The organism is Pseudoalteromonas sp. Angola-30 (assembly GCF_028599215.1).
GTDB lineage: Bacteria > Pseudomonadota > Gammaproteobacteria > Enterobacterales > Alteromonadaceae > Pseudoalteromonas > Pseudoalteromonas atlantica.
In genome coordinates this window covers 1-57671 of the sequence record NZ_JAQREI010000011.1, presented here as the reverse complement: position 1 = coordinate 57671, position 57671 = coordinate 1, and the positions used below count along the sequence as shown (strand labels likewise).

The 57671-nt window shown below is 40.9% G+C and carries 51 protein-coding genes and 2 tRNA genes (1 of these 53 running past the window's edge); 35 read left to right on the top strand and 18 right to left on the bottom strand.

All coding sequences use genetic code 11. From position 1 onward, the window contains the following. The 3 genes from hrpA to PSH54_RS13865 all read left to right on the top strand — a co-directional run. Positions 1-1903, top strand: the final stretch of a protein-coding gene (gene hrpA / locus PSH54_RS13875; protein WP_273606363.1) for an ATP-dependent RNA helicase HrpA. It extends 1985 nt beyond the left edge of the window; only the last 1903 of its 3888 coding nucleotides appear in the window; its start codon lies off the left edge, out of view; the stop codon is at positions 1901-1903. Between the two features lie 74 nt (positions 1904-1977). Beyond that, positions 1978-2358 carry a response regulator gene (locus tag PSH54_RS13870; RefSeq protein ID WP_024034218.1) on the top strand — a complete coding sequence of 127 codons (381 nt, stop codon included), beginning with the start codon at positions 1978-1980 and terminating at the stop codon, positions 2356-2358. Between the two features lie 9 nt (positions 2359-2367). Continuing rightward, a complete protein-coding gene (locus PSH54_RS13865) occupies positions 2368-2664 on the top strand; it encodes a PilZ domain-containing protein (RefSeq protein ID WP_138685908.1) in 297 nt (98 codons plus the stop codon). A 94-nt stretch (positions 2665-2758) separates the two neighbouring features. Here the strand turns inward: PSH54_RS13865 and PSH54_RS13860 are convergent, their stop codons facing one another. Continuing rightward, the gene (locus PSH54_RS13860) at positions 2759-3949 is read right to left on the bottom strand and encodes a class I SAM-dependent methyltransferase (RefSeq protein ID WP_054983075.1); all 1191 of its coding nucleotides are present in this window, start codon (positions 3947-3949) and stop codon (positions 2759-2761) included. Positions 3950-4089: 140 nt separating this feature from the next. On the opposite strand from PSH54_RS13860, the gene PSH54_RS13855 reads away from it, so the two are divergent. Then, the gene (locus PSH54_RS13855; protein WP_273606362.1) at positions 4090-4746 is read left to right on the top strand and encodes an HD domain-containing protein; all 657 of its coding nucleotides are present in this window, start codon (positions 4090-4092) and stop codon (positions 4744-4746) included. Position 4747: 1 nt separating this feature from the next. Continuing rightward, a complete protein-coding gene (locus tag PSH54_RS13850) occupies positions 4748-5176 on the top strand; it encodes a VOC family protein (protein WP_273606361.1) in 429 nt (142 codons plus the stop codon). Here PSH54_RS13850 and PSH54_RS13845 read toward each other — a convergent pair. Together PSH54_RS13845 and PSH54_RS13840 are read right to left on the bottom strand one after the other, a co-directional pair. Beyond that, entirely contained in the window at positions 5173-6168 is a 996-nt protein-coding gene (locus PSH54_RS13845; protein WP_055255630.1) for a response regulator, read from the bottom strand. The genes PSH54_RS13850 and PSH54_RS13845 overlap by 4 nt on opposite strands. 15 nt (positions 6169-6183) lie before the next feature. Continuing rightward, positions 6184-9510: an MHYT domain-containing protein gene (locus PSH54_RS13840; RefSeq protein WP_273606360.1), complete on the bottom strand. Its 3327-nt coding sequence runs from the start codon at positions 9508-9510 to the stop codon at positions 6184-6186. A gap of 309 nt (positions 9511-9819) precedes the next feature. Between PSH54_RS13840 and PSH54_RS13835 the strand changes: the two genes are divergently transcribed. Next, positions 9820-10470, top strand: coding sequence for a M48 family metallopeptidase (locus tag PSH54_RS13835; RefSeq protein WP_273606359.1), 651 nt, complete (start codon positions 9820-9822; stop codon positions 10468-10470). A gap of 63 nt (positions 10471-10533) precedes the next feature. Here PSH54_RS13835 and PSH54_RS13830 read toward each other — a convergent pair. Beyond that, positions 10534-10618: transfer RNA gene (locus tag PSH54_RS13830), tRNA-Tyr, on the bottom strand. A 48-nt stretch (positions 10619-10666) separates the two neighbouring features. Further along, a tRNA-Tyr gene (locus PSH54_RS13825) sits at positions 10667-10751 on the bottom strand. Between the two features lie 112 nt (positions 10752-10863). Here PSH54_RS13825 and PSH54_RS13820 point away from each other — a divergent pair. Both PSH54_RS13820 and PSH54_RS13815 read left to right on the top strand, forming a co-directional pair. Further along, a complete protein-coding gene (locus tag PSH54_RS13820) occupies positions 10864-11391 on the top strand; it encodes a VC2046/SO_2500 family protein (protein WP_029774253.1) in 528 nt (175 codons plus the stop codon). Between the two features lie 190 nt (positions 11392-11581). Further along, a complete protein-coding gene (locus tag PSH54_RS13815) occupies positions 11582-11884 on the top strand; it encodes a DUF6172 family protein (RefSeq protein WP_004589192.1) in 303 nt (100 codons plus the stop codon). Positions 11885-12014: 130 nt separating this feature from the next. Here PSH54_RS13815 and PSH54_RS13810 read toward each other — a convergent pair whose 3' ends face one another. The 3 genes from PSH54_RS13810 to PSH54_RS13800 all read right to left on the bottom strand — a co-directional run bounded on the left by PSH54_RS13810 (position 12015) and on the right by PSH54_RS13800 (position 13710). Further along, entirely contained in the window at positions 12015-12494 is a 480-nt protein-coding gene (locus PSH54_RS13810; protein ID WP_273606358.1) for a YchJ family protein, read from the bottom strand. A gap of 42 nt (positions 12495-12536) precedes the next feature. Next, complete coding sequence (locus PSH54_RS13805; RefSeq protein WP_024032354.1) at positions 12537-12971, bottom strand: SulA-like leucine-rich domain-containing protein; 435 nt, start codon at positions 12969-12971, stop codon at positions 12537-12539. A gap of 283 nt (positions 12972-13254) precedes the next feature. Beyond that, positions 13255-13710, bottom strand: a complete 456-nt coding sequence (locus tag PSH54_RS13800) for a tetratricopeptide repeat protein (protein WP_055254982.1) — start codon at positions 13708-13710, stop codon at positions 13255-13257. 117 nt (positions 13711-13827) lie between these two features. Between PSH54_RS13800 and PSH54_RS13795 the strand changes: the two genes are divergently transcribed. Beyond that, on the top strand, positions 13828-15120 hold the full coding sequence (locus tag PSH54_RS13795; RefSeq protein WP_273606357.1) for an NCS2 family permease: 1293 nt from the start codon (positions 13828-13830) through the stop codon (positions 15118-15120). A gap of 240 nt (positions 15121-15360) precedes the next feature. Here PSH54_RS13795 and PSH54_RS13790 read toward each other — a convergent pair whose 3' ends face one another. Continuing rightward, complete coding sequence (locus tag PSH54_RS13790; protein ID WP_024032356.1) at positions 15361-16119, bottom strand: hypothetical protein; 759 nt, start codon at positions 16117-16119, stop codon at positions 15361-15363. 293 nt (positions 16120-16412) lie between these two features. On the opposite strand from PSH54_RS13790, the gene cysB reads away from it, so the two are divergent. After that, a complete protein-coding gene (gene cysB / locus PSH54_RS13785; RefSeq protein WP_273606356.1) occupies positions 16413-17390 on the top strand; it encodes an HTH-type transcriptional regulator CysB in 978 nt (325 codons plus the stop codon). A 71-nt stretch (positions 17391-17461) separates the two neighbouring features. Here the strand turns inward: cysB and PSH54_RS13780 are convergent, their stop codons facing one another. From PSH54_RS13780 to pabB, 3 genes are all read right to left on the bottom strand, one after another. After that, positions 17462-18838, bottom strand: coding sequence for an L-serine ammonia-lyase (locus tag PSH54_RS13780; RefSeq protein ID WP_004589403.1), 1377 nt, complete (start codon positions 18836-18838; stop codon positions 17462-17464). Between the two features lie 102 nt (positions 18839-18940). Continuing rightward, positions 18941-19516 carry an NUDIX hydrolase gene (locus PSH54_RS13775; protein ID WP_024032358.1) on the bottom strand — a complete coding sequence of 192 codons (576 nt, stop codon included), beginning with the start codon at positions 19514-19516 and terminating at the stop codon, positions 18941-18943. A 6-nt stretch (positions 19517-19522) separates the two neighbouring features. Then, complete coding sequence (gene pabB / locus PSH54_RS13770; RefSeq protein WP_273606355.1) at positions 19523-20869, bottom strand: aminodeoxychorismate synthase component I; 1347 nt, start codon at positions 20867-20869, stop codon at positions 19523-19525. Positions 20870-21038: 169 nt separating this feature from the next. On the opposite strand from pabB, the gene PSH54_RS13765 reads away from it, so the two are divergent. From PSH54_RS13765 to PSH54_RS13740, 6 genes are all read left to right on the top strand, one after another. Beyond that, positions 21039-22565, top strand: coding sequence for a fumarate hydratase (locus PSH54_RS13765; protein ID WP_004589406.1), 1527 nt, complete (start codon positions 21039-21041; stop codon positions 22563-22565). A gap of 450 nt (positions 22566-23015) precedes the next feature. After that, a complete protein-coding gene (locus PSH54_RS13760) occupies positions 23016-24056 on the top strand; it encodes a Glu/Leu/Phe/Val family dehydrogenase (protein WP_024033350.1) in 1041 nt (346 codons plus the stop codon). A gap of 154 nt (positions 24057-24210) precedes the next feature. Next, entirely contained in the window at positions 24211-24849 is a 639-nt protein-coding gene (locus PSH54_RS13755) for a CatA-like O-acetyltransferase (protein ID WP_273606402.1), read from the top strand. A 355-nt stretch (positions 24850-25204) separates the two neighbouring features. Further along, positions 25205-28093 carry a ligand-binding sensor domain-containing diguanylate cyclase gene (locus PSH54_RS13750; protein ID WP_337946984.1) on the top strand — a complete coding sequence of 963 codons (2889 nt, stop codon included), beginning with the start codon at positions 25205-25207 and terminating at the stop codon, positions 28091-28093. A gap of 58 nt (positions 28094-28151) precedes the next feature. After that, complete coding sequence (locus tag PSH54_RS13745) at positions 28152-28976, top strand: M90 family metallopeptidase (RefSeq protein WP_054983089.1); 825 nt, start codon at positions 28152-28154, stop codon at positions 28974-28976. Between the two features lie 97 nt (positions 28977-29073). Next, entirely contained in the window at positions 29074-32250 is a 3177-nt protein-coding gene (locus tag PSH54_RS13740; RefSeq protein WP_273606354.1) for an amidohydrolase family protein, read from the top strand. A gap of 140 nt (positions 32251-32390) precedes the next feature. On the opposite strand, the gene PSH54_RS13735 is transcribed toward PSH54_RS13740, so the two are convergent. Next, complete coding sequence (locus tag PSH54_RS13735) at positions 32391-32759, bottom strand: hypothetical protein (RefSeq protein WP_004588144.1); 369 nt, start codon at positions 32757-32759, stop codon at positions 32391-32393. Positions 32760-32909: 150 nt separating this feature from the next. Between PSH54_RS13735 and PSH54_RS13730 the strand changes: the two genes are divergently transcribed. Continuing rightward, positions 32910-33662 carry a Nif3-like dinuclear metal center hexameric protein gene (locus PSH54_RS13730; protein ID WP_273606353.1) on the top strand — a complete coding sequence of 251 codons (753 nt, stop codon included), beginning with the start codon at positions 32910-32912 and terminating at the stop codon, positions 33660-33662. Positions 33663-33675: 13 nt separating this feature from the next. On the opposite strand, the gene PSH54_RS13725 is transcribed toward PSH54_RS13730, so the two are convergent. From PSH54_RS13725 to PSH54_RS13715, 3 genes are all read right to left on the bottom strand, one after another. After that, positions 33676-34440, bottom strand: coding sequence for a YdcF family protein (locus PSH54_RS13725; protein ID WP_273606352.1), 765 nt, complete (start codon positions 34438-34440; stop codon positions 33676-33678). Positions 34441-34491: 51 nt separating this feature from the next. Further along, positions 34492-35379, bottom strand: a complete 888-nt coding sequence (locus tag PSH54_RS13720; RefSeq protein ID WP_004588141.1) for a LysR substrate-binding domain-containing protein — start codon at positions 35377-35379, stop codon at positions 34492-34494. A gap of 454 nt (positions 35380-35833) precedes the next feature. Next, positions 35834-38203, bottom strand: a complete 2370-nt coding sequence (locus PSH54_RS13715; RefSeq protein ID WP_054983093.1) for a bifunctional diguanylate cyclase/phosphodiesterase — start codon at positions 38201-38203, stop codon at positions 35834-35836. A gap of 214 nt (positions 38204-38417) precedes the next feature. Here PSH54_RS13715 and pyrC point away from each other — a divergent pair, with 214 nt between their 5' ends. From pyrC to PSH54_RS13670, 9 genes are all read left to right on the top strand, one after another. Continuing rightward, positions 38418-39467 (top strand): dihydroorotase, encoded by a 1050-nt coding sequence (gene pyrC / locus PSH54_RS13710; protein WP_096041495.1) that lies wholly within the window; start codon positions 38418-38420, stop codon positions 39465-39467. Positions 39468-39931: 464 nt separating this feature from the next. Then, complete coding sequence (locus PSH54_RS13705) at positions 39932-40135, top strand: cold-shock protein (protein ID WP_004588138.1); 204 nt, start codon at positions 39932-39934, stop codon at positions 40133-40135. Between the two features lie 887 nt (positions 40136-41022). Beyond that, the gene (locus PSH54_RS13700; RefSeq protein ID WP_004588137.1) at positions 41023-41793 is read left to right on the top strand and encodes a DUF3450 domain-containing protein; all 771 of its coding nucleotides are present in this window, start codon (positions 41023-41025) and stop codon (positions 41791-41793) included. A gap of 7 nt (positions 41794-41800) precedes the next feature. Continuing rightward, the gene (locus tag PSH54_RS13695; protein WP_004588136.1) at positions 41801-43165 is read left to right on the top strand and encodes a MotA/TolQ/ExbB proton channel family protein; all 1365 of its coding nucleotides are present in this window, start codon (positions 41801-41803) and stop codon (positions 43163-43165) included. Continuing rightward, a complete protein-coding gene (locus tag PSH54_RS13690) occupies positions 43165-43689 on the top strand; it encodes a MotA/TolQ/ExbB proton channel family protein (protein WP_004588135.1) in 525 nt (174 codons plus the stop codon). The genes PSH54_RS13695 and PSH54_RS13690 overlap by 1 nt, the downstream gene beginning before the upstream one ends. A gap of 14 nt (positions 43690-43703) precedes the next feature. Further along, the gene (locus PSH54_RS13685) at positions 43704-44108 is read left to right on the top strand and encodes an ExbD/TolR family protein (RefSeq protein WP_004588134.1); all 405 of its coding nucleotides are present in this window, start codon (positions 43704-43706) and stop codon (positions 44106-44108) included. Beyond that, positions 44108-44722: an energy transducer TonB gene (locus tag PSH54_RS13680; protein ID WP_004588133.1), complete on the top strand. Its 615-nt coding sequence runs from the start codon at positions 44108-44110 to the stop codon at positions 44720-44722. The genes PSH54_RS13685 and PSH54_RS13680 overlap by 1 nt, the downstream gene beginning before the upstream one ends. 11 nt (positions 44723-44733) lie before the next feature. Beyond that, positions 44734-45993: a tetratricopeptide repeat protein gene (locus PSH54_RS13675; protein WP_004588132.1), complete on the top strand. Its 1260-nt coding sequence runs from the start codon at positions 44734-44736 to the stop codon at positions 45991-45993. A 63-nt stretch (positions 45994-46056) separates the two neighbouring features. Beyond that, complete coding sequence (locus PSH54_RS13670; RefSeq protein ID WP_273586775.1) at positions 46057-47100, top strand: hypothetical protein; 1044 nt, start codon at positions 46057-46059, stop codon at positions 47098-47100. A 4-nt stretch (positions 47101-47104) separates the two neighbouring features. Here PSH54_RS13670 and PSH54_RS13665 read toward each other — a convergent pair whose 3' ends face one another. Then, positions 47105-47437, bottom strand: a complete 333-nt coding sequence (locus tag PSH54_RS13665) for a TraR/DksA C4-type zinc finger protein (RefSeq protein ID WP_004588130.1) — start codon at positions 47435-47437, stop codon at positions 47105-47107. Between the two features lie 57 nt (positions 47438-47494). Further along, positions 47495-48475 (bottom strand): tRNA-dihydrouridine synthase, encoded by a 981-nt coding sequence (locus PSH54_RS13660; protein WP_273606351.1) that lies wholly within the window; start codon positions 48473-48475, stop codon positions 47495-47497. A 227-nt stretch (positions 48476-48702) separates the two neighbouring features. Here PSH54_RS13660 and PSH54_RS13655 point away from each other — a divergent pair, with 227 nt between their 5' ends. The 9 genes from PSH54_RS13655 to PSH54_RS13615 all read left to right on the top strand — a co-directional run bounded on the left by PSH54_RS13655 (position 48703) and on the right by PSH54_RS13615 (position 57335). Next, positions 48703-49086: an HvfA family oxazolone/thioamide-modified RiPP metallophore gene (locus tag PSH54_RS13655; RefSeq protein ID WP_273606350.1), complete on the top strand. Its 384-nt coding sequence runs from the start codon at positions 48703-48705 to the stop codon at positions 49084-49086. A gap of 83 nt (positions 49087-49169) precedes the next feature. Beyond that, a complete protein-coding gene (locus tag PSH54_RS13650) occupies positions 49170-50027 on the top strand; it encodes an HvfB family MNIO-type RiPP peptide maturase (protein WP_443197775.1) in 858 nt (285 codons plus the stop codon). Positions 50028-50037: 10 nt separating this feature from the next. Further along, positions 50038-50790, top strand: coding sequence for an HvfC family RiPP maturation protein (locus tag PSH54_RS13645; protein WP_273606349.1), 753 nt, complete (start codon positions 50038-50040; stop codon positions 50788-50790). A 72-nt stretch (positions 50791-50862) separates the two neighbouring features. After that, a complete protein-coding gene (locus PSH54_RS13640; protein ID WP_004588125.1) occupies positions 50863-50985 on the top strand; it encodes a hypothetical protein in 123 nt (40 codons plus the stop codon). 172 nt (positions 50986-51157) lie between these two features. Further along, positions 51158-51703: an adenine phosphoribosyltransferase gene (gene apt / locus PSH54_RS13635; protein WP_004588124.1), complete on the top strand. Its 546-nt coding sequence runs from the start codon at positions 51158-51160 to the stop codon at positions 51701-51703. 3 nt (positions 51704-51706) lie between these two features. Then, on the top strand, positions 51707-54175 hold the full coding sequence (dnaX, locus tag PSH54_RS13630; protein ID WP_273606348.1) for a DNA polymerase III subunit gamma/tau: 2469 nt from the start codon (positions 51707-51709) through the stop codon (positions 54173-54175). Between the two features lie 59 nt (positions 54176-54234). Continuing rightward, positions 54235-54561, top strand: a complete 327-nt coding sequence (locus PSH54_RS13625; protein WP_004588122.1) for a YbaB/EbfC family nucleoid-associated protein — start codon at positions 54235-54237, stop codon at positions 54559-54561. 6 nt (positions 54562-54567) lie between these two features. Next, positions 54568-55176, top strand: a complete 609-nt coding sequence (gene recR / locus PSH54_RS13620; RefSeq protein WP_004588121.1) for a recombination mediator RecR — start codon at positions 54568-54570, stop codon at positions 55174-55176. Between the two features lie 266 nt (positions 55177-55442). Further along, a complete protein-coding gene (locus tag PSH54_RS13615) occupies positions 55443-57335 on the top strand; it encodes an MFS transporter (RefSeq protein ID WP_273606347.1) in 1893 nt (630 codons plus the stop codon). The last annotated feature ends 336 nt before the right edge of the window (positions 57336-57671 follow it).

Here is a 57671-nt window from a genome sequence, read left to right as displayed (position 1 = left end):
CAAATGGATTATGTCGGCAGAGCTGGTAGAGACCAGTAAACTATACGCACGCATTAATGCCAAAATAGATATTAATTGGGTAGAGCCCCTTGCACAGCATTTAGTAAAACGAAGCTATTCTGAGCCGCATTGGGAGAAAAAACCAGGTGCTGTTATCGCGTTCGAGCAACAAACCTTGTACGGCTTATTGGTGGTTAATAAACGCCGCTGTGTGTATAGCAATATAGACCCTAAAGTTAGCCGTGAGCTGTTTGTACGCACCGCGCTTGTAGAGCAAGAGCTTGGCTTAAATGAGCAATTTTTAGCGTACAACCGCGAGCTAATAGAAGATATTCAGGTGCTTGAGCATAAATCGCGACGTCGCGATATTTTGGTTGATGAGCAAACGTTATTTGAATTTTACGAAAAAAAAATACCTAAAGAAATTAACAACCGTGCAGCCTTTATAAAGTGGTATAAAACTCAAAAGCAAAAAGACAAACGCTACCTATACATGACCCGTGAAGAGCTTATGCAGCACGGTGCAAGTAATATTACTGAGTTTGATTACCCTGATACATGGCAACAAGATAATATTATTTTGCCGCTGAGCTATCATTTTGATCCAGGACAAGCTGTTGATGGGGTGGCTGTACAAATACCGGTAGCACTTTTAAACCAAGTGCAAGAAACCGGGTTTGATTGGCACATACCTGCCTTTAGGCATGAGCTAATAAGTGGTTTAATTAAATCGTTACCTAAGTCGTTACGTCGTAACTTTGTACCTGCTCCCAATTACGCTGATGCTGTACTGGCAGCCATTGAACCTATGCAAGGCAGCTTACTTGATGCACTTACTACACGCTTACTAAGAATGACAGGCGTAAAAGTAGATATAGAAGCGTGGGATTTAAACGCATTGGCGCCTCATTTAAGATTGCAGTTTGAGGTGCGTGATGAGCACGATAAATTGCTTGCACGCGGGCTAGATTTAGCAAAACTAAAAGCACAGCTGCAAGGTAAAGTAACTGATACGCTATCGAAGGTGGCTGATAAAGGCATTGAAAAAGCCGATTTAACACAATGGGACTTTGGCGCTTTGCCTGCTTCGTACGTTAAAAAGCAAGGCCAATACGAAATAAAAGCTTACCCAGCGCTGGTAGATAAAAAATCCACAGCGGCAATTGAGCTCTTTGATAGTGAAGAAAAAGCCCAGCAAGCGCATCAGCAAGGTTTACGGCGTTTAGTTTTATTAAATGTGCCGTCGCCAATAAAGTACCTTCAGCAAAACTTGCCTAATAAAGCCAAACTGGGCTTGTACTTTAATCCGTTTGGGAAAATTGCAGATTTAATTGATGATTGTATTGCCGCCGGCGTAGACAGCTTATTAATAAAGCATGGCGATATACGCGATGAAAACGCTTTTGATAAAGTTAAAGAGCAAATTAGGGGCGAACTAGGCGATGCTGTGGTCGAAATTGCCACCCAAGTTGAACAAGTTTTAAGCATTGCTCATGCGTTACATAAAAAAATGAAAGGGCGTGTCGATTTAACTATGATAACTGCCCATGGCGATATAAAATCGCAGCTTGAGTCACTTATCTTCAAAGGGTTTGTCAGTGCTCACGGTGCGAATAAAATGCCCGACCTAATTCGTTATTTAAAAGCGATTCAAAAACGTTTAGAAAAACTGCCTGTTGATCCTAACCGCGATAGATTGTGCGTTTTAGAGCTTGAAAAAGTAGCGCAAGAGTACAAAAAGCTCGTAAATAAAATTCCAAAAGGCTTGCCTATTCCGCAACAGGTAAACGCTATTTTTTGGATGCAGCAGGAGCTTAGAGTGTCACTGTTTGCGCAAACCTTAGGTACCCCATATCCTATTTCTGCAAAACGCGTTATGAATGCGATAAAAGAGATAGAATAAAACTTGCATTTTCTATTAAGCTTAGTACCTTAATAGAAGGATTTATTTTTGGTTGAGAAGGAAGCGACATACCTATGTCCTCATCGGTTGAACATAAGATTAAGCGATTGTTAGTTGTAGATGACGAGTATTTTAATTATGAAATGCTTAAATCTGCCCTGACCTCAAAATTTGATGTTAGTTATGCTGACTCGGGGAAAAGCTGTTTGGCGTCTGCCATTGCTAACCCGCCGGATATTATTTTGCTTGATGTATGTATGCCTGGCCTAGATGGGTATGATACATGTCGGATGCTTAAGCACACGCCTGAGACTAAAAATATACCTGTTGTTATGGTTTCGGGCTTAGAGTCGCCCTCGGAAAAGCAAGCTGGCTTTGATGCAGGGTGTGATGCCTATGTAGTAAAACCGTTTTCGATGGGTACTTTATTTGAGCAAATAAACACGGTTGTTTAAAGGTGATGCATGTTTACTGAAGATAAGCGCAATTTTAGACGTATGCAGGTTAATACCCCTGCGCGATTAACAACAATAGAGCCTGTTGCTGGGCTAAATTATACCGCAGAATGTGTTGATTTAAGTGCCACTGGGTTATCTCTTCATTTAGATGACTTGCTTGAGCTCGATACTTTGCTACAGGTTAATATAGAGTCGACTCACCCAAGTATTGCCTCTTTAAATGCAACGGCTAAAGTTATACGTGCTAGCAAAGAAGACGATGGCACCATTACCGCAGGATTAGAAATAGTTCAGTTTAATTAAATTGAATAAACACCTAGCGGCTGGCTTTTGCTATTGCAGATGTTAAATAGTTCGGTTTTATTACCTACGTCCTTGTAGGTAATAACAATAATTTTTAGTAAACCTTACAAATCAAGCCTTTTAAGTAAAAGCCTTCAGGGTAACTGCCAGCAATAGGGTGATCGGCCGCTTGATTTAAACGCTCCATAATCAATAGCTCTTTACCCGCATCTAGCGCAGCGTCTGCTACCACTTTTTGAAATAAGTTTTGCTCCATTAATCCAGAGCACGAGAAGGTAAGTAATGTACCGCCCGGTTTTAATATTTGCATAGCAATCATGTTTATATCTTTATAACCACGACATGCACCGGTTAACTGCGCTTTGTTGTCTGCAAATTTTGGTGGGTCCATCACAATAGTGTCAAACTGTTTGCCTTCCTCACGGTATTGGCGTAATAGCTTAAACACATCTTGTTTTACAAAATCGACTTTATTTAAATCTAAGTTATTGTGCTCTACGTTACGCTTAGCGGTATCCAGTGCTGGTTGTGATACATCAACATTAGTGACGTGTTTACAGCCACCACGTAGTGCGTAAAGTGAGAAAGTACCTGTGTAGCTAAAGCAATTTAATACGGTTTTATCTTTTGAAAAGCGCTCAAGTGCTGCGCGGCTATCACGTTGATCCAGATAAAAGCCTGTTTTATGACCTTCTAAAATGTCTACTTCAAGCTTTAAGCCATTTTCTTCAATAACTACAGGCTCTGAAGGTTCGTTGCCCCACAGTACACCTTTAATAGGTTCTAAGCCTTCTTTGGTGCGCACGTCTACATCTGAGCGCTCATAAATATTCGCACCAGGAAAAATAGCCATTAACGCGCCTACAATTTCACCTTTATGGCGCTCAGCGCCGGCACTTAGTAATTGGCAAACTAAGGTGTTATCAAACTTATCAATGGTTACACCTGGCAAGTAGTCAGACTCAGCAGCACACAACCTAAAGCCAGTTAAACCGCCTTCGGCTATTGCATGCTCGCGGGCATGTAAAGCACGGCGTAAGCGACGCTCAAAAAAGTGTTGGTCTATTACTTCTTTTTCATCAAAGCTCCACACACGCGCTCTTATTTGTGAATGAGGGCTATAAGCAGCGGTGGCTAAAAATTTACCTTCGCTGTCGTGAATGGTGACCGTATCACCTAGGCCTGGTTTACCTTTAATTTTTTTGATGGCTTTTGAAAATAACCAAGGGTGTTTTCTTTTTAATGATTTTTCGCGACCAGCTTGTAGGTAAACGGCAGATGACATAAGGCTTCTCAGTTGTAATAAATAAGCGCTGTATTTTAGTCAAGCATAGGGCAACATACAATGAATGTTTTGCAAGGGAGGTGTAAAGCACGTTAAAGTACGGATAATTCTCATATAAATTAGTTTTTTGGAACATCACTGTGCCCAACACTGCTTTAAGCCCTGAGTTACAACAGCTTGATTCTCAATGTCGCTCATTTATTACTTCGTTAATACATGCCGATGTAGCACACGACATAACACATATTGAACGCGTAGTGCGTGTTGCCATTCAATTATGTCACGCCGAGCAAGCCAATATGAATATTGTTTTGCCGGCGGCGTGGATGCACGATTGTGTTGCGGTGGCAAAAAACCATCCGGATAGAGCAAAAGCATCTACTATGGCGGCAGATAAAGCCATTGCGTTTTTAAAATCAATTAACTACGACGCATCTTTGTTTGATGATATTCATCATGCTATTGCTGCCCATAGCTTTAGCGCCAATATAGCGGTTAAAACTGTAGAAGCGCAAATCGTGCAAGATGCCGATAGAATGGACGCACTCGGTGCAATAGGCGTTAGCCGTTGTATGAAAGTAGGGGGCTCTATTAGCCGCTTACTGTATAACCCTGATGACCCATTTTGTGTTAACCGCGAAGCAGATGATAAAACCTATACCCTTGATCATTTTTTTATTAAATTGCTTCATATTGCTAAGAGCATGAATACGCCCTCAGCTAAAGCCGAGGCAGAGCGACGCACAGAGTATATGTATGCGTTTTTAGAGCAGCTAAAATCAGAAATTGGTCAATAATATGAGCACTCCGTTATTATCGGGCATTGATCATTGCCACCTTAATGTTGAAAACATCCCAGAAGCGCTAAAGTGGTACAAGCAGGTACTAGGCTTTAGCGTAGTTGAAGAGCTTGCCTTTTGGGATGAAAATGGCAAAGGGCCACTCACACTTGAAGATAGCGCAAAAACAACGCGTTTAGCGTTATTTGAAGGACAAGGGCGAAGCAAAGGTATTGCGTTTGCAGCCACCGGTGCACAGTTTATTGGTTGGGTTGATTATTTAAATGGCTTAAACATAAAAACTGTACTGGCTGATCACGGTGTAACGTTTTCGCTTTATTTTAAAGATAACAGTGGGAATAGCCACGAAATAACCTCTCATGACTACCCGCACATAAAAGCGGTATATGGTGATGTAAAACAAGGCTCGCGCACGCGCAATACTTAGTGTTGCTCTTGATATGCGTTTTTAATTGCGATTATAGCATCGAGCTTATTTACAAATAAATTGATGAGGTGTGGGTCAAAGTGTTTACCCGCTTGTGCTTGCATATGCTCAAGCGCCTCTTCTACACCCCAAGCCTCTTTATACGGGCGTTTTGAGGTAAGGGCATCAAATACATCTGCAATAGCCACAATACGCCCTTCAACCGATATTTGTTCGCCTTTTAAACCATTAGGGTAGCCACTGCCATCCCACTTTTCGTGGTGCTCTATAGCCAGTTTATGGGCAAGTTGTAATAGCGGTGATGAGGAATTTGCTAAAATTTGCGCGCCAATAGCCGCATGCTGTTTCATGTGGTCAAATTCGTCAGGGGTTAATCGCCCAGGCTTTAATAAAATAGCATCCGGAATACCTATTTTACCTACATCGTGCATGGGGGCTGCTTGGCGAAGTAGCTCTGCTTGTTGCTCACCCATGCCAAATTCTAATGCTAATAATTTACTGTATTGGCTCATCCTAGCAATGTGCTCGCCAGTGTCTGTGTCTTTATACTCTGCAGCGCGGCCTAACCGATGTACTAAATCAACATGGGCTTGCTTTAATTGCTCGGCTTGTACGAGCGATAAATGCGTTTTAACACGTGCGCGCACAATCGCGGGGCTAATAGGTTTAGTAATGTAATCAACAGCACCAAGTTCAAAGCCTTTAAACTCATCGCTTTCATCACCCAAAGCCGTTACAAAAATAATTGGGATATGCGAAAGCGCGGGTGTGCTTTTAAGTATTTCGCACACCTCAAAGCCATTCATATCGGGCATCATGATATCGAGTAATATAAGTTTAGGCTGTTCTTTTTCTAGTAGCGCAAGTGCTGCGGCGCCCGATTTAGCAAAAGACATACGGTATTGATTACCTAATACTTCTCGCATGACTTTTAAGTTAGCAGGTTCATCGTCAACGATTAATATACGTGGTTTGTCGTTGCTAAAATCCATTCAATATTCTCATTCTTAGGTAAACTCTTTAATTAGACCGTCTAGCACGTGTTGCGCCTGATCAAAGTCAAATTCATCAAATGCGTTTACAACCTCATTTATTTGAGTTTGTAAGTGTGCAGGGGCGTTATTTTCAAGCTGCGCAAGCAAATCATCGTTGAGCTCGGCGCTTTGCGCTTCATGGTGTAGCGTTTCACACAGTGACTTTAATTCAGCCGCGTTTAGCGTGCTTTTTTGCTCAGTATTTTCACTCTCAGCAGGCGTGATTTGTGCGCACTCATCGCCTGATATTAATTGCGTTATTGTTTCTAACTCGTCTTTTATTTGTGTTACTAACGCTGTAGATTGCTCAGAAGTTTGCTCACGCTCTAAATTGGCTAATAAAGTCATTAATGTTGTTAGGCCTAAATTACCGGCGACCCCTTTAAGGGTATGTATCAGGCTATTGGCGTCTTTAATCTCAGATAACTTACTGTTAAATAAAATATCAAATCGTTTATTGCTGTCATTGATAAATTTGGCAATTTCGGTTAACTGCTTGCATTTATTACCCCAAAGCATCACACCTTTTTCAAAGTCGATGTGTTTAGCCTCAGGGTCTGATTGGCTAATAACCATATCTTTAGCAATACCTAAGCCAAGCACCTGAGCAATTTCTTGGTTAAGCTGATTTATATCTATCGGCTTATTAGCAAAGCCGTTCATGCCAGCACGTTTAGCTGTGAGTTTATCTTGTTGTAGGACGCTTGCCGTTAACGCAATAATGGGGGTAAATTTAAGCTGCCTTTGCTTTTCTATGGCTCTAATTTTTGTGGTTGCTTCTATGCCATCACACTCAGGCATATGAATATCCATTAAGATGACATCAAAATCTTGTTTCTCGAATATTGCAATAGCCTCTAAACCGTTGCTTGCTTTGCTTACCAAATGTTGATCTTTAGAAAGTAATAACGAAAGCAGCTCGGTGTTTTGCTCAATATCATCCACCACAAGTACCCTTAGCGATGGTAATTGAGTGTGCAGGCCATCGAAATGGTCTATTTTTTCTGCATCGCCTTGTTTAAGCGGTAAAGAGAAGTAAAAGCAGCTACCTTTGTTTTCTTCACTGACTAGGTTTATAGTGCCGCCCATTAGCTCTACTAATTGTTTACTAATGGTTGTTCCAAGGCCTGTACCGCCAAAGCGACGAGTAGTGGTGCCATCGGCCTGAACAAACGGCTGAAATATAGCTTTAACACGGTCTTTGGCAATACCTATGCCGGTATCTTGCACTTCAAAAAAGAGCTGATCAGTTTGCGTAGTACTTACAGTTAGCTCAACCGAACCTTGCTCGGTAAATTTAATGGCGTTACCGATGAGGTTAGTTAAAATTTGCCTTAACCTATCTGGGTCGCCATAGTAAGTTGTGGCAACAGAATCTTTAATGTTCAACTTTAAACGCAAGTCTTTCTTTTTTGCTTCAAGCCAAAATGTCGAAATAATGCTATCGAGTACTTGTTTTAAACTAAAGTGAACGGGTTCAATAGTTAGCTTTCCGCGCTCAAGTTTTGCGGTATCAAGCACTTCGTTAAGTAACCTTAATAATGAACGCGCCGCATTATTAACTGTAACCAAGTGCTTTTGCTGTTCTTGGTTTAGCGGAGTGTCCATCAGTAGGTCGCTAAAACCGATAATAGAATTCATCGGCGTGCGGATCTCATGGCTCATATTAGCCATAAAAGATTGCTTAGCGTGCGCTGCTTCTTCAGCTTGCAATTTTGCCTGCTCAAGTTTGTCTTCGTATTCTTTTTGTTCTGTAATATCAACTAATACCCCATCTATCCACTGCGGGTTATTATCTTTATCACAGGTAATACTGCCTTTATCTAATACCCAGGCAACTTTGCCGTTACGGTGGCGAATACGATACTCTACCGAGTACTTTAAACTTGAGGTCATGGCTTGCGCTACGGCTTCGTTTACCGTTGGCTGATCTGTTTTTAAAATAAGGTCGTTAAGTTCAATGCAGCTTTCTGTGAACTCTTCTGGCGTGTACCCTGTTAGCTCAGCCACTGTTGGGCTGATAAATAACATGCTCCAGTTTTCGTCGTACTTACAGCGAAAAGCAGCGCCAGGCATATTATCCATTAAAGAGCGGTACTTTTGCTCTTTTTCAATAAGACTTTGCTGCATAGCGCGTTGTTCGGTTAAATCGGTGATAAAGCCAACATATAACGGCATATGGCCTGGCTGATTAACTTCCCCTATACCTAAGCGAATAGGAAAAAGGTGGCCATCTTTGTGTTTGGCAGACACATCCCTATTTATACCAATTACTTTACCTAGATCTACATTTTTGGCGTGAGACAAATAGCCATCATGGTGGCGAGCGATTTCATCGGCCATCAGCATTTTTACATTATGACCTTGAACTTCGTTTTCTCGCCAACCAAAAATTTTGCTGGCAGCTTCGTTAAAGCTCAAAATAATGCCGGTGTGATCTATAGTCACAATGCCATCAATAGCAGTGCCTAAAATAGCATTTAGTCGAGATTCATCCGCCGATTTTTCCTCAAGCAGTAAGCGGTATCTAACCATGCCATTTATAACTGCAATGACACAGGTTATAGCAACGGTCGCGGTAGCTACGGCAATAGCCACAAAAGCAAGCTCAGTGGTTGACTCTTGATAATCGGGTAAAAGCGGAGAGGTTGCAACAAAGCGGGTAGCAGCCATACCCATATAGTGCATACCTGCCACCGCTGAGCCTAAAATAACAGCGGTAATAGAGCGCGCTTGCAGTTGTGATAAATTAGGTAGCAAACGCGTTAAATGATAACGCGTAAAAAGTGCTATGAACGATAAACCAACAGCGACCACAATTGATAAAGCAAATATGATTGCATCATAACGTAGTAACGGGGCCAGCTCCATTGCTGCCATGCCGCTGTAGTGCATTGTACCAATGCCTGAGCCTAGTAAAATAGAGCAAATAATAAGGTGTTTGTATGACCCTTGCGATTTTACTAAAATCGAAAAAGCGTACTGACATGCAATAAACGCCGGTAAAAAAGACAAAACGGTAATGATTGGGTCGTAGTGTATTTCTGTGCATAACGAAAAGGCCAACATACCTATAAAATGCATACTCCAAATACCGGCCGATAAAACAGTGGCACCGGTCACATTGGCTAAGCGTTTATAGCTTTCGAATTGCGTTTGCTTTGCTACATCAACCAACCAGATCGTAAAAAAGGCAGCAAAAATAGCGGTAATGACCGATAAACTAACCAGTATAGGGTTATATGCACCGTTGATAATGAGGCTCGGATCGTGGTCGGTTATAAAAAATGCAGACAGCATAGTGGCTCAAATTAGTATCTTTATTGAACTAGTTTAATAGATTTATTTTATAAATAAACTGTTAATCTAATAATTTATATTATAAATCAGCGAGGTTACTTTTTAGCATTAAAGTATTAACATGCGTAGCGTACTTTATTAATAAGACGTGATTTTGCGTAAATAAAAATAATAATAAACACTGAGCCCATTTATTTATCGCTAAATAACTACATTGATTAAATAAGGCTTTATAATACGCTTTTATTTATATTTAGAGCATACACCTTGTTTGAGTATCAGCTAAAACGCAGTGCAAGGCGTAAAACAGTGGCAATAAAAGTTAGCCAAAAATTAGTTACTGTTTATGCGCCTACACACGTGCCAAAACTACAAATAGAACAATGGCTGTTTAGTAAAAATGAGTGGGTAACTGCGCAATTGCATAAACAACTTAACGCCATTGATACTCAACAACACCCGTTTAAAAACCAGCAAATAATGGTTTTTGCTAAGCCATATACCATTACTTTTGCAAAAGGGACACGCTCGCATGTTCAGCAATCTGATAGCGTATTTACTATTTACACTTCTAATCGAGTAAAAAAACAGCCTGAAAAACGCAAGCAGTTACTTTGCCTTGCCCTTGAAGAAGTGCTAACAAACTACATTGAAATGCGTTTAGCTTATTATTGCCAACAGATGTCAGAAGCATTACCGACTAAATTGACGATTGGAAGTTATAAACGTAAGTGGGGGAGTTGTAATTCTCGGCGAGAGCTAACCTTTAGCCTTAACCTTGTTGGGGCGCCTCATCATATAATTGATTATGTTATTGTGCACGAATTGGCTCATTTAAAGTATTTGAACCACAGCAGCGCTTTTTGGAAGCGCGTAGCTAATTTTTATCCCGATTATAAATCTGCATCAGCATGGCTTAAAAACCACGGAGCAACATTACAGTGGGTATTTGATAATTAGTCTAAAAATGAAGTTTTAAATAGTAATGAAAAAGATATAGAAAAGGATACTGAAGATAAGAAGTGGTGGAGGGAGCTGGATTCGAACCAGCGAAGGCTGAGCCGTCAGATTTACAGTCTGATCCCTTTGGCCGCTCGGGAACCCCTCCACACTATTTTGTTACATTTGGCCCCACTTAACTTAGCGGTAAGAAAAGTGGTGGAGGGAGCTGGATTCGAACCAGCGAAGGCTGAGCCGTCAGATTTACAGTCTGATCCCTTTGGCCGCTCGGGAACCCCTCCAATGCAACGGCGCTGATAATAGCAAACTGCGTATTTAAGTAAAGAAAAAAGCTAAAGAAATTTGAAATAAAGCCGATAAATATCTATCAGTTATCATAATCGGCTAAAGACTATGCAAATCGATGATTTGTTAATCACAGAGAGTCAACTAAAGACCAGGCTAAATAAAAGTGTGCATGAAAATCGCAGAGGCGAATTCTCACTTTTATTAGCGATGCTATCGCACGATGCGCTGGATTTTAGTCAATTTCACTTGCCAAAAAGTGAAACGCATAGTGCTTATGTAGACGAAGAACAGTTAAGGGAGCGCTTTGGTGCTGGACCAAAGCAATTATTAGCTCCCGAAAAATTTGATATGACCATAGGGCAAGAGCACGCGTCGGTGATTGTTCAACAAGGCGAGCAAGCAGGCATGAAAGCAATAAAATTAAGCCACTGCTTAAACCCTGAGCCACTAGCGATTAGAGATGACAAGTTACATATTCCTTTAACAGTAATCGATAATTGTGAACTATCAGTACGCAGGCGCTTAAATGACACGCACACCGCGCTTGCAAGTCCACAAATGGACGCCGCGGCATTTTATGACGATTTAACTAATGAGGCTATACATAAGCCATTGCTTGTTGCTAACGCATAAAAATAATTTAACACTTGTGCGTTTTAAAAGCCTAAAACACCTTATATTTAATAACCGGTTATGCAATAAAATAGAACAATTCTTTTTTTGTTTAAAAAAAGCATCCACAAATTAAATGCAATTGCTATAATGGCTGCAAATGGTATGACTTGAGTGCCATTATCATTAAATCAAGGTAATTAGGAACGTAATGAAGAAAACATTCACGCTAAATCATGAGAAAATCAAATACCCTCGTATGGTTGATGCTGCAAAGCATGAAGTGAAAAAATATTTGAAAAGAGAGCGCAATAAAACGCTACCTGTTGAAGCTGATTACTGGGCGTTTGACTGTAAGTTTGGCACAAGTGCCGATGATGCCGAAGTTGTTCACGTAGCTGAAATTAACAACAAGATCAGCGAAATCGAAAAGCAGGCGCTTACTTCATTCTATGTTGAGATTTTAGCTAGACCTGCGCAGCGTGAATCGTTCGATCTAGATGATGATGAATAAACCAATAGCAATATTGTAGAAAATGGACCTAGATGGTCCATTTTTTGTTTATGGCAGTTATTAACATGTTTAGTGGTATAGAGTAGCGCTTAAATAAAAAGCTATTTTTATGCTAAGTGTTTAGCTTATTTTATACACTGTGACACTTTTTATATTTTTTACCGCTTGCACATGGGCAGGGGTCGTTTCTGGCAACTTTTATATCGGCGACCGGATTAATAATACCCTCTAAATAACGCCATTCACCGTTCTCTTTTATAAAGTCTGATTTCTCATCCAACTCACAATATAAGTTTTGGTAAAAATAATACGCGTTAAAGGCAACATAACCTCGCTCATCACTTTGCTGCGTATCGCGCACAACTAATTTTACAAAGCGGCAGCTATTAGCAAAGTCAGCAATTTCATTTACTGGGTTTTGTGCTTGTTTTTCTTTGGCGTAAGTTTTAAATACATAAGATGCATTTTTTAATGCATAAGCACTAAAGCGCGAACGCATTAGTTGCTCAGGTGTTGCTGGGGTTTTTATATCAAGATGATAAGGCTGGCAACAGTCGCCATAATTAAGCTGACTGTTGCATAAGCAAGCGCTAGTACTAGTTACACTCATAAAATACTAATTAACATAAATTAAAAATGTATTTTACCAAGCTTATTGAGTAAGTGATATTGCTGTAGTGCTGGTTTTTTTAGTAAAGCAAAATAGCTTAGCGCTTCTTTTGTTTAAATTAAGCGATAAATTAACAAGCTGCTGCTCACTTACTATATCGGTCCACGTAATAATGGCTGCAAAGTTACCATTATGAAGTGCTGAATTAAGCACATACTCTAAATTTACTAAATGCTTTTGTCTTATTACAAGCAGTTTGCTGGTATCTATAGAGCAGCTATCTAACAAGGCTTTACTAGGCACATGGTCGGGCGCAATCAGTAAGGTCCATGCGTTAGAGCTATTGTATTGGTGCAACACTTTTAGCATCTCAAACGTAGCAGAAATTTCATCTTCTACTTTTATTAAGTTTACCGACTCACTTTCATCATGTTGTTGGTAGCTTTTAACGGTTCTTACGGTAATTGGCTGTAGCATAGGTCTCACTCACTGGGTTTATATACAGTACATGTATACAGTAGTTTATACAGTTGTTGTGTGCAAGCGTTTTTTGTTATTTTTTATACAGTTAATGGTTTTAAAAAATAAAGAATAAAAATAACCATTTAAAAACAGTGGGTTATAATTCAAGCTGTGTAAGTGAAAGCTGAGGGTGTTTGCAGTACTGTATAAAGTGTAGCAGTGTTATACAGTACTTAAGGGATGGCTATACAGTTATTTTAGTGTGTTTTACAGTGCTTAGCTGTTAGCTATACAGTAGTTAGTCATTTTTTGGGATTAAGTGGGCAAACTGAATTTGGTGGATTTGCTCATACAAACTGGCTGCATAGCACTGAGCGTCTTTAAGACGCTTGGTGTCGATATATTTTCTTAAATCATCTAAAGCAGCGGTTGCCGGTTCATAGCCTTGGCTGCTGGCTAAACTTAACCATGCTGCTGCGTGAAATACGCTTTTTGGTACGCCTTGGCCTTTGACAAAAAATAACCCTAAATAAAACTGGGCGCGATGATTTCCGGCCATTGCGGCAAGGCGCATCCACTTAGCTGCCAACGGTGCTTGGTTATGCTTTAAATAATACAGTGCTTTGTTAAGTGTTGTTTGCTCACTTACATCACTATTGTTTTCAGCGCTGTGGTTTGTAGGCTGTGTTACAAAATCTAAAATATTGTTTAATTGCTGCTCTAAGTCTTGTCCGCTAGGCTGAGTCTTATTCATATATTTTCTTTTTTATAGTTTCTACGTCAACAGTTTAGTATATCGCAAGGTAAAATGTCCTGTTTATACTTAATTTTATGGTAAAATCACGTCACTTTTTACTATCACAAGTCTATTATGCTCGAAGCTCTATTTAAACTCCGCGAAAATAACTCCAATGTGCGACGCGAAAGCATTGCTGGAATCACTACTTTCATTACTATGGTTTACATTGTATTTGTAAACCCTGCAATGCTTGCGGAAGCAGGCATGGATCAAGGTGCTGCATTTGTTGCTACCTGTATTGCGGCTGCTATTGGCTGTTTTATTATGGGATTGTGGGCTAATTACCCTTTAGCACTTGCGCCGGGCATGGGTTTAAACGCATTTTTTACTTACGGTGTTGTACTGGGCATGGGTTATAGCTGGCAAGCTGCATTAGGTGCGGTATTTATGTCTGGTTGTATATTTTTAGTATTAAGTTTGTTTAAGGTCAGAGAGTGGATAATTAATGCTATCCCTCTGGTTTTAAAGCAGGCTATTGCCACTGGTATTGGTGCGTTTTTAGCGTTAATTGCGCTTAAAAATGCAGGCATTATTGTTTCAAGCCCAGCTACATTAGTACAGCTTGGCGATATTACTTCGGCAGGTCCTTTATTAGCTATTTTAAGCTTTTTTGTCATTGCTGCTTTGCTTTATCGTGATATAAAAAGCGGCGTACTTATTAGCATTTTGCTAGTAACGGGCATTGCGTTAAGCCTCGACTTAGTTGAGTACCACGGCGTAATGTCAATGCCACCGTCTATTTTACCTACCTTCATGCAACTTGATTTTGCAGCGGCCTTTGAGCTTTCTATGCTGAGTGTAATTTTTGCGTTTTTGTTTGTTGATTTATTTGATACATCAGGCACGTTAGTTGCGGTAACTCAAAAAGCAGGCTTAGCCGATGAAAAAGGCAATATGCCACGTTTAGGGCGTGCTTTAAGTGCAGATAGTACAGCTACTATTGCAGGTGCAATGTTAGGTACTTCTACCACTACTTCTTATATTGAGTCTGTGGCCGGTGTATCGGTTGGTGGGCGTACTGGCTTAACAGCTGTTGTTGTGGGTATATGCTTTTTACTAATGATGTTTTTTGCGCCGCTTGCGCAAATGGTGCCGGCTTATGCAACAGCGGGTGCTATTTTATACGTTGCGGTATTAATGCTGCAAAACCTTAAGTTTGTAAACTGGGATGACATGAGCGATGCAATTCCGGTAAGTGTAGTACTGCTTATGACGCCACTTACATTCTCTATTGCGCACGGTATTGCTCTTGGTTTTATATCGTATACTGCGGTTAAAGTACTGTGTGGTAAACGCGATCAGGTTAGTATTAGCGTGTGGATTTTAACAGCGTTATTTATTATCAAGTTTGCATTTTTATCATAATAGCTAATACCCATTCTTTTAGCTAAGAGGCTTAGTTTGAGGGTGGGTAAACATTTATTATTTAGTGGCTATTACTCATTGCCACTGCATTGTTATACCTTGCGTATCTATGTTGTGGTAAATGAGCGTTTATAACGTAGTTAGCGCTAGGTAGTGCCTCAAAATACGTAAGTATTTACCCATTGGTAAAAACAAAAAAGCCCATACATTATGTATGGGCTTTCTTTTGGGTATTTAAAATTACCATTTCTTTTTAGGTGCAAATAATACGTCTAAGTCATCTTGCTCTGCTTCTGCTTTTTTCTTCAGGGCAGTGGCGTTTGATGCTTTTAGTTCTGTGCTTATTTCTTCTAAATAGGCTTCAACTTCTTGGCGTTTTGCGTTTACGTATTCATCAGAATAGGTAACGGCACTAAGTGTTGCATAGGCTTTTTCAAAATATTGCCTAGCAGAGCCCACCATGCTCGCTGAACGAGCAGATAAACCGCGTTTAATTTGGCTTTCTATGTTGATTCTAAGTTGTAACTTTTCTAGGCGCTTATCTTCTGCTGCAAATACTTGGCTATCTACACGGCCTTTACTGTGCTCAGAGCGCATAATAACTCTAAGCTTTTTTATGCCCTGAATTAACGAGACTAACTGCTTATCGTTACTTGGTAACGATAAATTGTCGCTGCTATTACCTTGTACTGCACCACTTAGCTTTTCTTTAGCTTCGTTCATTCTGCTTTTTAATGCTTTAGAATTAGGTGAATGGTTCACCATAGCGTTAAGTGCTTCGTAACATCTACGTTGTAAAACGCGTATAATGTTTTCAGAAAGCGGAATATTAGCGCTATTCATAAGTGCTTCTTCGGTTTCTTCAATTATCGCTTTTTGTTTTGTTAATTCTTTGCGACGTTCAATTTCTTGCTTTTCTTTATGCTGCTGTACAGCGCTTACCCACAGTGCAATCACTATCAGTGCCACTATAAGCACAATTATAATCGAAACGATCATGGCTTAATTCTCGGATTCATAATCTATTTTTTTATATTACATCAAATATATGCTTTGAGGGTAGCTTTGCGCTGATTAACTTAAAAATATGTTAAAAATTAGATATAAGAATAATGTATTATAAGTTGAACCTGAATAAACATCGCTATCTGCAGCGGGTTTATTATGCTAGCCTTAATGCTTAAATAATGAAAATATACGTGCTTACTTTGCCAAGTTTTAACTAAATTAAACTTGGTTTTGCTTAGTATTACCATCATATAAGCTTAATAATAACGTTAAAAACTGCAACCATGAAATTACAACAACTTAGATACATCGTAGAAGTTCAAAACCATAAGCTAAACGTATCAGCAACTGCTGAGAGTTTATTTACCTCACAGCCTGGTATATCTAAACAAGTGCGCATGCTTGAAGATGAGCTAGGTGTACAAATTTTTGGCCGCAGTGGTAAGCATTTAACGCATGTAACGGGGGCCGGCGAAGAAATAATTAACATTTCTCGCGAAATTTTATCTAAAGTCGAAGGTATAAAAGCGGTTGCTAATGAGCACACGCTGCCTGATCAGGGTAAACTAAATATAGCCACTACACATACTCAAGCACGTTATGCTTTGCCAAGTGTTATTCAGGGCTTTATGAAAAAATACCCAGCTGTTTCGCTGCATATGCATCAAGGTACACCACAACAGATTTCTGATGCGGCAGCGCGCGGTGACGCAGACTTTGCCATTGCAACTGAAGCACTTCATTTATACTCAGATTTAGTTATGCTGCCTTGCTATCATTGGAACCGCAGCATTGTGGTGGCAAAAGATCATCCACTAGCACAAAAGGCCGACAATTTAACCGTTGCCGATATAGCGCAGTATCCGCTTATTACGTATGTATTTGGGTTTACTGGGCGCTCTGAGCTTGATAAAGCATTTAATGCGCACGGCCTTGAGCCGCACATTGTGTTTACTGCAACCGATGCCGATGTAATTAAAACTTATGTAAGGTTAGGGCTAGGTGTAGGTGTAGTTGCCTCAATGGCCGTTGATCAATTAAGTGACACAGATTTAGTGTGTATTGATGCCAGCCATTTATTTGAAGCTAGCACAACTAAAATTGGCTTTAGAAAGGGCAGTTTTTTACGTACTTATATGTATGACTTTATTGAGCGTTTTGCCCCGCATTTAACTAAAGAGCGAGTAGAGCGAGCAAGCTTATTACGTAATCAAGAAGATGTTGATGCGTTATTTGCCGACATAAAACTGCCGGTAAAATAGTAAGACTTTAAGTATATAAATACTAAAAAACCGCGTATTGCTAAAATACGCGGTTTTTTGTTTTTATACGCTTAACATTCAATAATGTTTACCGCTAATCCACCGCGAGCGGTTTCTTTATATTTGGTTTTCATGTCGTTACCGGTATCGAGCATGGTTTTAATCACTTTATCAAGCGACACCTTTTGCTCGCCACTGCCACGTATTGCTAGGCGAGAGGCATTAATTGCTTTAATGGCGCCCATAGCATTGCGCTCAATACACGGTACTTGTACCAATCCGCCTACAGGGTCGCAGGTTAGGCCTAAATTATGTTCCATGCCTATTTCGGCGGCGTTTTCAACATGTACTACATTACCACCAACAATTTCGGTGAGTGCGCCGGCAGCCATTGAACAGGCAACACCTACTTCACCTTGGCAGCCTACTTCTGCGCCCGAAATAGAGGCATTTTTTTTGTATAAAATACCAATCGCCGCTGCGGTTAATAAATAGCGTGTGGCTATGTCGCGGTCCACTTCTTTAATAAATGTGTGGTAGTACATTAAAACGGCCGGCAATATACCCGCAGCACCATTTGTTGGCGCCGTGACTACGCGCCCACCCGCGGCATTTTCTTCATTTACAGCTAAGGCAAATAAATCCACCCAATCCATTGCTCTGAGTGGGTCATTACTCACTTCTACATTTAGCTTTAAATACAAACTAGGTGCACGGCGTTTAACTTTTAAACCACCTGGTAAAATTCCCTCGGTGCGCATGCCACGTTCAATACAGGCTTTCATTACTTGCCAAATATTAAACAACTCGTCTTTAATATCGTCTTCTTTGCGCAGCGTTTTTTCGTTATGCATCATTAAAGTAGATACACTAAAGCCTGATTCTTTACAAAGCTCTAGTAAATCTTTTGCACTTTCGAACGGGTAAGGAGCCGGGTTTTGCTCGCGTATATCAAGGGCTGCTTGTTTTTCGTTTTCAAATTCTTCATCGGTAACAATAAAGCCGCCGCCAATAGAGTAGTACACTTTGCTATATACTTTTTCGCCATTATTTGAGGCAATAATTTCCATGGCATTAGAGTGCTTAGGTAAGGTTTTACGGCGATGAAAAACAATAGCCCCTTGCTTAGGAAAGTTCGCTTTATGGGTTTGGTTGAGGTATATCACTTGCTCTTTTTCAATGGTGGCAAGGATATCGTCAACTAAATCGGCATCTATCGTTTCTGGGTCGTAGCCGGCAAGCCCTAATATAACGGCTTTACCAGAGCCATGGCCTACGCCGGTTTGACCCAGTGAGCCATAAAGCTCTACCTTTATATCGGTAACAGAGGTTAAAAGTTGTTGCTCTTGTAGGTCATTAACAAATAAGCGCGAGGCACGCATTGGGCCAACGGTATGTGACGACGATGGGCCAATACCAATGCTAAACATATCAAATGCACTGATCATACTATGGGTCTCTACTTTATTTACTCAGCCCGAAAGCTGTTCTTTGAACGGTCGAGTATCATAACGTTAATTCTATATTATGTAACTATTTGGCCGTAAGTTTTACACTGGTAGGGCAAGCTGTTTTGTAAAGTTTTTTATAATGCTAGCCGTTGCTCCCCACAGTAATCCGTGCGGTGTACTAAACCCTTGCAAGGTGATGGTTTTGCCAAAACGTTGAAAAGGAATGGGCTGCCAATTGGCCTCGTTTGAAAGCTGGGTAAGCGACAGTAAAAAGCTAGCTTGCACTTCATTATAATCGTTCTCCCATACTGTGTGTTCACCAAGTAAACCCACAAATGGGCTAATGCTAAAGCCAGTTAGGGTAGAGTATTGTGGCAGCTGCCCGAGCACTTTAACATTACTTGGCGCTATATTAAGCTCTTCGTGTAGTTCTCGAAGCGCTGTGGTGCGCAGGTGTTTATCGCTTTGCTCAAATTTACCGCCGGGTAAACAAATTTCCCCAGGGTGATGATGTAAATAAGTAGGGCGTTTGCACAATAAAATATGCGCGTGGTTATCAACATCAATAATAGGCAGCATAACCGCACTGGCACGCTTTTTACGGGTATCTTTTATTTGGTTTGGCGCAGCAGTAGGGCTTAGCTGAAACCGCGCCATAATATGTTCACTATTCAAAGCGTTCTACTGTTTTAATAAAGGAAGTATTTTATTCACTTTATCGTATGTTTCTTGGTATTCCAATTCGACTTTAGAATCAGCGACAATACCACCGCCGGCCCAGCAATAAATGTGTTCGTTATGACAAACCAATGTACGGATTGTAATACTGGTATCCATATTACCGCAGGCGCTTAAATACCCTATAGAGCCACAGTAAATACTACGCCTATGAGGCTCTAGCTCTTCAATTATCTCCATAGCTCTAATTTTAGGCGCGCCAGTGATTGACCCTCCGGGAAATGCTGCTTCAAGTTGATCAACACACGTTTTACTTTCATCTAGCTCTGCCGTTACGGTACTCACTAAGTGATGCACTGCCGGAAAGCTCTCAATAGCAAAAAGTGAGGGCACCTTTACAGAGCCAGGTTTTGCAACCTTACCTAAATCGTTACGCAGTAAATCAACAATCATTACGTTCTCTGCGCGGTCTTTGGTTGAGTTTTCAAGGGCTCTGGCTTGCTGTTGGTCGGCGATTGCGTCGGCCATGCGTGGCAAAGTGCCTTTGATGGGTTTTGTTTCAACTATATTGTCGTGAACTGCAATAAAGCGCTCTGGCGATATTGATAAAATGGCGCCACGTGGGTGGTTAATAAAGCTAGAAAATGGCGCTTTATTAGCCTCACGCAATACTTTGTAGGCTTGGAAAGGGTCGCCTTTAAAACCGGCACTAAATCGCTGTGCTAGGTTGATTTGATAGCAATCACCACTTTTTAAATAATCTTGTATTTGCGCAAATTTGTCAGCGTATTCATGCTCACTCATATTTGAGTGCCAATCGCTGGTGAGCGAAAACTGTGCTGTTACTAGATCGTTTGCTAAATATTGCTGGTAAAGCGCTAAACGGTTCACGTTAGGCTGAGAAATGTAAAACCAGCTTTGCTGGTGTTTATCAAATATCAGCGCATCTAAATAAAGGCCAATGGCCATTTGTGGCAACGTTATATCGTGTTTTGCCGTGCGTGGCATGTGCTCAATAATACGCCCTAAATCGTAACCAAAATAACCAAGCCAACCGCCGTTAAAAGGCAGGTTATTAGCGGCTTTTTGCGCGCTAAGTTTACTTAGCTCATCGTTCATTATTGTAAAGGGGCTACGCGAGTCAAGCTGCTGATTAAATACGCTTTGATTGTTGTTTACTTCTAAAATAGCGTGAGGCTCTATCGCAATAATATCAAAGCGACTATTTATGTGCTCGCTATTGGCTGAGTCTAGTAATACGGCATAGGGTAAATGCGCAAAATGCGCGAAAACATCAATGCAGTTTTGTGTTATGGCTAATTTTACACAATTTTTTTCATTGTTTAGCATTTACTGCCCCTTTAAGAACTGGCTCGAAACGGGCTGGGAGGGTATCATAAGTCAAATTTTTTTGGCAGCGTTTAGTATCAAATCTACGTTGTAATTAAAACAGTGCAAACCACCGTCACCGGTTTGGTATAGATTACGCTTAAGCGTAACGCTAACTTAAGGAACCACTATGAGTACAATCCGTCAGCAAGACTTTATTGATAGCATTGAAGATGCGTTGCAATATATCTCTTTTTATCATCCCCTTGATTTTGTTCAAGCGCTAGAAAAAGCCTACAACAAAGAACAAAGCAAGGCTGCAAAAGATGCAATCGCGCAAATTTTAATTAACTCGCGTATGTCGGCTGAAGGCAAGCGTCCATTGTGTCAAGACACGGGTATTATTACCTGTTTTGTAAAAGTAGGGATGGATGTTAAGTGGGATAAAACAGATTTAACCGTACAACAAATGGTTGATGAAGGCACACGTCGCGCATATTTAAATCCAGATAACCCACTACGCGCTTCTATTGTAGCTGACCCTGCTGGCACACGTAAAAACACTAAAGATAATACCCCTTCAGTTGTACACATTGATTTAGTGGCGGGCGGCGAAGTAGAAGTAATGGTTGCAGCGAAAGGCGGCGGCTCAGAGAACAAAAGTAAAATGGTTATGCTAAACCCATCTGACGATGTAGCTGCATGGGTAGAAAAAACGCTACCGACAATGGGCGCTGGTTGGTGCCCGCCAGGCATGCTAGGTATAGGTATTGGTGGAACCGCCGAAAAAGCAGCGGTAATGGCAAAAGAGTCGTTAATGGACCCGGTTGATATTCATGAATTAATGGAGCGCGGTGCAGAAACAACGGAAGAAAAACTGCGTTTAGAAATTTTTGAACGTGCTAACAAGCTAGGTATTGGCGCGCAAGGTTTAGGTGGTTTAACAACGGTTGTTGATATTAAAGTAAAAACAGCGCCTACGCATGCGGCATCAAAACCTGTTGTGATGATCCCTAACTGTGCAGCTACGCGCCACGTACACTTTACACTAGACGGCTCAGGCCCTGCAGATTTAAAAGCACCTAAGCTAGAAGACTGGCCAGAAGTGACGTTTGAAGTAGGTGAAGGAACTCGCCGTGTTAATTTAGATACGTTAACTAAAGAAGACACCCGCGAGTGGAAAATGGGAGAAACTGTTTTACTCTCAGGCACTATTTTAACAGGCCGTGATGCTGCTCATAAACGCTTACAAGATATGATCAATTCAGGTGAAGGTTTACCTGAGGGCGTTGATTTTGATAATAAGTTTATTTATTACGTTGGCCCAGTTGATGCTGTAGGTGATGAAGCTGTAGGCCCTGCAGGCCCTACTACCGCAACACGTATGGATAAATTTACCGATATGATGCTAGAAAAAACCGGCATTGTAGGCATGATAGGTAAAGCTGAGCGTGGTCCTGCTACAGTTGAGTCGATTAAAGAGCATAAATCGGTTTATTTAATGGCGGTAGGTGGTGCGGCATACTTAGTATCTAAAGCAATTAAAAAAGCACGCGTGGTTGCCTTTGAAGATTTAGGTATGGAAGCAATCTACGAATTTGAAGTAGAAGATATGCCAGTTACGGTTGCTGTAGACAGCGAAGGTGCTAACGCACACACGCAAGGCCCTGCAATTTGGAAAGCTAAAATTGAAGAGCTAGACGGCAAGCTTAAATAAAGGTTTACGTAATCTAATTACAAAGCGAGCTTAGGCTCGCTTTTTTTGTATTTGTTTTATGAAATATTAAAAAAGCGCAAATTGCCCCTTCAAATAAACACCTCAGACCAGTTGTAGTAAATCTGCTTTTTTCTTCATAAACCTATACACTGTGCGACTTTGCTGGGAGGGGAGCTGTGTAATACAAGGTTTACACTTGGCATTACCTTTACGTTCACGTAAATGTGAAAGCGCTTTTTAACGGTGTTGTTAGCTTTAAATTTAATTTATGTGCCTTTTGTTGAATTTTCTATCCATACTTTATTGTTATTTAGATTTATTAATTCACAAGGCTCGCTTTTTACGGGTTTAACTTCTCATTATGTGGCACCCTTAAAAATGAAGTGGTAAAGTTTCGTCAATTTCCAGCGCTCATCCCTCTCACGGGTAAACTATTTTGGAGTAATTACAGTGGCTGTGTTTAATCAAGCTGAATTTGATAACCACGAACAAGTGGTTTTTTGTTCTGACGAAGCGTCAGGTTTAAAAGCAATTATTGCCGTACATAATACTAACCTTGGCCCTGCTGTTGGTGGTTGTAGAATGTGGGACTATGCCAACGATGAAGATGCCGTTTACGATGTTTTACGTCTCTCTAAAGGGATGACCTATAAAAATGCGGTTGCTCGCCTACCGTTTGGTGGTGGTAAATCGGTTATTATTGGCAATGCAAAAGAGATTAAGTCAGAGCAGTTATTTCGAGCTTTTGGTCGTCAATTAGAGCGATTGAATGGCCGTTACTATTCTGCCGAAGATGTAAACATTACATGTGATGACGTTGCATTAATGAATAAAGAAACAAATTATGTGCTGGGCTTGGAAGGAAAAAGCGGTAATCCGTCACCTTTTACAGCTTACGGTACGTTTTTAGGAATTAAAGCGGCATTACAGCACCAACGTGGGCATCAAGATTTTGCGGGCATTAAAGTGGCTGTACAAGGTTTAGGTGCAGTCGCCTATGGTTTATGTAAGCATTTAGCGCAAGCTGGTGCAAAATTATTTGTAACAGATATCAATCAAGATGCTGTAGAGCGCGTAGTAAATGACTTTGGCGCTACGGCGGTGGGTATTGATGAAATTTACGACCTTGATGTTGATGTATACGCACCTTGTGCTTTAGGTGCCACCATTAATGATGAAACCATTGCACGTATTAAGGCAACCATTATTGCTGGGTGTGCTAATAATCAGCTAGCGCAGTCTCGTCACGGTGAAGTACTTCGTGAAAAAGGTATTTTGTATGCACCCGATTACGTTATTAACGCTGGTGGCATTATTAATGTGTATTACGAAACGGCACCACAAGGCTACAGTGAGGCGGCGTCTAATAAACACGTTGAAGGTATTTTTGATACCTTAACCGAAATATTCACCCGTAGTGAAAAAGAGCAAAAATCAACGCATTTGATTGCCGATGAGTTAGCGCAAGAGATAATTCAAAACGGCCTGTAAATTTACCCCGTTTATTTAAACTAAGGCGTACAGTGGTACGCCTTTTTTGTTTATACTCTATGGCGTGGTAATTTTGTGGCCAAGACCCTTATGGCAATCCGGCCTAATCGTTAACGACAAGCTTATGGATATTATGACTGATACAAACGCCTTAATGGAGCCCATCGACCTTGATACATGGCCTCGCCAACAACACTTCGAATTATTTAAAAACTTTACCCAGCCATATTTTAATGTGTGCGTAACACTTAACGCCAAGCCTTTATTTGAATATTGTAAACAAAATAAACTGTCTTTTTTTCAAGCATATGTACATGTCACACTAAAAGCCTGCCACGCTTATAACCCGATTATGCTAAGAATTATAAATGAATGCCCATGGCGCTTAAAGCAAGTAAGAGCCAGTGTGGTCGAGCTTGCTAGTGATGATTCGTTTATATTTAGTTACTTTAATTATTCGCCTTGCCTTGAAGAATTTGCTCAGCACGCCACAGCTATAAGCGCCAATGCTAAATCTCAACCGTTATTTTCTCAGGCGTTTAATCAAACCGAAGGGCAGGCCGATTTGATACATATATCGGTTTTACCTTGGCTGAACTTTAGTAGTTTTTCGCATGCCTTTAGTGAAGGGAAAAGCTTAGGTATTCCTAAATTTGTGTTTGGTCAATACGATAAAACCACGGGCCTAATGCCGTTTTCGATTGATGTGCATCATTCGCTAATGGACGGTTTACACGTCGCAGCGTTTATAAACGTATTACAAAACAATATTGACGACTTTTGTAAAGATTAATTGAATTTAGTTAATGCAATGTATTTATTTGCTATGGTAGTATTTTTAGTTAGATAGGCGATATAAGTTAATTTGTAACGATTAGCTGATACGTTTACGACATTAAGTTTTAGCGACTTATTTAAGGTGCTTTTTAGCACGTATTATTAGTTGTTTACGCTATTGTTTAGTTTTAATTAATGCGCTTTTAGCGCTTAAACAAACCCTAGTGTATTCACCCAATGCGTATAGGGATTTTAACGCTTTGTTGGAGCGCACGATTTTAGTGTGCTCAGTGCCAAGTAAATTCTTTCCTACTCCTTTTAAATAACGATAAAACGCTTACACACAAGTAAAAGAATAACTAAGGCAGTTGATGATGAGACAATTAAGCATTATATGTTCTTTTTTCGTCATGTTTTTATGTGAAGCCCAAGAGCAAACCCGTTTACCGTTAAGTGATTATTTTTCTGAAACATGGAATACCCGCTCTGGATTGCCCCACAACAGTATTAATAGCGTTACGCAAACCCAAGATGGCTACTTATGGGTTGCTACATGGGAAGGTTTGGCACGTTTTAATGGCCAAGAGTTTACAATATTAACCCGTGCTCATATTAATAACTTACCCGACTCGGGTTTAAGAGCACTCACTCCCACAAATAGTGGTGGGTTATACATAGCGGGGTCGCGCGGAGGAATTAGCTTATATCAACATAGGCAGTGGGATACCAAGCGTTCAGCATCAACCATGGTTAATCATTTAATTGAAAGTGCTGATCAAAGCCTATGGTTAGCCCTTGAAAACGACGGCGTGTTTTATCGTGAACATAACAGCGATACCGACCTTGCAATTATTAAAAATGTAAGTGCTTATCGGGTTATAGAAGATCACGATGGGGTTATTTGGGCAGCAACCAGTGCAGGCCTTTATAAAATACACAACAAAATACCGACCTTAATGACACCACACTTTGGTTTACCAAATGCACCTGTATATAACTTATTAATTACCCGTGGTGGCTCGCTTATTGTAGGAAGCGAAAAAGGCGCGTGGATAAAAACCAAGGCGCAGTTTCAGCCAATACATGAAAAGCTTAGCAATGAATCTATTTCTAGCTTATTAGAAGATAACCATGGAGATTTATGGTTTGGCACAATTAATAAAGGGGTGTTTAGGTTATCTCCTGATGGCGTAGAGCAGTTAGATGCCAATAACGGATTACCCGCCAACCGTATTTTATCTTTGTTACAAGATAGAGAAAACAGTATTTGGATTGGCACTAACGCCGGGCTGTTTCGCCTGCGTGAGTCGCCGTTTTCATCGTGGACCCAAAAAAGAGGTTTAGCGGGGGATTATACCCGCACAGTGCTTTCTCACTCCGATGGCAGTTTATGGGTGGGGGGAAGCTCTGGCTTAAATATAATAAAGAACAATCGCGCTACCTTGGTTTCAGGCTCTAAACAAAGCAGTCCTTATTCTGTGCTCAGTTTACACGAAGCACCCGATGGTAGCGTGTGGGCAGGCACATATACCTCAGGTGTTTTAAAAATAGTTAATAATACCTTTACCCCGTTTATTAATCGTAGCACTGGCCTTGGGAGTAACGAAGTAAGGGCTTTATTATTTGATTCTAAAAACCGTCTGTGGATAGGCTCTGCCATGGGGCTTACGCGTATCAATGAAGATGGCAGCTTAAATCAATTTACAAATAAAAAAGACTTACCAAGTGGGTTTGTACTTGCACTTAGTGAAGATAACGCGGGCAATATTTGGGTAGGCACCGGCAATGGGGTGGTGGTATTTGATATTGTTAGTGAGCAATTTACAACGGTTGAATTCCCCCGTGAGTTTTCTGCGCAATATGCGTTTGGGTTTTATATTGATGATACCTATACTTGGATGGCCACAGATAGGGGCTTAGTGCGCTATGAGCTAACAAGCGGAAAAATGGCCATGCTTGGCTTAGAGCAAGGTTTACCTATCGATAAACTATTTCAAGTGGTGCCGCACAATGGCTCATTTTGGCTCTCGAGCAATCGCGGAATTATTCAAATCGATAAAAATCATATACAGCAAATCCTCGACGCTCCCGCGAGCGCTAAAGCCCCCGTGCTTAACTATCAACTGTATGATGAAGGCGATGGTATGTTAAGTGCACAGGCTAATGGAGGTTCAACCCCTTCGGCTGTAACGCATAACGATGGGAGTATTTGGTTTGCAACCGCAAAGGGGGTGAGTACCGTAAAACCAGCGCGCTTACAAGCATCAACGCAAATTGCGCTGCCAACCATTATTGAAAATATTTTTGTAGATGGTAAGCCTATTGCGCTTCCGCTTGAAGGAGAGTCGGTATTTTTACCTCCGGGGGTATCGCGTTTATCGTTTCATTATGCAGGGCTGAGCTTTATTATGCCGCAGCGATTAAATTTTCAAACCCAATTAAAGGGCTTTAACGATAAATGGGTTAATCGCCAACATATGACCGGTGCTGAGTACACTAACTTACCGCCTGGGGAATATACCTTTATGGTACGAGCAAGTTACCCTAACGCACAGTGGCAAGATAATCAGCAAGCTGTAAATATTGTAATTCAGTCATTTTTTTGGCAAAAGCCGCAATTTAAGTTTGCAGTATTTGTATTATTTTTAATGGTTATTTTTGCTATATACAAATACCGTTTATACCACTACAAAAAAATAGAAATAGAGTTGACTAATCGCGTAGAAAAACAAACCCAAGACCTACAAACGCAAGCCAATGCGTTTGCATACCAAGCAACGCACGACCAACTTACCGACATGCCTAACAGGCGTGCTTTTGACAGCTGGCTTGCCCATAACTTTGCCACTTACAAACAGCAAAACCGGCCGTTAGCCATAGCTATACTGGATATTGATCACTTTAAGCGGATTAACGATAACTGGTCGCATATTATTGGCGACAAAGTGATTTGTACTATTGCAGAGCTACTTAAAAATGGCTGCCAAGAAAACCAGCATATAGCACGTTGGGGCGGTGAGGAGTTTACAATTGTTTTTGCAGATAAAACCGCCGGCGAAGCAAAAATCATATGCGAAGCACTGCGCGAGAGCATTGCACAGCATGACTTTTCGGCCATTGGTGAGGGATTAAGTGTAACAGCCAGTTTTGGCTTGTCTGACTCAACCAACGTCGGTGATTACGACCGTCTTTTATCGCGGGCAGATCAAGCTTTATACAAAGCTAAAAATAGCGGACGAAATTGCACAGAAATTATCTGATTGAAAATGAGTGCATGCGCACATATTAATAAGAGACTAACTTATTTTGGATGTCCCCATGATAAACGGGCTACTCATTTTTGCTTTGGCTATTTTTGTAGTAATTTATTGGCGCTGGCAGGCACTACAAAACTGGCTTTGGAATAAAAAATATAAAAACGCGGTTTTAAACTCTCAACAAAAAGAAATACTCCTTCGTTGCATGCCTATCTATAAAAAGATGACGGATAACGACAGAGCCAAGCTTGAGCGCCACATAATATGGTTTTTAAATGAAAAGCGCTTTTTAGGCCGAGACGGACTAAAGCTAACCCCCGCCATGAAGCTGATAGTTGCTGCCGATGCCTGTGTGTTAGTGCTTAATAAACCTTGGCCACTTTATAAAAACGTGAAAGAAATTTTACTCTACCCCAGTGCGTATTATGCGCCGCAATCTACACGAGATAGTGCTGGGCTGGTTAGTTACCACAACGCGGTACGCTTAGGTGAGTCGTGGCCTGGTGGCACGTTAGTTCTAAGTTGGCATGATGTACTTGAAGGCAACCGTTTACCAAGCGATGGCCATAATTTAGTGTTTCATGAATTTGCCCACCAGTTAGACCAAGAAACCGGAAAAACCACTGGCACTCCATTATTAAAAAACCCCAATGCTTATAAAGAATGGGCTCGAGTGTTTAGTCGTGCCTTTGTGCAGTTAAAAAGTCATGTTGCTTATAACATGCCTCACGTTATTCATAGTTATGGGGCAACCAACGAGGCTGAGTTTTTTGCAGTACTCACAGAGACCTTTTTAGAAAAGCCGGCGCAGCTTAGGCAGCACGACCCTGAAATTTATAGAATGCTGGTGGATTACTACCAATTTGACCCCATAGTTTGGCATTAATTTTTGGTACTTGGTCTGATAACGCTGGCAAGTTAGCGCTGTTTTTGTTGCAATCGTGTTAGAGAGTTTAACTGCAATAATAACAAGCGAGAAATGCATGAAAAAAATGCTTCACACTGCACTGGCTTTATCAGTCGGCCTTGCAATAGGTCAGCCGCACGCAAACGAAGAGCAAGAAAAGTGGCAGGTAGACTCACCAAAAGGTGAGTTTGTAGATGCAACCATTAGCACAGAGCAAGGCACATGGATGAACATTGATGTTAGTCCTGATGGCAACACGCTGGTGTTTGACTTACTTGGCGACATTTACACTATGCCTATAAGCGGAGGTGAAGCAACTAAACTCACCTCAGATATTGCTTGGCAAATGCAGCCTCGCTTTAGCCCTGATGGTAAACACATTGCGTTTACCTCAGATCAAGGCGGTGGTGATAATATTTGGGTTATGGATGTTGATGGTAGCAATCAACACGCTGTGACTAACGAAACCTTTAGACTTTTAAACAGCCCCGCATGGAGCCCTGATGGCGATTACCTTGTCGCACGCAAACACTTTACCGCTAGTCGCTCACTAGGGGCTGGAGAAGTGTGGCTCTATCACAAAGCGGGTGGTAAAGGTGTTCAGCTTACTAAACGTGAGAACGACCAAAAAGACTTAGGTGAGCCAATGTTCTCACCAGATGGGCGCTATGTTTATTTTTCTCATGACGCGACGCCAGGTAAAACTTTTCACTACTCTAAAGATTCTGTTGCCGGTATTTATAAAATTAAGCGCTACGATAGAGAAACAGGCGAAATAGAAACCATAATACAAGGCATGGGCGGTGCGATAAGACCCACACCTTCACCTGATGGTAAAAAGCTTGCCTATATAAGACGTGATGACTTTCAAACAAGCTTGTACTTATACGACCTAACCAGTGGTGAGCACACCAAGCTTTATGACAAGCTTGAACGCGATATGCAAGAAACCTGGGCTATTCATGGTGTGTATCCGACAATTGCGTGGACCCCAGATAACGAAGAACTGGTGTTTTGGGCTTCAGGTTCAATACATAAAATTGCTGTTGATGATAAAGCTGTTGCGCGTGTTCCCTTTAAAGTAAACACCAGTAAAAAAATACAAACCGCGGTACGCTTTACTCAAAATTTAGATACCGATGAGTTTGATGTAAAAATGTTGCGCAACGTGCAGGTTAGCCCCGATGGTGAAACTGCGATTTTTGAAGCATTAGGTTATATTTATAAACGCGATTTAGACTCTGGTAAAATTAAGCGCTTAACCAAACAAACTGATCATTATGAGCTGTTTCCGCAGTACTCCCGCGATGGGAAAAAGATTGTTTACACCACGTGGAGTGATACTAAGCAAGGTACTGTACGCGTTGTCTCTGCTCGTAGCGGGCGCGGCGAGGCGATAACCCGCGAGCCGGGTAAATACGTTGAGCCTACTTTTAGTCCTGACGGCAAAACAATCGTTTATCGTAAAGCCACCGGCGGAAGTATTTTAAATCCTAAGTGGTCACTTAACCCAGGTATTTATAAAGTAAGCGCAAAAGGGGGAGAGAGCGAGCTTATTTCTAAAAGTGGTTATCAACCTCAGTTTGGTAGCGCCAATGACCGTGTATTTATCATGAGCCCTTGGCCTAAGCCTACCTTAAGTGTTGTGGAGCTTGAAACTAAAAACGTTCGTAAACTTTACGAATCAGAGCATGCGACTGAATTTCGAGTCTCACCAGATGGTAAATACTTAGCGTTTGCTGAGCGCTTTAAAGTATTTGTTACCCCGCTGGTAGAAAGCGGCTCACCTATCACAATAAGCCCTAAAGATAACCAGTTTCCTATTGAGCAGTTGTCTGTGCGTGCGGGTGAAAATATAAGTTGGAGTGCTCAAAGTAACACTCTCTACTGGAGCTTAGGGCCCGAGCTATACCATGCAAGCCTTGATGGTATGTTTGCTATTGATAAAGCCGATGATGCCGACTTTAAAGTAAAAAGCGGTGAGAATATTAGCTTTAGTAAAAAAATGGCTGCACCAAAGGGCATGATTGCGCTAAAGGGCGCCAACATTATTACCATGAAGGGTGAGCAAGTCATAGAAAATGGTGTCATCATCACAGACGGTAAACGTATAAAAGCGATTGGTACTGCTGATGAGGTAACGATCCCCAAAGGGGCTGAAATTATCGATGTAGCAGGTAAAACAATTATGCCAGGGATTGTTGATGCGCATGCCCATGGCTCACAAGCCAGCGATGAAATTATTCCTCAGCAAAACTGGAAAAACTATGCCGGTTTAGCGTTAGGTGTCACAACAATTCATGATCCATCAAACGATACCTCTGAAATATTTACCGCCAGTGAAATGCAAAAAGCCGGCATGATTGTCGGGCCACGTATTTTTTCTACCGGCACCATTTTATATGGAGCAAATATGCCTGGTTACACCTCGCATATTGATTCGCTAGATGATGCTAAATTTCATTTAGAGCGTCTTAAAAAGGTTGGGGCGTTTAGTGTTAAATCGTACAACCAGCCACGCCGTGAGCAGCGCCAACAAGTTATTGAAGCAGGGCGTGAGCTTGAGATGATGGTTGTGCCAGAGGGCGGCTCACTGCTACAACATAACTTAAGTATGGTTGTTGATGGGCATACGGGCATTGAACACTCAATTCCGGTTGAGCATATTTACGATGATATAAAACAATTATGGTCGCAAAGTGATGTTGGTTATACCCCAACGCTTGTTGTCGCCTATGGCGGAATTTGGGGAGAAAACTACTGGTACGATAAAACGGACGTGTGGAATCACCCGCGTTTAAGTAAGTTTGTGCCTAAAAATCAGCTGTTGCCACGTGCTATGCGCCGAGTAAAAGCGCCCGATCATCACTATAACCACTTTAATAACGCCCGCGTTGCTAAAGAGCTGCAAGATTTAGGTGTACTGGTAAATTTAGGTGCTCACGGACAACGCGAGGGCTTAGGTGCTCATTGGGAAATGTGGATGTTTGCTCAAGGCGGTATGAGTTCACTTGAAGCAATTAGAGCCTCTACGCTTGACCCTGCTAAATATTTGGGGCTTGATAAAAATATAGGCTCGCTAGAAGTAGGTAAGCTTGCCGATTTAATTGTTATTGATGGCGATCCGCTGAAAAATATTCGCGATTCAGATAAAGTCGATTACACCATGATCAATGGGCGCTTATTTGATGCAAGCACAATGAACGAAGTGGGTAAAAAGCAGCGAAAACCACTTTATTTTGAAAAGCTATAATTGTAATACACGTTTAAAAAGCGGCTATTAGCCGCTTTTTTTAGCTCAAAATAAATTATTTAATAAAGCGAATTGATAGAAGGTGATAAACAGGCACAAAAAAACCGCTTAACGCGGCTTTTTTATTAATCACATGTTGTTTAAACAACACCGCGCGGTAAGCGACAGTCGTGATCTTTACTTGCAAGCTCAACAATCCAAAGCTCTTCAGCTGTGTAGCCGTCTTCGCTTTGTGTTACAACAGTAAACGGCGCTGTTTTTTGTGCTTTAACAGGCGCAGCAGCTTTAGTTTTAGTTTTTTTCGCAGGCGCTTTTTGCTCAGCTTGTGCAGGCGATTTGCCAGAGCTTAATTCTTTCGTTAGCTCTGCTACATCAGCTAGGCGTAAGTTTTTGCCACCATCGATGCTGTACCAGCCAGGTTTTGTAGTAATTTCAGGTTTTTTACCATTGGCAGCTTCATATGCAGCTTCAAAGGCAGATAAAACTTCTGTTTTGTCTAGTTTGCTCATCAGAGACCCTATACGTTGTGAACACAGATAAAGAAGCCGTATTTATACCTATTTTCCAACTGTTTTTCAATTTTTTGCGATTTTCCTTCCATTTTAGCCCCATAAACGCCAAAATTTGCACAAAATTCAGTGCTGAGTAAGGTAATAAGTATGCAACGTAGAGAATTTAACCAACTGTTAGACGACATTTTAAAGCCTCACACAATTAAAGATTTTTGTCCAAATGGGCTGCAAGTCGAAGGTAAAAATGAAATCAGAACGATTGTTACGGGGGTGACTGCAAGCCAAGCACTCATTGATGCAGCAATAGAAAAAAAAGCCGATGCTGTTTTGGTTCACCATGGTTATTTTTGGAAAGGTGAATCGCAACCTATTACAGGCATGAAAAAACGCCGTATTGGGGCTTTGTTAGCGCACGATATTAATTTATTTGCCTATCATTTACCGCTTGATATTCACCCTGTTATAGGTAACAACGCCCAGCTTGCTAATTTGCTCGATATTGAAATAGAGACAGGGCTTGAGCCCGTTACTTATAGCGTTGCTATGAAAGGACGGTTAAAAACTCCACTTACAGGTAGCGAGTTTGCAAATAAAATAGCCAAAGCTTTAAACCGCGAGCCTTTAAGTTGTGTTGTACGCGATGAAAAAATTAACACCATTGCCCTGTGTACAGGAGGCGGGCAAGGTTATATCGATTTAGCAGCAGAGCAGGGGATTGATGCATACCTAACGGGTGAAGCCTCAGAGCAAACTATTCACAGCTCGCGAGAGCAAAATATAGACTTTTTTGCAGCAGGGCATCATGCAACCGAGCGTTACGGAATTAAAGCCCTTGGTGAGCTACTTGCCAAAGAACATGGTTTTGATGTGAGCTTTATAGATATAGATAACCCAGTATAAATTTATATATACTCTACAGCGCCTCTGGGTTTATCCAGCGGCGCATACTTATCCAAGCATTCCCAATCACTTCATGGGCATATTGCGTTACTACACGTAATGCCTCAGCATTTGGTATAAATTGTTTATACAAAGGTAAAGCCGCAAAATTGTGATAATCCGTAGCGGCAGGAATTACCTCTATGCCTTGGGCATTAAACAAGTTTATTGAGCGCGGCATGTGTAGCACAGACGTAACCAGTGCAACCTTAAAATCAACGAGCTTAGGCGCGAGGAGTTTGGCTTCTGCGGCTGTATCCATTGCCTGTGGGTTTTGTTTTATGCGGTTTTTACTCACCCCTAAATTTATTGCTGTTTGGCTCATTAACGCGCTATTGGTTACTTTGCCATAGCCACCGCCAGATACGATAAGCGTTGCATTAGGGTATTTTTTTGCAAGCTTAACCCCTTCTACCAAGCGAGTAAGCGCACAATTTCCTAGCTGATTATTAGCGCTTAAAGCGGGGTTAGGGTTTATGTCGCAACCCAGCACAACAATTTTATCAAGGGTTGGGTGTTTTAGTGCATTAAAAGCCAATGACGAGGGCTCATTGTTTTTAATCAGTTGATGCGCAGCAAACGGCGTACTTAATACTAAAAGCGCCAATATACTTAAGCTTGCGATCACTAAAGCAGACTTACGTGCACGAAACGCCAAAACTAGCATTACAAACGCAAGTAAACCAAATAGTGGTAGCGGCATAATTAAGCCACCTAATAATTTTTTTAATTCAAACATAAAAAGCAACATAAAACACAATAGGCCTTATGTTACTTATTCGTTTGTGATTTATCGACCGTTATTTTGCTTACAGGTATTTAAAAAATGGCGATAAACGGGGTTGTCTTTCATGTCTTTTTTCATTGCTAGGTACATAGGGCGGGTTAGGCCTAGTGCACCAAGCGGGATTGATTTAATTAAACCTTGGCTTTCGTAAGGTGTTACCAACCAATCAGGCAGCGCTGCTACACCCATTCCTGCACTCACGAGCTGAAAAATTAATAAGCCTTGATCTACATTTTTTAGGGTGCCGTCAAAGCGGGCATTTTGAATAAAGTGTTTAAATATATCTTGTCGCTCGCGCGGAATAGGATACGAAATAATGGTTTCGTTTTTTAAATCAAGCGCTGTTACATATGCTTTTTTAGCTAGGTCGTGATCAGGGGCGACGATAAGCTTTAATTTAAAATCAAATAAGTGAGCGTATTCAAGTTTATCAGGATCGCGTATATCTGAGGTCAATACTAAGTCGAGCTCATCGTTGAGTAAATCTGGTATAGCGTCGTAGCTAAAGCCGCGTTCGTAGTCAATTTTAATGTCTGGCCAAAAATTATTAAATTCTTTAATAGTAGGCAGCAGCCAATGAAAACACGCATGGCATTCAACACTTAAGCGCAGTTGAGAAATAGGTTGATTAAGGCTTTCTTTTAAACGGCACTTAGTGGCTTCTACTTTAGGTAACACTTCGTTGGCAAGTTCGAGTAATAGCATTCCTTGTGGCGTAAAGCGCACAGGCTGCGTTTTTCTTTCAAATAATTGGCAGTCTAATTTGTTTTCTAAGTCTTTAATTTGATGAGATAAAGCTGATTGCGTTAAAAATAATTCGCGGGCTGTATTAACTAACGATCCGGTGTCTTTTAATGTCGCAATAGTTTTAAGGTGTTTTATATCAATCATCTTTAATAATTCTCAAGGGAAAAGTGAGTTTGGCTCAGATTGACTACATACTACGCCTTTACAAAAAACGTTTCAACGTCTAGATGGCTAAAATAATCTATTATTTACTAAAATATGCCCTTAAAGTTAAATTAACTAATGTGGGTACTTTAGTTGCTACTGGTTTGATGAGTTTGGCATGAGTTTAGCTCAAGTTGTTTTGTTGGGTTATGCAGCGGCTGTTAAGAGCGCGTTATGGGCAGGGCAGCTTAATAAATGGCACTGGTTTTTAAGAGGGATAAGTAATTATCACAACGCGTAATAACAGGTCTGTTTTTAATGGGCTAAAGCTTAAACAGCAACAACATGTTTTTATTACTTCAAAACTAAGCGCTTAAATAAACGAATGGGTATTACGGGGCTTACTTTTTACACCTTTTTGGTTGTGAAAAAGTAAGCCTTTGGATACCAGCTACTAAAGCGGTTTGTGGATAAGCTTAATGGCGTGTTGTGCTGTAACTGGTTTTGACTTTAAAAAGCCTTGCCCGTAATTACATTGAGTGGCTTGTAAAATATTTAGTTGCTCTTGGGTTTCGATTCCCTCAGCCACAACTTCAAAGTTTAGTGATTGCGCTAATGAGAGAATGGCCTCTACTAACGGGTTATTGGTTTTGTTGAGGTGATCGATAAAGCTTTTATCTATTTTTAAAATATGAATAGGTAATTGGTGTAAGTAACCAAGTGCTGAGTATCCAGTACCAAAGTCATCTAAGCATAACTTTACTTTAAGTGGGGCTAGCCCTTCTATTATTTGAGTTGCTAAATCAAGGTTAGCAATAAGCCCTGATTCAGTGATTTCTAAACACAACGACCCTAAAGGCAGTTGGTATTTATTATATAATGCGTGAACTTGGGCAACAAAGTCGAGGCTGGCAAAATGACGCGATGACACATTGACCGTTACTTTTAAAAAGCGATGCCCTAATGTGTGCCAGTGCGCAATATGTTGTGCAGCAAGGTCAAGCAAGTGCAAATCGAGGTTAATAATTTGCCCGGTGGTTTCGGCTATCGGAATAAACTCATTTGGTGGCACAAACCCTTTTTTTGGATGGTGCCATCTCACTAATGCCTCAAAGCCGACAACTTCGCTTGTCGCTATAGTAAAAATAGGCTGAAAATAAAGCTCAAATTCGTTGTGTTCAATGCCGTGTTGTAAGTCGTTTTCTATATCGGCATGTGTTTTGAGCTTTTTACGCATGGTGTTATTAAAAAACTTAACTTGGCCACGCCCGCTTGATTTAGCTTCGTACATAGCGGCATCGGCTTGCTGTAATAACAAATAGGCTTTATCGTCGCTGCTTTCACTAAAGGCGATGCCAATGCTGGTTGATGCTTGCAATAAATGACTATCCACATTAAGTGGCTTAGCAAGGGCTGTGTTTATTCGTTTTAACGCTTCGCTAACCTGGTTTCGGTGCGTGATGTTTTCCATAAAAATAGCAAATTCGTCGCCACCAAGGCGTGCAAACGTATCGGTGTTTCTTACGGTGCCTTTTATTAGCTCACAAATTTTAATTAAAAAGTGATCGCCAACCTCATGGCCAAGCGAATCATTAATACTTTTAAATCGATCAAAATCTAAATAAAGCAAGGCGTGGCTCGTGCCTTTTTTAACACGCGATAAACGCAAAATTGCATGTTTAATACGCTCAATAAGTAACGAGCGATTAGCGAGGCCTGTTAGCTCATCATGCAAAGCTTTGTGTTCAAGCTCTTGCCTTGCAAGCTGCCTATCTATGGCCATACTAATTTGCCTACTTACGTAGGTTAAAAGGGCGCTGTCGTGTTCGTTATAATGCAGCTTTTTATCGTAACTTTGAACAACAATTACACCGCTTATTCTATCATTTGCTTTAAAAGGCACACCTAGCCAGGATTCAGAAAGACGGCCAACAAGCTTAAAGTCGCCGTTATTTATATGTTGCTGATAATCGTTTTGATTTAATAGCAATACACGGTCTGATTTTAGTAGGTAATACGAAGCTGTGTCTTTTAATTGCTCTTTTGATATTTTTTTGTGGGCGTGCGTTTGAATGCCTTCTTCAACGATGTAAACCAAATCGAGTATGTCTACTTGCTTATCGTAAAGGGCAATAAAAAAGTTATCTGCAGGAAGTAAGCTATTTATTATGCTGTGAAGAGCTTCAAAAAAGGTATCTAGGTTACTGGCTTTATACGTTAAATTAGCGATTTGCAGTAAGCTGTTTTCAAGCTTTTGCGCATCATTTAACTGTTTTACTGTGTGCGTTAAGCTATTGACCGTGTTTACTTGGTTTAGCTTAGCACTTAATAAATGCGCAACCGTGGTTAATATTTCTAGATGGGCGTTTGTGAAGTAGTTTTTTATTGGATGTTCACAATCAATAACCCCTAAAACATGATCCTTGTATATAAGTGGCACACATAACTCTGATTGAGCAGGGCGTTCATCAGCAATGTAGCGAGGGTCTTGCGTAACATCGCCAATAATAATAGCTGTGCCTGTACGGGCGACATAACCGGTTATACCTTCGTTAAAGCCAATAATTTTACGCTCTGCTTGGTATTCGTCTCTGGCGTGGGTTATGCCCATAGAAGCGACTTGATTTAGCTGTAAACGTGTTTCATCAGCTAGGTAAATAACACAATCAACAAACCCAAGGCGGTTTACTACTTGAGTGGTTACATACTCAAATAACTCTTCTAGGGTATCGAGCTGTAATAAGCTTGAGGAAAACTGATTTATTATGCTCAGTTGTTCAGTTTTAACTTCGAGCGCTTTATAGGTATCGATATGATTCGACATAGGGTAATTTTATTCTTTTTATTTGTATTAGCACTGATAAGTTAACCCAAATTTAAAGCATGTTCAAAATAAAACGCTTAAACGAGTGTAATCGTCGTTAAACTTAAACCCAATAGTATTTTGCAGCACCCATAGAGGGGAATAGTTTAGATAACACTTTACTAGGTCTTTCCATATGCCTATGATCGGATAAATTCAGCCGTGGAAAAAAGTAATGAGCATTAATACCGATTCAAAAAACACATTAACCATAACTCGTCCTGATGATTGGCATGTCCATTTACGTGATGGTGAGCAACTTAAAGATACAGTACGCGATATTAGCCGCTACATGGGCCGCGCCATCATAATGCCAAACCTTGTACCGCCAGCAACGAGCACTGATTTAGCGCTAGCTTATCGAGAGCGAATTATGGCAGCGGGGCCGCAGGGCAACTTTGAACCCTTAATGGTGCTTTACCTAACCGATAAAACCACACCTGAAGAAATTAAAAAAGCCAAAGCAACGGGTAAAATTGTTGCTGCCAAGTTGTACCCAGCAGGGGCAACCACTAACTCAGATTCAGGGGTTACATCAGTAAAGAATATTTACCCTGTATTTGAAGCGATGCAAGACGTGGGCATGCTGTTATTAGTGCATGGTGAGGTGACTGATTCATCAATAGATATTTTTGATCGTGAAAAAGTATTTTTAGAGACGATTTTAGGCGATGTTGTAGCGGATTTTCCAAATCTGAAAATAGTGCTTGAACACATTACGACAAAAGACGCCGTTGATTTTGTAACAGCCGCGCCGCAAAATGTGGCGGCAACTATTACCGCGCATCACTTATTGTATAACCGTAATCACATGTTAGCTGGTGGCATACGTCCGCATTATTACTGTTTACCTATTTTAAAGCGCAATATTCACCAACAAGCATTAATGGCGGCAGCTATAAGTGGAAATAAAAAGTTCTTTTTAGGGACTGACTCAGCACCACATTATAAAGATAAAAAGGAAGCGGCATGCGGTTGTGCTGGCGCCTATACAGCACATGCTGCGATTGAACTTTACGCCGAAGCCTTTGAAGAGGCGGGCGCACTGGATAAATTAGAGGGCTTTGCAAGCCATTTTGGGCCTGACTTTTACGGACTTGCCCGTAACACCGATACAATTACCCTAGAGAAAAGCCCTTGGCAAGTTCCCGCAAGTTACACACTTGGTGACTCACAAGTCGTGCCTATTAAAGCAGAAGCTACGATTGACTGGCAGGTTAAGTAAAGTGTATTAAATTAGCATTGTATTAAAGCCGTATAGCTTGCTGTACGGCTTTTTATTTGCTTGAAATTCAACCTTCACGCGAGTTTTAACGCTCTTTACGAGGTACTTTATTTGTTAAGCTAAGCTGTTATACATGAATTGTTACAATTACGAGCAAGAAAGCTGCCGTTTTTTGTTCAATTTTAGCTTTAAAAATAACCACTTACGTATAATGCTTTATTTATTTTTGTTCTGAGTAAATAAATCTTAATTAATAGAGCCAAAAAAAAATTAATGTGTTAACCTTAACTTGCTTTGAGTTTTTGCGTATTGAATTTACGGATATTGTGCTGCGTTTAAGGTTACCGGTTAGGTTAAAACTTGTTCCTGTACTATACCTCCAGAATTTTGGGCACTGACTCAGGGAGGATATAGCCATAATAATATGGCTGAATTTTAATTATTGACTTACAGGAAAATTTAGTATGTCGGTTACTGGTAAAGTAAAATTTTTCAACGAAGCTAAAGGCTTTGGTTTCATTGAACAAGAAAATGGTCCTGACGTGTTTGTACATTTCAGCGCAATCACTGGTTCTGGTTTTCGCACTCTTAGCGAAGGTCAAGCAGTGACTTTCAGCATCAAACAAGGTCAAAAAGGCCCTGAAGCTGAGAACGTAGAAGTAGCATAATTTTAATTATGTGAACCTTAGTTCATCTTGGTGAAGCAGTTTTCTGTTTCACCATAATTCCTCAAAATCTTCCTCATTGTTTATACATTCCCTAATATTGTTTCTACACTCCTTAATATTGTTTCTACACTCCTTAATACAGTCAAACGTTTAAATTTAACTTCTTGCTATAGCTTCAAACACGTTTAACATATTTCCCATTTTGCTAGTTAATATCCCCGTTAAAAAGTAACGCCGCTTTAATACATTAACAGCTCACAATCTGCATACTTTCACCAAGCTTAGAGAATACATTTAGCACACGCATAGTGTGTATTAAAAAACCGTGTAATTAACTGAGTGTTTTACTGGCTTTAATAAGGCTTAACTTGGGCTTAGCAAAGTTAAAGCCATTAACTTAAATGCAGTAATATTTATACATCATCTCAAAACCACTTTCGAATTGTTGTATTTTTATACGATGAAGCGCAGGATTTGTAAGTTAAGATGTGTTTTTAGCCTAATTTAACCAAATCTAGTTCATCAAATTGTCACATTTTTATTATTTTTGTTTTTTTTTAAGGTGCAATTCAGTTTTGTTTAGATGTTGCATTTTTGTTTCATGTAAGTGTCTAATTTTTAACTAGTGTTTAATTTTAAAGGGGCTATATAATGCTAAAACGGCTTAATACTGGTTGCATTTATGTTAACAGTATTTTTTGTAATACTTTAGTTTTAGCTTTTTCAAGGTATTTATTTACTTAGAATAGCTAACATCAAGTTGACAGGGCGTATTGCATTTAGCATTATTGGAGGGTTGATATCTATTAAAAGATATCAGGGTTGTCATCCTTAATAAGGTTGATAATTAAATTATAAAAGTAACATTACTTAATTGGTTGGGAACTATGTCTGTTAAAATCAGAAAGAGTCTTGTAGCATCTGCGTTGGTTGGCGCTTTTGCATTTGCAAGCAGCAATGTGATTGCAGATCCTTTGAATGACGTGCAAAAAGCAGGTCAGCAAATTCAAAAGGCTGCTGTTAAGTCTCAAACTAAAATTGACAACGTATACGGTCAAACTCAAGAGCTAATCGCTGAGTACCGTAGTATTGTTGATGAGACTGAACTTATGAAAGTGTACAACGATCACGTAGCACGTTTGGTCGCTGACCAAAATGCGTCAATCGAATCGTTTGACCGTCAAATCGCTACTATCGACAACACTAAACAAAACGTTGTGCCTTTGATGTATCGCATGATCGATACGCTTGAGCAATTCATCAAAGCGGACGTTCCGTTCAATCTTGATTCTCGTCTAGCTCGTGTAGAAAGACTTCGTGAAATCATGGCTTCTGCGTCTGTAACGACGTCTGAGAAATTCCGCCAAGTTCTTGAAGCATACACAGTTGAAACTGCTTACAGCTCGGCTGTAACTGCTTCTCAAGGTACTTTAGAAGTTGATGGTAAAAACATTAACGTTGATATCGGTCGTTTAGGTCGTATCACTTACGTAGCACAATCTTTTGACTTAAAACACGCTTGGGTGTGGGACAACAACACTAAAGAGTGGAAAGAATTAGGTGAAGAATACCTAAAACCAGTTAAAGAAGTGATTCGTATGGCGCGTAAGCAAGCGACACTAGAACTTGTTAAACTACCAATCTTTGGCGCGGAGTAATCGAATAATGAAGAAACTATTTAAAGGTTTTGCTGTTGCAGCAGTACTATCTGTTTCTGCAGGTACCGCGCTTAATGCACATGCAAATACTGATGCTTTAGATAAAATTCTTGAGCAAGTAAAGCAAGAACGTATCTCTGAAGGTAAAATCAATAAGCAACGTGAGCAAGAGTTCTTATCAGAACGTGCTGACAAGCAAGCATTACTTAACAAAGCAAAAAGCCAATTAGCGTCTGAAAAAGCACGCGGTGACAGCTTAGCTAAGCAATATGCACAAAACGAAAATACATTAGCTGAAAAAGAGCAAGCGCTTCAAAACGCACAAGGTACTCTTGGTGAAATGTTTGGTGTTGTACGTCGTGCAGCGCAAGACGCTATCGGTTCTATCGAAGCTTCACTAGTAAGTGCTGAAAAGCCAGGCCGTGCAGAAGTACTTCGTTCATTAGCAGCAGCTAAAGAACTTCCAACAGTTCGTGAACTTGAAGAACTTTGGATTGCACTTCAAACAGAAATGACTGAGTCAGCAAAAGTTTCTACTTTTGAAACTGAAGTGTCAGGTCTTGACGGTAACTCTACAGTTAAGCAAGTAACACGTATCGGTAACTTTAACTTAGTTACTGACGAAGGTTACTTAATCTACTCGCCAGAGACAAAATCTATTCAGCCTTTAGGTAAACAACCTGATAGCTACATTTTAGATGGTATCTCTGCTCTTGAAGGTACTTCTTCTGACAATTACGCTGGCGTATACATTGACCCGACTCGTGGTGCAATCTTACGTATCAACACGCAGAAGAAAACGCTTATGGAATACTACGAGCAAGGTGCTGAAGTTGGTTACATCATCACAGTTTTATTAGCTGTTGGTCTACTAATCTTCTTAGTACGTTTCGTTGACTTAGCGCTTACTACTTCTAAGATCAAGTCTCAGCTTAAAAACTTGTCTACACCGAATACAAACAACCCACTGGGTCGTATTCTTAAAGTGTACCATGACAACAAGAGCCAAGACGTTGAAAACCTTGAGCTTAAACTTGATGAAGCTATCTTACGTGAAACGCCACGTGTTGAAGCTGGCATCAACATCATCAAGATTCTTGCTGCAATCGCACCGTTACTTGGTCTACTAGGTACAGTAATCGGTATGATCTTAACGTTCCAAACAATCACATTGTTCGGTACGGGCGATCCGAAGATCATGGCTGGTAACATCTCTCTAGCTCTTGTAACTACAGCGCTAGGTCTAATTGCTGCACTACCACTTATCCTACTTCATTCAATTGTTGCAGGTCGTAGTAAGTCAGTATTACATATCCTTGATGAGCAAAGCGCGGGTATCGTTGCTACTCACGCGGAGAAGGAGAAAGCCTAATGCTAGTCCTGATGGAGATATGGGAATCTATCAGGGATTTTGTTGGCACAGGCGGCCAGGTATTATACGTGGTCGCGATAGCACTCTTTCTTATGTGGGTTTTAATGATTGAGCGCTATTGGTTCCTACTTGCTGAATTTCCTCGTTTAACGAAGGATATTGTAGCGAAGTGGGATGCCCGCCAAGACACTACGTCTTGGTACGCACACAGAATCCGTGAAGCATGGATTTCTGAAGCGTCTGAAAAATTAGATCAGCGTATGTTGTTGATTAAAACATTAGTAGCTGTTTGTCCTTTAATAGGCTTACTTGGAACTGTAACGGGTATGATCGCGGTTTTCGAAACCATGGCAACCCAAGGTACTGGTAATGCACGTTTAATGGCATCAGGTATTTCAATGGCAACAATCCCAACAATGGCTGGAATGGTTGCGGCACTATCTGGAGTTTTCTTTAGCTCACGCCTTGAGGCAAGAGCGAGAATGGTGAAAGCCAAACTTGTAGATAGCATGCCTCATCACTAGAGAGAGAATTAAATATGGCACGTAAACAACGTTTTCGTGAAGAAGAAGAAGCAGCGGTAGATATGACGCCAATGCTTGACATCGTATTTATCATGCTTATTTTCTTTATCGTAACTACATCGTTCGTTAAAGAGGCTGGTATCGAGGTCAATAAACCTAAAGCGGCCCAAGCTACGAAGCAAAAAAATGCTAACATTTTTGTTGCTATTCGCAGTGATGGTGCTATCTGGATTGATAAACAGCAAGTTGATGTTGAACGTGTTTCAGCAAAAATCGAAAGTTTATTAGCAGAACAACCTACTGATGTTGTGATTTTGCAAGCTGATAAAGAAGCAAAGCACGGCGTAGTGGTTAAAGTTATGGACCAGATCAAAGCGACAGGTGACAACCTGAGAATTTCAATAGCTGGAGATCAGTAATGATTCGTTTTCTGTTTTCACTGATTGCAGGTGGGGCAGTTACTTTCGGCTTGTTCTACTTCATGGCTTACCTCATCTCTGGTGGGGCTGACCGTAATACTGAACAAAAAGAGCAGATCATAGTCGAAATAATGACGAATCCGCCTGAATCTAAGGTGCAGGAGAGGAAGCGTGTTCCGCCTCCGCCTCCGCCACCGCCAAAGCAGCCGCCTAAACCGCAGCCGCCACAGCCGGAGAATAACAATCCTAACCCTGGTGCTATGTCATTTAACATGGGTAGCATTGATGTAGGAAGTTCGGCTGGTGGACTAAGTGGTCCAGGTGCATTTGGACGAGATGGTGATGCGACACCTATCGTTCGTATTGAACCAAAATATCCAACGCAAGCAGCGCGTGATGGTAAAGAAGGTTGGGTACAACTTTCGTTCACAATTGATGAGTTAGGTGGCGTGACTGACGTTCAAGTTATTGACGCAGAACCAAAACGTATCTTTGACCGTGAAGCTAAACGTGCATTACGCAAGTGGAAATACCGTCCTAAAATTATTGACGGTAAACCACAAAAACAAGTTGGTTTACAAGTTCAACTAGACTTTAAACTTAACCAAGGCTAAGGAGGCGAGTAATGAGAAATTTATCTAAAGTAACTGCTCTTGCAATTCTTATGTCTGTGTCAGGTGCAGCTATAACTGCACCTGTATTAGCAGCGCCGGATTACGCTAAAATTGAAGAGCGTAAAAAAGCCAAGACTAAAATCATGGGCGAGCGTACTGGTAAAAAGGTAATTAAAGCGTTTGACTTGTACAATGAAGACAAAATTGATGAAGCAATTGCCTTATTAAAAGAGATTGACGCATCTAACGACTTCGATAAAGCGACTGTAAATCGTTACTTAGGTAGCATGTACGCGCAAAAAGAGAAGTACGATGAAGCGATTAAATACTCTAGACAAGCTGTTGCCCCTGATATTTTAAACTTCGCAGATCACGAGCAAACTTTAAAGCTATTAGGTGATTTATACGCAGGTACTGAAAAGTTCCAAGAAGCCAAAAAAGCTTATACAGCTTGGATGGACTTCACCGGCGAAGAAGACCCTAAAGTGTATACTCGTATCGCGCAAGCTAACTATCAGTTAGGTCAGTTTCGTGATGTTTTTAAACCTGCCGACAAGGCAATCTCTTTACAAAAGGAGCCTAACAAGGCCCCTTACCAATTAAAATTAGGTTCTTACTTTGAACTTAAAGACTACGCCAACATGGTGAAAATTGGTGAAGAGATTGTACGAGTTTGGCCAGATGACAAAAAAGCCTGGGTTAGTTTAGGTAAATACTACCTACAAACCGAAGACTACTCTAAAGGTCTAGCGACCATGGAAGTAGCATTCAAAAATGGCTATTTTGAAGCGGAAGTCGATTACAAAGTACTTTCTAACTTTTACTCTTTAAACGAAATTCCATTTAAAGCGGCTAAAACCCTTGAAAATGCGATTAAAGAAGACAAAGTTAAGCGTACTAAGCAAAATGTTAACGCAATTGCTAGTAACTACCACCGTTCTAAAGACATCGAAAAAGCTGCTAAGTACTACGAAGAAGCTGCTAAATTTGACGACGATGCAGAGCTTTACCGCAAAGCAGGATCGTTACTTTTACAATCTGAGAACTTTAGTGCTGCTGTTGTTCGTTTGAACAAAGCGTTAGAGCTTGGCTCTGACAAAAAAGGCACCATTTATTCAGACTTAGCTGAAGCGTACTACTACCAAGCTAAATACAAGCAAGCTTATGCTGCTATTACTAAAGCAATGGACGACCCACGCACACGTAAGTTTGCTAAAGGTTGGTCTACATTTATTAAAGATAAAGCCGCTCGCAACGGTGTTAAAATTTAACTTTAATTTGTTTTAGCAATTATATAAAAAGCCCCTTTGGGGCTTTTTTTATTGGAATTTATAATGAATAAAACGCATCTTTTGTCTGTCCTATTTAGTCTGTTTTTGGTTGCTTGTTCAAAACAACCACCGCCTTTTGAATCTTATGATGCTGCGCAGCAGAGTATTAAAAGTTTAAATACGGCACTAAAGCCTGTGGGCACTGAAAGTGTATCCACTGAACAAGTACTGCCTTTTTCCTCAGCGTATTTATCGCTTCGTCATCAGATGTATCAGCGCCTACAAACAATGACTCTTTCAAACGCGCAAACACAGCAGCTAAATTACTTAATTATTGCTGAGCGTTTTCCTGAGCGCTTTTTCAGCTGGCCTGCACAGGTCAATGTGTTAGAGAACTTATTATCAGCGCAAATTCAAAGTACTAAGGCTAACGAGGTAATTGAGTGGCTTAAGTTCACTCAAGATCAATTAGACAGTGCGCTGCAAAGCAATTTGAGATTAAACAAGGTTGAATTAAACCTCCTGCAGGGTTACTTACAAACGTCACAATTAAAACAATCTAGCGTAAGCGATTTAAAAGCCCAGATTGCAGAGTTTAATGATTACTTGGCCCATTACAAACCAAGGGGGAGCATTGGCTTACGTGGACTTGCTAATGGCAGTGAATGGTATCAAAGTAAACTAAATTACTTCAGTGGGGCAGTTAAGTCGCCTTTGCAATGGGTTGATACTATTAATCAGCATCTTCAAATTGACTCGCATACTGCGCCTAATTTGAGCTATAACGAGCATCATAGTACTTCGTTTATTAGCCAATATTTAAGCAAGGCGCCAAAAGTAAAAGGGATTGATTGGCAAACTGATTACATGCTATTGCCAGCTATGGCTAAAAACAGCCAGCTGAGCCCAGAAGATAAAAGGCTAATGCTTGCGCTAATGGAAACCGATGTGGGCATACACTACCATGCATGGACTTTATCTCAGGCAAAAGTGAACTTAGTAAAACGATTAGCTATTTCACAGCGCGATGCGCAGTATTTAGTTGAAGATAGTGTGCTTTACCCAGGCCACGCTTTTAGTTTTGCCGAGCAACTATTAACACTTTAAACGCTTATGTGCGCTTAGCGCACATTTCACAACGCTGTGTTGCAGGGTCTTTTTTAAGTAACCGCTCAGAAATTGCTTCTTCACAATCGCAGCAATAGCCGTATTGACCAATATCAATTTGGCTTATTGCCGCTTCTAATTCTGTCAGCCTATTAACTAAAGTTTGATATTCAGGACCTAAGTGGTAGGTGGCCGTGTCAAGCCATTCGTTATGCTGGCTAGTTAATATAACGTCACGTAGCTTAAGATGGGCAGGGTGTGCAGATTGGCTCAGCATCGCTAATATTACTGATTTAACGTGTGCTATTTCACTGTGCAGTTGTTGCTGATAAAGCATATTGGTATAACCTTCATTTAGCGTTTCGTTATACCGGTATTATCTGAGCTGCGCTGCTTATACGCTATGATTTGAATCAAGTTGCGGAGACTTAGCGTATTTTTTTAAAACCTGTGCTACATCACCTTTTACTTTAAGACGTCTTATTTCATCAAATAGTGCATTGGCTTGTGGGTATTGGCGTTTTAGATAACCCAGCCATTGCTTAGTACGAGAGGCAAAATATTTTTCATCTTGTGTGGGGTCTTGATGAATAGCGGAGTGAATCAAATGATAAATTATATGTTCCCACTCTAGGCCTGTATATTGTTCATTATTAACATGAGCTTTAATTTTTTTCGCTAAATCAGGGTGAGAAAGCGCACCGCGCCCTAGCATTAAATCGCTACACTGGCTTCGGGTCTGGCAAAGTAGGGCATCTTCCACTTGCCAAATTTCACCATTGGCAACCACGGCTATGTTTTTACCTTTTATTAGCGGGGGGATTTTTTCCCAGTATGCAGGTGGGTTATAACCATCACGCTTAGTACGGGCGTGTATTGCAATACTATCTGCACCGGCGCTGACAACGGCATCTACAATTTCTTGGCTATTGCTATCATCATCAAAGCCCAAGCGTATTTTAGCGCTTACTTGATGTTTACTATCGACCGCATCCCTTACCGCTTTGATTATGTCATACATATGATCAGGGTCTTTTAGCAGTACAGCGCCCCCGCGGCTTTTATTTACCGTTTTTGCAGGGCAGCCAAAATTAAGATCTATACCGTGGGAGCCTAATTCGATAGCTCTAACCGCATTTTCTGCTAATACGTCGGCCACTTGCCCTAATAACTGTACGCGCACAGGAGTACCGGCTTTGGTTAAACCGTTATTATTGAGCTCAGGGCAATAGCGATGAAACACTTTAGCCGGTAAACATTTATCAATTACTCTAACAAATTCTGTTACGCATAGGTCAAAGCCACCAATATTGGTAAGAAGTTGGCGCATTTTAAAATCAACAACACCTTCCATAGGCGCTAAAACAAGTTTCATAGAGTATTTTTATTGAAAAAACGGGTGCGTAGTGTACCTGCAAAGTATGGTTTGATAAAACTTAAATTACTGCCCATATTTGTATGTATAAATTTAAAAGTAAAAAAAATGAAAATAAATGAAAGTTTTTATTTGATAGCGGGTCTATTTAATTATACAAGCAACGCATAATTGACAATAATTAGTTTGCGTTATCTTAATACACACTTATATAAGAGAGTCATACAATGAATACAGTAAAGAAAAACTCAATCGCGTTAACCTTAGGTGCAGTAGTTGTTGGCTCTGCAAGTTTTGCCTCTGCAGATGCACAAGCAAACCCATTTGAATTTCAACAGTTAGTAACCGGATACCAGCTTGATGCGGCAGAAGGTAAGTGCGGTGAAGGCAAATGTGGCGGCGACGCAAAAGGTAAAAAAGAAGGTAAGTGCGGCGAAGGCAAATGTGGTGGCGACGCAAAAGGTAAAAAAGAAGGTAAGTGCGGCGAAGGCAAATGTGGCGGCGACGCAAAAGGTAAAAAAGAAGGTAAGTGCGGCGAAGGCAAATGTGGCGGCGACGCAAAAGGTAAAAAAGAAGGTAAATGCGGCGAAGGCAAATGTGGCGGCCAATAACAGGCTGATTTAAGTACCTGATTTACTCAGATATACGTTATGCTAAAAGGGCCAAAAGGCCCTTTTTGTTTTAGGAGATAATGATGAGAGAAACACAAAACTCAGCATTTGGGATGGTGGGCTTAGGTCTTCGTCGAGAGATGCTTGATGAACTACTAGCGCATACACCAAAGCAAATTGATTTTATGGAAGTAGCGCCTGAAAACTGGCTTAAGCTGGGAGGGCGTTTTAAAAAACAATTTAAAACCTTAACTGACGCCAATAATTTTGTTTGCCATGGTTTATCGCTTTCTATCGGCTCGCCTGAACCTCTTGATATTGAATTTGTTAAATCGCTAAAAACGTTTTTTGATCAGCACAACATTAAACTATTCAGTGAGCACCTAAGTTACTGCTCTGGAAAAGCTCACATGTACGATTTAATGCCAATCCCTTTTACTGAAGATGCCATTGCACACGTTGTACCTCGCATCAAACAAGTGCAAGATATTTTAGAGCGCCAAATAGCCATCGAAAATGTCTCCTATTATGCGGCGCCTGGTCAGCAGTTATCTGAGCTTGAATTTACAAACACGATTTTAGAGCAAGCCGATTGTAAGCTACTCCTTGATGTAAATAATATTTATGTTAATTCAATTAATCATGGTTACAACGCCGAAGCGTTTTTATTAGGGTTACCTTCAAAACGCATTGCATATGGGCACGTAGCTGGGCACTACAATGAAGCCGATGATTTAATTGTTGATACCCACGGCGCGGATGTTATTGACCCCGTATGGGACTTGCTTGATAAAGCGTACCAAGCGCATGGGGTGTTTCCTACCTTATTAGAGCGTGATTTTAATATTCCAAGTATAAATACACTAACAAAAGAACTTGATATTATTCACGATTTACAAAATAAGCAGTTATGCGCATCGCCTACTCAGCAATTAGCATAAAGGAATAAATATGAGCTTTATTGACAGCCAAAATGAGTTTATGGCGCACATACGTGAGCCTGAGCATAACCCAAAGCCTAAAGATATTGAAGATAGACGCATGGCGATTTACCGCGACTTATTTTTTAATAATATTGCAGGGTTTATCTCATCTGGTTTTCCGGTGCTTAAAACTTTATATACACAGCAGCAATGGCAAAAATTAATAAGGGCATTTTTTAGTGAGCATGACTGTAAGTCGCCTTATTTTTTAGACATAGCAGGGGAATTTATTAATTACTTATCGAGCAGCTATACCCTGCAAGAGTACGATTATGCATTTATGCTGGAGCTGGCACATTATGAGTGGATAGAGCTTGATGTTTCCGTGGCTAATGAAGATACCAATGAGCAACGCTTAAAAAGCACTGAACTAACCAGTTCTACACTTTACTTATCGAGTGTAGCGCGTAATTTAAGCTACCAGTATGCGGTGCAAAATATCAGCACAGAGTATAAACCCAGCACGCCATCTGAGCAGCCTAATTACTTTGTTGTATACAGAGATGATAACGACGACGTACAGTTTTTAGCCACAAATGCAATGACCGCCTTGCTACTTTCAATAATAGAATCCAATGCGGGCATTGACTTTGAGAGTGTATGCCAGCAGGTTTTAGTCCACGCGCCCAATTTTAGTGAACAACAAATTGCGCATGGTGCGTTAAGTACGCTTAATGCAATGTGCGAGCGCGGTATTATCGTGACAAAAAATCAACATTAAGGTCTTTATAGATGTTTTTACTTCGTCTATCATGGCAGCCTTATTTGTCGTGCTTAAAAAAAGGTTATACCAATGTCAGATGATAAAGACTTTAAAGATCCGTTTAACGCTACTTACTTTATTGCTTTTTTAGCAGTTTTTGTGGGTATTGGCTGTTTAAATGCGATTTTAGGCTGGATCACAAGCCTAACTTAAAGCTCCTTGCTCTATTAAGGCTGTTGTTTATATCAGCCTTAAGCTTCTTTTCTTCCTCCACCCTTATAATTTTCAAACCACCTTGGTATTAATAACAGCAAACTCGCATTTTAACGTCAGTTAAGGTTATAATCAGCTGCTTTGAAATATAAACTATTGAGCAATTAAACTTATGACTCAAGTAACACCCGCTATTATTAAAAACAGTATCGCAACCATTGCCGACTATCCTAAACCAGGCATTATGTTTCGTGATGTAACAACACTAATGGCAAATCCAGAAGCCTTTAAAGCAACAATCGATGCTTTTATAAACGAATATAAAAACCAAGGCTTTACAAAGATTATTGGTACAGAATCTCGCGGCTTTATTTTTGGTGCACCGCTATCTTACGCGTTAGGGATCCCTTTTATTCCTGTTCGTAAGCCAGGCAAGCTACCACGCGAAGTGATTCGCCAAGATTACCTACTTGAATACGGTGAAGACACATTAGAGCTTCATGTTGATGCTATTGTCCCAGGCGACAAAGTATTATTAGTTGACGATTTATTAGCTACTGGTGGCACAATTGAAGCCACAGCAAAGCTAGTTGCAAAATTAGGCGGCACAGCCACTGATGCAGCGTTTGTTGTTTCATTACCAGAGCTTGGTGGTGAGCAGCGTATAGAAAAAATGGGTATTAAAATCTTAAAACTGGTTGAGTTTGAAGGCGAGTAATTGATGAGTTATCAGGTTCTAGCGAGAAAATGGCGTCCGCAAACCTTTCATGAATTGGTTGGCCAGTCTCATGTAAAGCAAGCGCTTGTTAATGCGCTAACGCAAAATAGACTGCATCACGCTTATTTATTCACTGGAACCCGTGGTGTGGGTAAAACGACCATTGCGCGTATTTTTGCTAAAAGCTTAAATTGTGATGAGGGTATATCGGCGTCTCCTTGTGGGCAATGTAGCAGTTGTACTGACATAGAAGCAGGGCGATACATTGACTTACTTGAAATCGATGCCGCTTCTCGCACCAAAGTAGAAGATACTCGTGAAATTCTTGATAACGTTCAATATGCCCCCACGCGTGGACGTTACAAAGTATACCTAATAGATGAAGTACACATGCTCTCTAAGCATAGCTTTAACGCGTTATTAAAAACGTTGGAAGAGCCGCCAGAGCATGTGAAATTTTTACTAGCAACCACTGATCCGCAAAAGTTACCTGTTACCATTTTATCACGCTGTTTACAGTTTAACTTAAATGCACTTTCGCAAAGCGAAATTAAAACTCAGCTTGAGCATGTACTTACTCAAGAGGAGTTAAACTTTGATAAAGATGCGCTAAGTATTATTGCAAAAGCCGCCGATGGCAGTATGCGTGACGCGTTGAGCTTAACCGACCAAGCTATTGCGCAAACCAACGGCGACATAAACAATCAAGCCGTACAAGCTATGCTTGGTTTAATGGACACACATTACAGCCAAAGTTTGCTTGCTGCTTTGTTAGCACAAGATGGTGGCGCACTGATGGACGAAATAGCCCAAGTAGCGAGCCGTAATCCTAACTATATTGCACTACTTGATGATTTAATTGCATTAACTCACCTTATTCAATTAACTCAGCTTGTCCCGCAAGCAGCGCAACTTGATGATAAAAACGCCGATTATGTTAGTCATGTTGCACAGCACACCCAGGCTCAACAAATACAGGTTTATTACCAGTTACTATTAAACGGTAAAAAAGACTTACAATGGGCGCCAGAGCCTCGTTTAGGCTTTGAAATGATAATGCTGCGTTTATTAGCATTTGAATCTGCAGGTACAACGCCTGCTCAATCGCTTCCTGAGCCTAGTGACACACCAAGTGCTACAACGCCTGCGCCAACCAGTAGTAAAGGCCGTGCCGATGCGCTGCGTGATATATTAAATAAAAATAAAACACCATCGCAAGACGAAACCCCTGCTCCGCAAGTAATGGTTGAGAAAAGCCAAAACCAAAGCACTGCGCAAAGCCAAACAATTGATGAACCAGTAGAGCAACCGCCCACAGAGCAGCTAACACGCTCGCCAAGTGAGCAACACAGCAACAGCGCATCAGCTGCGGCTCAAAGCCCGCAAAACGATATACCGAGCCCTGTGCAGCAAAGTGCGCACATAGCTAAGAGTGACGATGCTGCTGAGCGCCAAAGTGAAGACGATGCTTATCTGCAACACAGTAATATGGAGCAAAGCTTAGCTGCACAATTTGATGATGTTATGAGCAGTGCGGTAGATCAAGGTTATAACCCTGCACCTGTAGCGCAACACACACAACCCGTGCCTGAAAACGCCGATGCTAAAGATAGCAGTGTGCGTGAACAAGAAGCTCAAGCACAATCAGCAATTGCGCGAATTTTACGGGATAGAAATATATCGGGGGCAGGCAGGCTTTCTGGGGGGAGTGTAAATACCCCTGAGCAAGCGCAAACACCAAAAACACCTGCCCAAGCTACGCCTAACAGCGAAGCAAAGCCACACAATACAAGCCCGCAAGCGAGTGAGTCACAAAACGATTCACCGCCATGGCATGACCATGCGCAAGGCGATAGCGAAAAAAAGCCAACGCTCCCAGTAACAGGGAGCCAAACGCCAGCTGAGCCAGTAACGCAAAGCCAGCCAGCGCGTAAGGTTGATTTTAAAGAAAAGCATCAAACAATTACTGAAAACTTAGCGCCTGAGCTGCTGGAGCAAATTAATCCGCAAAAAAAGCCTGAGGTAATAGAGCAAGAGCCCGCTATACCGGTCCCAGATGATTTTCAAAGCCCAATTAGCGAGATTAAATTTGCGCATCAGCAAGATGAGTGGGCTTATTTAATTAAGCGTATGGGGCTTGGTGGGCGAATGCGCCAATTTGCATTACACTCGATTTTTACCAAGCAAGGCGACAGTTTACATATTGACGTGGATGAATCGCAAAAACACTTAGATACGCCCATGCTTAGGCAAAAGCTCGATGCGGCGTTATCAAGCATATACGGGCATAACGTATCGCTGAGTATTAACTTTGCAAAAGGGGTGATTGACTCGCCTTATTTAATTCAGCAAAAAATAGATGCAGGGCGTCATCAGCAAGCAATTGATGTGATCACATCTGATGAAAACATAGTACAATTTCAGCAGCTATTTAGCGCCGAAATTGACGAAAACAGTATTCAGGCATTGTAATTAAATACAATCGCCCTTATCTTCATGACAACTAGAGTTTAAAAGAAAGAGAGAAAATTATGTTTAAAGGTGGAATGGGTAACATGATGAAGCAAGCGCAGCAAATGCAAGAGCGCATGCAAAAAGCCCAAGACGAAATCGCGACAATGGAAGTTGTTGGCGAAGCCGGCGCAGGCCTTGTAAAAGTAACCATGCTTGGTAATCATAACGTGCGTCGTGTTGAGCTTGATGAAAGCCTTATGGAAGACGACAAAGACATGATTGAAGATTTACTTGCTGCAGCATGTAACGATGCTGTTCGCCGCGTTGCTGACGAAACGCAAGAGCGTATGGGCAAAGTAACTGGCGGTATGCAATTACCACCAGGTATGAAAATGCCGTTTTAAGCAAATATGCAACTTTCAGATAGTTTAACGCAGCTTATAGAAGCGCTACGTTGCCAACCGGGTATTGGTCCTAAGTCGGCTCAGCGCATTGCGTTTCATTTATTAGAGCGCGATCGTAAAGGCGGTACTCAACTTGGTAACGCATTGACCAAAGCCATGGGCGCGGTTGGGCATTGTCAGTCGTGCCGCACTTTTACTGAGCAAGCGCAGTGTGATATTTGCTTAAGTACAAAACGCCAAGACAGTGGTGTGCTGTGTGTTGTTGAATCGCCTACCGATGTGTTGGCAATAGAGCAAACAGGCCAATACCTTGGTTTATATTTTGTACTTATGGGGCATTTATCGCCAATTGACGGTATTGGCCCTAAAGAAATAGGCCTTGATATACTTGAACAAAAGCTCTCGCATGGCGGTATTAACGAAGTGATTTTAGCTACCAACCCTACGGTTGAGGGCGAAACCACTGCACATTATATTGCCCAGCTTTGCCATAAATATAAAGTAGGGGCCTCGCGTATAGCGCATGGTATACCTGTTGGTGGCGAGCTTGATTTAGTAGATGGCACTACGTTAATGCATGCATTTAGTGGCCGCCGAGCGGTTATGCAGGACTAACACAACTATCTGAAATCGTTTTAAAAGCCTACATAGTAAAATATGTGGGCTTTTTTGTGTTTGCTATTTAATTACCGTATAACGTGTGTGAGTTTGCCGGTAATCATATTAAATTAATAAATGAGTTAAACTTGGCGACGTTGTGTTATAAATTATTGACTAACAACAACTAGATAACGTGATAGTTGCACGGCTCACGCGCCTTAAAAATATCGCTCAAGTTGCTATAAAAACATCAGGAATTTATCTGATTAGTAAGGAGTACTATGCAAAATAATAAACACGACAATAAAGGCGGTTTACTCAGCAGTAAGCGCTTTTTACCGCTATTTGTAACGCAGTTTTTGTCGGCTATGAATGATAATGTGTATAAGCAATCCGTGCTTATAATGTTAGTGTTTCAAGCTGCAACCCTTGGCGATGGTGCGCTGTATTCAAACCTTGCAGCGGGCTTATTTATATTACCGTTTTTTTTATTCTCAGGAATGGCGGGGCAATTAGCCGAAAAAACAGAAAAATCAAAGCTGATCCGGCTTGTTAAATTTTGCGAAATACCGATTATGGTTATTGGCGCAGCCTCTATTTTTACGCAATATGTATGGTTAATGCTGACCACCGTGTTTTTTATGGGCTTGCAAAGTACTTTTTTTGGCCCGCTTAAGTATTCAATATTGCCGCAGCATGTGGCGCCTAACGAATTAACAAAAGCCAATGGCCTGGTTGAGTCTGCCACTTTTGTCGCTATTTTAATTGGTACTATTTTTGGCACCTATTACATTACCCAAACAACAGGTCCAACTATTATTAGTATTGCCGTGTTGATACTTGCGGTACTTGGCTTTTTCAGCAGCCGCTTTATTCCTATAAGTCAAGCCAATAATCCTAATTTGCACTTTACCTATAATATTTTTTCATCCACTAAAAATGTATTTAAAGCGCTTAACGCTCAAACAGAATCGGTTGGTAAATCGGTGTTGGGTATAAGCTGGTTTTGGCTAATAGGCGCGGTTATTTTAACGGCATTACCTAATTACGTTAAGCATGTAATGGGTGGCGATGAACTCGTGGTAACCAGTGCGCTGGTGGTGTTTTCGCTAAGCATTGCCGTGGGGTCTTTGTTGTGCGAAAAGCTCTCGCGCTCACGTATTGAGCTGGGCATTGTACCTTTTGGCGCTATTTTAATTACGCTATTTTTGTATTTACTAAGCCAAGAGCCGGCTATTAGTGAATATATCGCGCCCTCTGAAAACTTATTAACCCTAAAGCAAGTGCTCAATACGGGTGACATGGTATGGCATTTTGTTTGGATGGCAGGTATTGGTATTGCATCCGGCTTTTATACTGTGCCGCTGTATGCGCTTATTCAACAGCGTACCGAGGAGGCAAGTCGTTCACGGGTGATAGCTGCTAATAATGTGCTTAATGCGCTCTTTATGGTTGGCAGTGCCATATTAAGTATTGTAACGCTCTCTGTTTTAGAGTGGCATATCTCGTCGTTACTATTGCTTTTGGCGGCGCTTAACTTGCTTATCTCTATTTATATTTACACTAAGGTGCCGGAATTTTTCTTGCGCTTTGTTATCTATATTTTAGCCATATGCATGTATCGTGTGCGCACAAAAGGGCATGAAAATATTCCAAGCGAAGGCGCAGCCGTTATTGTGGCTAACCATGTTAGCTTTGTAGATTGGATGTTTATTTTAGCCACTTCGCCTAGGCCTATACGCTTTATGGTGTTTGCTCCCATTTATTACTCAAAAGCGCTGCATTGGCTATTTAAAATGGCAAAAGCTATTCCAATTGATAGCGAAAAAGCCAACCCAAAGGCGTTTTCAAAAGCATTTGATGAGGTTGCCGCAGCGCTTGAACGCGGTGAGTTAGTTGGTATTTTTCCTGAAGGAAAACTAACAAGTAATGGTGAAATGGACATGTTTAGGCGGGGCGTTGAGCGCATTATAGCGCGCACACCTGTGCCTGTTGTGCCCGTTCACTTAGGTGGCTTGTGGGGCAGTATGTTTAGCCGTAAAGCCAAGTGGCAACTACCACGCCTTAAATGGTCGTTAGTATCGGTGAGTGTGGGAGAGCCGATTGGCGCTGAGCAGGTAAGTGCTAATTATTTGCACGAACAAGTCAGTGCTTTAAAAAGCCCAGCACGCTAAAAATACACCGTAATTTAACTCTAAAAGCCACATTTTTATGTGGCTTTTTATTTATGTCAGCACAAAAGCTGCTTTTTTAAATTTTTCCCTTGAAGTTACTCCACCTCACCCCATATTAAGTGCATAACGCAGACACTTTGCTAATTGGAGATACATAAATGACTGCAGCACAAAAAGAAACATTAGGCTTTCAAACAGAAGTAAAACAACTATTAAACTTAATGATTCATTGCCTCTAGTCATCTACCGCTATTTATTTTTATCCCTCTTTTACCCCCTTTATTTCATCTAAAACAATAACTTAAATGTATAGCTAACACTCCTATCTACGGTTAT

What these genes read in the sequence shown, in the direction of transcription:
- PSH54_RS13870 (WP_024034218.1), top strand. Translation starts at nt 1,978, where the DNA reads ATGTCCTCATCGGTTGAACATAAGATTAAGCGATTGTTAGTTGTAGAT.
- PSH54_RS13865 (WP_138685908.1), top strand. Translation starts at nt 2,368, where the DNA reads ATGTTTACTGAAGATAAGCGCAATTTTAGACGTATGCAGGTTAATACC.
- PSH54_RS13860 (WP_054983075.1), bottom strand. Translation starts at nt 3,949, where the DNA reads ATGTCATCTGCCGTTTACCTACAAGCTGGTCGCGAAAAATCATTAAAA.
- PSH54_RS13850 (WP_273606361.1), top strand. Translation starts at nt 4,748, where the DNA reads ATGAGCACTCCGTTATTATCGGGCATTGATCATTGCCACCTTAATGTT.
- PSH54_RS13845 (WP_055255630.1), bottom strand. Translation starts at nt 6,168, where the DNA reads ATGGATTTTAGCAACGACAAACCACGTATATTAATCGTTGACGATGAA.
- PSH54_RS13840 (WP_273606360.1), bottom strand. Translation starts at nt 9,510, where the DNA reads ATGCTGTCTGCATTTTTTATAACCGACCACGATCCGAGCCTCATTATC.
- PSH54_RS13820 (WP_029774253.1), top strand. Translation starts at nt 10,864, where the DNA reads ATGCAAATCGATGATTTGTTAATCACAGAGAGTCAACTAAAGACCAGG.
- PSH54_RS13815 (WP_004589192.1), top strand. Translation starts at nt 11,582, where the DNA reads ATGAAGAAAACATTCACGCTAAATCATGAGAAAATCAAATACCCTCGT.
- PSH54_RS13810 (WP_273606358.1), bottom strand. Translation starts at nt 12,494, where the DNA reads ATGAGTGTAACTAGTACTAGCGCTTGCTTATGCAACAGTCAGCTTAAT.
- PSH54_RS13805 (WP_024032354.1), bottom strand. Translation starts at nt 12,971, where the DNA reads ATGCTACAGCCAATTACCGTAAGAACCGTTAAAAGCTACCAACAACAT.
- PSH54_RS13800 (WP_055254982.1), bottom strand. Translation starts at nt 13,710, where the DNA reads ATGAATAAGACTCAGCCTAGCGGACAAGACTTAGAGCAGCAATTAAAC.
- PSH54_RS13795 (WP_273606357.1), top strand. Translation starts at nt 13,828, where the DNA reads ATGCTCGAAGCTCTATTTAAACTCCGCGAAAATAACTCCAATGTGCGA.
- PSH54_RS13790 (WP_024032356.1), bottom strand. Translation starts at nt 16,119, where the DNA reads ATGATCGTTTCGATTATAATTGTGCTTATAGTGGCACTGATAGTGATT.
- cysB (WP_273606356.1), top strand. Translation starts at nt 16,413, where the DNA reads ATGAAATTACAACAACTTAGATACATCGTAGAAGTTCAAAACCATAAG.
- PSH54_RS13780 (WP_004589403.1), bottom strand. Translation starts at nt 18,838, where the DNA reads ATGATCAGTGCATTTGATATGTTTAGCATTGGTATTGGCCCATCGTCG.
- pabB (WP_273606355.1), bottom strand. Translation starts at nt 20,869, where the DNA reads ATGCTAAACAATGAAAAAAATTGTGTAAAATTAGCCATAACACAAAAC.
- PSH54_RS13765 (WP_004589406.1), top strand. Translation starts at nt 21,039, where the DNA reads ATGAGTACAATCCGTCAGCAAGACTTTATTGATAGCATTGAAGATGCG.
- PSH54_RS13755 (WP_273606402.1), top strand. Translation starts at nt 24,211, where the DNA reads ATGGAGCCCATCGACCTTGATACATGGCCTCGCCAACAACACTTCGAA.
- PSH54_RS13750 (WP_337946984.1), top strand. Translation starts at nt 25,205, where the DNA reads ATGATGAGACAATTAAGCATTATATGTTCTTTTTTCGTCATGTTTTTA.
- PSH54_RS13745 (WP_054983089.1), top strand. Translation starts at nt 28,152, where the DNA reads ATGATAAACGGGCTACTCATTTTTGCTTTGGCTATTTTTGTAGTAATT.
- PSH54_RS13740 (WP_273606354.1), top strand. Translation starts at nt 29,074, where the DNA reads ATGAAAAAAATGCTTCACACTGCACTGGCTTTATCAGTCGGCCTTGCA.
- PSH54_RS13735 (WP_004588144.1), bottom strand. Translation starts at nt 32,759, where the DNA reads ATGAGCAAACTAGACAAAACAGAAGTTTTATCTGCCTTTGAAGCTGCA.
- PSH54_RS13730 (WP_273606353.1), top strand. Translation starts at nt 32,910, where the DNA reads ATGCAACGTAGAGAATTTAACCAACTGTTAGACGACATTTTAAAGCCT.
- PSH54_RS13725 (WP_273606352.1), bottom strand. Translation starts at nt 34,440, where the DNA reads ATGTTTGAATTAAAAAAATTATTAGGTGGCTTAATTATGCCGCTACCA.
- PSH54_RS13720 (WP_004588141.1), bottom strand. Translation starts at nt 35,379, where the DNA reads ATGATTGATATAAAACACCTTAAAACTATTGCGACATTAAAAGACACC.
- PSH54_RS13715 (WP_054983093.1), bottom strand. Translation starts at nt 38,203, where the DNA reads ATGTCGAATCATATCGATACCTATAAAGCGCTCGAAGTTAAAACTGAA.
- pyrC (WP_096041495.1), top strand. Translation starts at nt 38,418, where the DNA reads ATGAGCATTAATACCGATTCAAAAAACACATTAACCATAACTCGTCCT.
- PSH54_RS13705 (WP_004588138.1), top strand. Translation starts at nt 39,932, where the DNA reads ATGTCGGTTACTGGTAAAGTAAAATTTTTCAACGAAGCTAAAGGCTTT.
- PSH54_RS13700 (WP_004588137.1), top strand. Translation starts at nt 41,023, where the DNA reads ATGTCTGTTAAAATCAGAAAGAGTCTTGTAGCATCTGCGTTGGTTGGC.
- PSH54_RS13695 (WP_004588136.1), top strand. Translation starts at nt 41,801, where the DNA reads ATGAAGAAACTATTTAAAGGTTTTGCTGTTGCAGCAGTACTATCTGTT.
- PSH54_RS13690 (WP_004588135.1), top strand. Translation starts at nt 43,165, where the DNA reads ATGCTAGTCCTGATGGAGATATGGGAATCTATCAGGGATTTTGTTGGC.
- PSH54_RS13685 (WP_004588134.1), top strand. Translation starts at nt 43,704, where the DNA reads ATGGCACGTAAACAACGTTTTCGTGAAGAAGAAGAAGCAGCGGTAGAT.
- PSH54_RS13680 (WP_004588133.1), top strand. Translation starts at nt 44,108, where the DNA reads ATGATTCGTTTTCTGTTTTCACTGATTGCAGGTGGGGCAGTTACTTTC.
- PSH54_RS13675 (WP_004588132.1), top strand. Translation starts at nt 44,734, where the DNA reads ATGAGAAATTTATCTAAAGTAACTGCTCTTGCAATTCTTATGTCTGTG.
- PSH54_RS13670 (WP_273586775.1), top strand. Translation starts at nt 46,057, where the DNA reads ATGAATAAAACGCATCTTTTGTCTGTCCTATTTAGTCTGTTTTTGGTT.
- PSH54_RS13665 (WP_004588130.1), bottom strand. Translation starts at nt 47,437, where the DNA reads ATGCTTTATCAGCAACAACTGCACAGTGAAATAGCACACGTTAAATCA.
- PSH54_RS13660 (WP_273606351.1), bottom strand. Translation starts at nt 48,475, where the DNA reads ATGAAACTTGTTTTAGCGCCTATGGAAGGTGTTGTTGATTTTAAAATG.
- PSH54_RS13655 (WP_273606350.1), top strand. Translation starts at nt 48,703, where the DNA reads ATGAATACAGTAAAGAAAAACTCAATCGCGTTAACCTTAGGTGCAGTA.
- PSH54_RS13650 (WP_443197775.1), top strand. Translation starts at nt 49,170, where the DNA reads ATGAGAGAAACACAAAACTCAGCATTTGGGATGGTGGGCTTAGGTCTT.
- PSH54_RS13645 (WP_273606349.1), top strand. Translation starts at nt 50,038, where the DNA reads ATGAGCTTTATTGACAGCCAAAATGAGTTTATGGCGCACATACGTGAG.
- PSH54_RS13640 (WP_004588125.1), top strand. Translation starts at nt 50,863, where the DNA reads ATGTCAGATGATAAAGACTTTAAAGATCCGTTTAACGCTACTTACTTT.
- apt (WP_004588124.1), top strand. Translation starts at nt 51,158, where the DNA reads ATGACTCAAGTAACACCCGCTATTATTAAAAACAGTATCGCAACCATT.
- dnaX (WP_273606348.1), top strand. Translation starts at nt 51,707, where the DNA reads ATGAGTTATCAGGTTCTAGCGAGAAAATGGCGTCCGCAAACCTTTCAT.
- PSH54_RS13625 (WP_004588122.1), top strand. Translation starts at nt 54,235, where the DNA reads ATGTTTAAAGGTGGAATGGGTAACATGATGAAGCAAGCGCAGCAAATG.
- recR (WP_004588121.1), top strand. Translation starts at nt 54,568, where the DNA reads ATGCAACTTTCAGATAGTTTAACGCAGCTTATAGAAGCGCTACGTTGC.
- PSH54_RS13615 (WP_273606347.1), top strand. Translation starts at nt 55,443, where the DNA reads ATGCAAAATAATAAACACGACAATAAAGGCGGTTTACTCAGCAGTAAG.